Consider the following 57,671-nt stretch of genomic DNA (forward strand, 5'->3'; position numbering starts at 1 on the left):
CCAGCCTCGGTTGGTGGGGAATGTGGTGATGGCGTCGGTGGTGGTGGTGATGAGGTGCCAGAGTTCGTCGGGGGTGTTGGCGTTGCCGGGGTAGTGGCAGCCCATGCCGATGATGGCGATGGGTTCGTCGGTGGTGTGGGTGGTGGTGCGGGTGACGGCGGTGGTGGTGTTGGTGGTGTTGGTGAGGCGGTCGAGCAGGTAGCGGGTCAACGCCCCCACCGACGGATGGTCGAACACGACGGTGGCGGGTAGCCGCAGCTGCGTGGCTTCGCCGAGCTGGTTGCGCAGCTCGACGCTGCCCAACGAGTCCAGCCCCAGATCCTTGAACGGACGGTCCGGGTCGATCCTGCTCCCGTCGGGGTGCCCCAGGGCCCTCGCCGTCAGCTGCCGCACCAGTTCCCGTACCCGTGGCTGGCGGTCCTCCTCGGCCAGGGCGGTGATCTCGGCGGCGAGGCCCTGCGCCGCCCCGCCCGCCACCCGGCCCGCCGTCGCCGCCGGCCGTGCGGGTTGCCCGGGCCGGGTCCGGCCCCGCAGGACGGCGGCCACGGTGTCGTCGGCCGAGCCGTGGGCGCGGGTGACGATCCCCGCCGGCACCAGCAGCGCGTGGTCGGTACGCGCCACCGCCGCGTCGAACAGCGCCAGACCGGCCTGCGGCGACAACGGCGTGACCCCGGCCCGGTGCCACCGGCCGACGTCCGCGTCGGTGAGTCGCGCGCCCATCCCGGCCGAGGCGTCCCACAGTCCCCAGGCCAGTGACACCGCCGGTGACCCGGCCGCCCGCCGGTACGCGGCGAGCGCGTCGAGGTACGCGTTGGCCGCCGCGTAGTTCGCCTGCCCCGGCGTGCCCAGCAGACCCGAGACCGAGGAGAACAACACGAGGGTGACGGGTTGCCCGCGGGTCAGCTCGTGCAGGTGCCGGGCGGCGGTCACCTTCGGCCGCAGCACCGTGTCGATCTGCTCCGGGGTGAGGGCCTGCACCGTCGCGTCGGCCAGCACACCCGCCGTGTGCACGATCGTCGTCAGCGGATGGTCGGCCGGAATGTCGTCGCGTACGCGCAGGAGGTGGTCGCGGTCGGTGGCGTCCGCGGCGACGATCCGAACCTCGGCGCCGGCGTCGGTGAGTGCCGCCGACAGCTCGGCGGCACCGGGGCTGTCCGGTCCGCGCCTGCTGCTCAACACCAGCCTGCGCACCCCGTGCGTCGCAACGAGATGACGGGCCAGCAACGCGCCGAGCCCTCCGGTGCCACCGACGATCCACACCGTGCCGTCGGCCCCGGGAAATGGCACGGGTGGGGTCGGCCCGGGGTCGGCGAGCGGCGTCAACCGGGGCACCCGCAGCTGCCCGGCCCGCACCGCGACCTGCGGTTCCCCGGTCGCGAGCGCGACGCCCAGCAGGTCGTCGCCCCGGTCGTCGAGGTCCACCAGGACGAACCGGCCGGGATGCTCGGCCTGGGCGGAGCGCAGCAGACCCCAGACGGGCGCGGCGTCCAGGTCCCCGATGCCCTCACCGGGGCCGGTGGACACGGCGTGCCGGGTGACGACGGCCAGTCGGGTGTCGAGCAGTTCCGGATCGGCCAACCAGTCCTGCACGAGCCGCAGCACCCGGGCCGTGGTCGCGTACGGCTCCCGCGGACCGGGGTCGTCGCCGCCGGGTCGCACCACGGCGAACGGCGTGTTCCGGGCCGGCCCGGGATCGTCGGTGATCTCCACCCACGAGGGGACGTCCCCGGCCGGAGCCGCCACGGCGGGCCACTCCAGGACGTGCAACCGGCCCCCCGGGTCAGCGGCGAGCCGGTCGGCCGGCGCCGCGCGCAGGGTGAGGGCCCGGACGGTGGCCACCGGCCGGCCGGTGACCTCGGCCAGTTCCACCGTGGCCGCGTCGCCGTCGGCGTCGGTGATCCGGACCCGGACGTCCGTCGCCCCGGTCGCGTGCACCTGGACACCGGCCCAGACGAACGGCAGGTTGATCAGGCGACCGGCGTCCCCTGGCGCACGGTCCAGGACCAGGGCGTGCAGGGCGGCGTCGAGCAGGGCCGGGTGCAGGGCGTACCGGGCCGCCTCGTCGCGCAGCTCGGCGGGCAGGCTGATCTCGGCGTACCGGTCCGCGCCGTGCCGCCACCGGGCACGCAGGCCACGGAAGGCCGGGCCGTAGTCGTAGCCGAGGGCGGCCAGTTCCGGGTATGCGTCGTCGCCGGCCTCGGCCACCGCCCCGGCCGGCGGCCAGGCCACCGGCGTCGGCGGGGCCTCCCCGGCGGGGCTCAGCGCACCTGACGCGTGCCGGGTCCAGTCCGTCCCCGCCGGCCCGGTCGTCTCGTCGGCGGCGTAGATCCCGACGTCGCGGGTGCCGTCGGGGCCGGGTGCCGCGACCACGACCTGCACCCGGACGGGACGGTCGAGCCGCAGCGGCACCTCCAGGGTCAGCTCGTCGAGCTGCGGTACGCCACACCGCAGCCCGGCGGCGACGGCGAGTTCCACCAGCGCCGCGGCCGGCAGCAGCACCGCGCCGCCGACCACGTGCCCGGCCAGCCAGGGCTGCTCGGCCAGGCTCAACCTGCCGACGAGCACCAGTTCGTCGCGGCCGGCGACGGTCGTCCCGGCCCCGAGCAGCGGGTGACCACCCCGGTCGAGGCCGAGGCCGCGCGGATCCGGCGTCGGGTCGCCGGCCAGCCAGAACCGGGTGCGTTGGAACGCGTACGTGGGGAGTTCGACGGTGCCGGCGTCAGGCGTCAGCGCCGACAGGTCGACCGTCGCGCCGGCCACGTGGGCCTGCCCCAACGCGGCGACGAACGTGCCGGTCTCGGCGAGGTCACGGCGGAGCACCGGCACGACGGCCACCGGCTCGTCGGGGAGGCAGTCGTGCACCAGCGGGGTCAGCGCCGCGTCCGGTCCGACCTCGACGAACAGTCCGGCCCCCGCGTCGCGCAGGGCGCGGGTCGCGTCGGCGAACCGGACCGTGTCGCGGATCTGCCCGACCCAGTAGTCGGCGGCGGCGAGGTCGCCGTCGGTGACGAGCCCGCCGGTGACCGTGGACACGAACGGGATGCGCGGCGGGTGGTAGGTGACCCGCCTGGCGGTGACCCGGAACTCGTCGAGCACCGCGTCCATGTGTGCCGAGTGGAAGGCGTGGCTGACCGCCAACGTCCGGGTCCGGCGGCCCTGCGCCGCCCAGCGCGTGGTGACGTCCGCGACCGCCTCACCGTCACCGGAGATGACCACGGCCCGTGGCCCGTTGACCGCCGCGATGCTCACCGCGTCGCCCCACCCGGCCAGGTCGGGTCGGAGTTCGGCCTCACCGGCCTCGATCGCGGCCATCGCGCCGCCGGTCCGCGCCGCCTGCATCGCCCGTCCCCGGGCGGCGACCAGCCGCGCCGCGTCGTCAAGCGACCACACCCCGGCGACGTGGGCGGCGGCGAGCTCCCCGATGGAGTGTCCGGCGACCAGGTCCGGCACCAGCCCGTGGTGTTCGAGCAGTCGGGTGAGGGCGACCTCGACCGCGAACAGGGCCGGCTGGGTGTACGCGGTGTGGTGCAGCCGGTCGGCGTCCGCCGTGCCGGGCGCGGCGAACACGACGTCCCGCAACGGCCGGTCGAGGTGGGGCGCGAACGCGGCGCACACGGCGTCGAACGCCGCCGCGAAGACCGGCGCGGCGGTGTGCAGCTCGCGTCCCATGCCGAGGCGCTGGGCGCCCTGGCCGGTGAAGACGAACGCGGTCCGGTCCGCCCGCCTGGCGGTCCCGACGAGCACCGACCGGTGTGGCCGTCCCTCGATCAGGGCGTCGAGGCCGGCGAGGAGTTCGGTCCGGCCGGTGCCGAGCACCACGGCCCGCTCCTCGAAGGCCGTGCGCGTAGTGGCCAGTGAGCGGGCGACCGAGGCGGGGTCCACCCCGGGCGTCCCGGCCACCCGGGCACGCAGGCGACGGGCCTGGTCGGTCAGCGCCGCCCGGTCCCGGCCCGAGACCGCCCAGGGCACGGGGAACGGCCCGGGTGCCTGCGGCGGGGGCTCGGGCCACGGCTCGCCCTCCTCGATCACGACATGGGCGTTCGTACCGCTGATGCCGAACGAGGACACCGCCGCCCGGCGGGGACGCCCGGTGCGTGGCCACGGGCGCGCGGTGGTCAGCAGCTCCACCGTGCCGGCCGACCAGTCCACGTGCGGTGTCGGCCGGTCGACGTGCAGGGTACGGGGCAGGGTGCCGTGCCGCATCGCCTGCACCATCTTGATCAGCCCGCCCACCCCGGCCGCCGCCTGGGTGTGGCCGATGTTCGACTTGAGTGACCCCAACAGCACCGGGCCGGTGCCGTCCCGGTCCCGGCCGTAGGTGGCCAGCAGCGCCTCCGCCTCGATCGGGTCGCCGAGCCGGGTGCCGGTGCCGTGTGCCTCGACCGCGTCGATGTCGGCCGGTGCCAGCCGGGCGTCGGCGAGCGCGGCGCGGATGACCCGCTCCTGGGACGGTCCGTGGGGTGCGGTGAGCCCGTTGGAGGGGCCGTCGGAGTTGACCGCCGTGCCCCGGATGACGGCCAGCACCGGGTGACCGTGGCGGCGGGCGTCGGAGAGCCGTTCCACCACCAGCATCCCCACCCCCTCGGCCCACGAGGTCCCGTCCGCGGCGGCGGCGAACGGCTTGCTGCGCCCGTCCGGGGCGAGGCCCCCCTGGCGGGAGAACTCGGCGAACATCCCGGGGCCGGACATGACCGCCGCGCCGCCGGCGAGCGCCATGGACGATTCGCCGGAGCGCAGCGAACGCACCGCCGTGTGCAGGGCGACCAACGACGAGGAGCAGGCGGTGTCGATGGTGAGGGCCGGCCCGAGCAGGCCGAGCTGGTAGGCGATGCGTCCCGACATCAGGCTGCTGGTCGAGCCGGTCAACACGTGACCGGCGACCTCGTCGGCCGCGTGGTGCATCCGGGGTCCGTAGTCCAGGGTGGTGCCGCCGACGAACACCCCGGTCCGGCTGCCCCGCACCGATCGCGGGTCCAGACCGGCCCGTTCCAGGGCCTCCCATGCGGTCTCCAGCAGCAGCCGCTGCTGAGGGTCCATCGCCAGCGCCTCGCGGGGGGAGATGCCGAAGAAGTCGGCGTCGAACAGCGCGGCGTCGTACAGGAATCCGCCCTGGTCGACGGTGCCGGGTGGGGTGCCGTCCGGGTCGGCGGAGAGGTGCTCGGGCCACCCCCGGTCGGTGGGGAATCCCGCGACGGCGTCGGTGCCGTCGGCGACCAGTTGCCAGAGCTCCTCGGGGGAGCTGACCCCGCCGGGGTAGCGGCAGGCCATGCCGATGACGGCGATCGGTTCGACCGGGTCGGTGGGGGCCTGCGGAACGTCGACGGTCGGCTCACCGGCGGGGTCGAGCCGGGTGAGCAGATGGTCGATCAGCTCACCCGGGGTGGGCCGGTCGAAGAGCAGTCCGCTGGGCAGTGCCAGGCCGGTCGCCGCGGACAGGGCGTCGCGCAGCTCGACCGCCATCAGCGAGTCGAAGCCGAGGTCCCGGAAGGTCTGCTCCAGGGCGAGGTGACGTCCGGCGTCGGCCCCCAGGACCGCGTTGACGTGGGTCTGGAGCAGCTCGGTCAGCGCCGCCGGGTCGGCTGGCGGCACGCGCCCGACGGTCGACGCCGCGAGCGCCGGTGCCGGTGCGGTCGGCTGCCGGGCGGCGGTGGCCGGTGCGGCGTCGGCCGGCGCGGGGGAGTCGCCGTCGCGCAGCCAGTGCCGTTCCCGTTGGAACGGGTAGGTCGGCAGGGCGATCCGCCGCGCGTCGTGCCGGCCGTGCACGGCGGCCCAGTCCACCTCGGCCGCGCCGGTGACGAACACCCGGGCCACGGCGTCGAGCAGGGTCCGCGTCTCGTCCCGGCCGGCGCGCAGCGCGGCGACCGCGGTGGAGCCCGCCCGGTCGACCACGGCGGCGTCGACCAGGGCCGCGCAGACCGCGTCGGGACCCAGTTCGAGGTACGTCGTGACGCCGTCGGCCTCCACCGCACGTACCGCGTCGAGGAAACGGACCGGACGTCGCACCTGGTCGACCCAGTACCCCGGGTCGGTCGCCTCCGCCGCGTCCAGCGGCCGACCCAGCACCGTGGAGACCACGGGTATCCGTGGTGGCCGTAGCTCCAGGGTGGCGACGACCGCCCGGAAGTCCGCGAGCATCGGTTGCATCAGCGGCGAGTGGAAGGCGTGGGAGACGGTGAGGCGACGACTACGACGCCCCAGGCCGGCCAGTTCGGCGCTGACCGCGTCCACGGCCTGCGCGGTGCCGGAGACCACGACGGCCTCGGGACCGTTCACCGCCGCTATCCCGGCGACGTCCCGGTACGGTTCGAGCAGGGCCGCGACCTCCTGCTCACCGGCCTGGACGGCGACCATCGCGCCCCCGGCGGGTAGCGCCTGCATCAACCTGCCCCGTGCGGCGACCAGGGTCGTGGCGTCGGCCACCGACAGCACGCCCGCCACGTGCGCCGCCGCCAGCTCGCCGATGGAGTGGCCGACGAGCCGGGCCGGCCGGACCCCCCAGGACTCGACGAGCCGGTACAGCGCCACCTCCACCGCGAACAGGGCGGGCTGGGTGAAGCCGGTCTCGTCGAGATCCTCGCCCGAGGCGATCACCTCGGCGAGCGGACGGTCCAGGTGCCGGTCCAGGTGTGCGCAGACCTCGTCGAACGCCGCCGCGTAACGCGGGAAGCGGGCGTACAGCTGCCGGCCCATGCCGGCCCGCTGGCTGCCCTGACCGGTGAACACGATGCCGAGCGCACCGGGTCGGGCCGTCGCCGTCACCAGACCGGACGCCGGTCGGCCGGCGGCCAGCGCGGCCAGCCGCTCCCGGAGTTCCCCGCTGTCGTCGCCGAGCACGACGGCCCGGTGGGCGAACCGGGCCCGGCCGGTGGCCAGCGTCCAGCCGACGTCCACGATGTCCGGGTCGTCGGCCGCGACGGCCGAGCCCAACCGGTCGGCCTGGGCGCTCAGCGCCGCCCGGTTGCGGGCGCTGAGCACCCAGGCGACCGGTGCGGGGGCCGGGTCGCCGTCGGGTCGGGCGACGTCCGGGGCCGGCGGGGCCGCCGCGACGACGACGTGGCAGTTCGTGCCGCCCATGCCGAAGGAGCTGACCCCGGCGATCAGCCGGCGCTGCGGGTGCGGCCACGGGGTCAGCTCCCGTTGCACCTCGATACCGAGTTCGTGGAACGGGATCGCGGGGTTGGGCCTGGTGAAGTTGCGGTGCGGCGGAAGCTCGCGGTGTACCAGGCTGAGCAGCACCTTGAGTAGACCCACGATCCCGGCGGCGGCCTCGAGGTGCCCGACGTTCGTCTTCGCCGACCCGATGCGCAGGGTCTGCGCCGCCGGCCGGCCCCGCCCCAGCGCGTCGCCGAGTGCGGTGGCCTCGATCGGGTCGCCGAGCGGGGTGCCCGTGCCGTGCGCCTCGACGTACTGCACTTCGCCGGGCTCGACACCGGCCCGGCGGTACGCCTCCCGCAACACCTCGGCCTGGGCGTCGGCGTCGGGCACGGTGAGGGAGGGGGCGGCTCCGCCGTGGTTGACGGCGCTGCCGCGGATCACCCCGTAGATCCGGTCGCCGTCGGCCTCGGCGCGGTCCAGCGGTTTGAGGACGACCACCGCGCCGCCCTCGCCGGGCACGAAGCCGTTGGCCCGCGCGTCGAAGGCGTAACTCTCCCCGTCGGGGGACAGCGCGCCGAACCGCTCCTGTACGACGGCCTGCTCGGCCAGCAGGTCCAGGGTCACGCCGGCGGCGATGGCCATGCCGGACTCCCCGCTGCGCAGGCTCTCGCAGGCCAGGTGCACGGCGACGAGTGACGAGGCCTGCGCGGCGTCGACCGTCACGCTCGGCCCGTGCAGGTCCAGGAAGTACGAGACGCGGTTGGCGATCACCCCGCGGTTCAGGCCGGCCATCGTGTGGGCGGTGACGGCCCCGGTCCCCTGCCGGTACAGCAGGTTGGCGTAGTCGTCGCGTAGCGCGCCCACGAAAACGGCCGTGTCGCTGCCCCGCAACGTCTCCGGCGCCGTCGCCGCGTCCTCCAACGCCTCCCAGGCGAGTTCGAGCACGAGCCGTTGCTGCGGGTCCATCGCCGCGGCCTCGCGTGGCGAGACCGCGAAGAACTCGGCGTCGAAGTCCCCGACCTGGTCGAGCCGACCACGGCGGCGTCCGTCGGTCCCCGTGCTCAGCCCACTCGCACCGGCGCGGAGCAGCGCCCAGAAAGCACCGGGGTCGGCGGCGGCCGGTAGCCGGCAGGACATTCCGATAACAGCGATAGACGTCAAAGCGCTTTTCCTTACCGGAGGAGGCGTTGGCTGGGCGCGGTGGCGTGATCTTCTCAACGTCATCCTGCGGTCGGTTGCTCAATGGCTGGTCATTGGCGGGTAACCATTGATGCCCGTTGACCCGATTTCTGCGTAATGACGGACGGTGGGCGCGCGATGAATTCGCGTCGCTAATTTCACTCGTAAGCCGTTTGCCGAGGACGCCGGGAGGCCTCAGATGACCACCGCCATCGACCACGAAAGTCTCGTCAGGAGTGCCGAGGAACACGGGAACCGCTACATCGAGGCGTTCAACAGCGGCGACCTGGCCGTGATCGACGCGATGTACACCGAGGACGCCATCTCGGTCTGGGAGCCCGGGAACCCCCTCAGCGGCGACGCCCGCCGGGAGGCGCTCGCGGAGTTCATCGCGCAGCGGCCGAGGATGACCGCCACCCTGCGTGAGTCGCACGTCACCGGGACCGCCGCGTTGCTCGTCGTCGACTGGGCGATCGACGTGCCCCTGGAGGACGGCGGCACCGAGCACCTGGAGGGCGTCGGCCTCGACGTGCTCCGGATGGGCCCCGACGGGAACTGGCGTTTCGCCGTCGACAACCCGTTCGGCACGGACGCCTGACCGTCCGGTCCGGACCCACCCGCCGCCGCACCGCACCCGCCCGGGTGCCGACCGGTCGGTTCATCAACCGGTCATCGAACGGTCATCGCACCCCGCCCCCGCGGCGATTGCCGTGCGATGACCGCCCCTCGTCACACTTCATCACTGTGTCCGCGGTGATCCGCAGGAAGCCAGGGAGACCCCATGACAGGCAGCGAGACCGAGTCGACGGCCGTGCGTGACGCGGTTCGTACGATCGTTCCGCGACTGCGCGACAACGGCACTCAGGCCGAGGAACAGCGCTGGATACCCGACGAGAACATCGCCCTGCTGGAGAAGGCAGGGGTGTTCCGGGTCGGTGTGCCCAAGCGGTTCGGCGGGATCGAGGCGTCACTCGCCGAGCAGTTCGCGATCGTCACCGAGATCTCCCGGGGCTGCGCCTCCACCGGATGGGTGGCGGCGGCCTGGATGGAGGGGGCCTGGGTCGCCTCCCTCTACCCGGACGAGGTGCAGGCGGACATCTACGCCTCCGGTGCGGTCCGCATCTCCGGCGGCCTCGCCCCCACCGCGATGTTCACCGAGGTCGAGGACGGGTTCCTGCTCAACGGCAGCTGGGGTTTCAACACCGGCTGCCGGGGCGCCGACTGGAACTTCGTGGCCGGGGTCCGTGAGCTGCCCGACGGTGAGATGGAGCCGCTGTACGCCCTCGTGCCGATGGACAAGTTCGAGATCGCCGACGACTGGCACGTCTCGGCCGCCGCCGGCACCGGCAGCTTCACCACCTCGGCCACCGACGTGCACGTGCCCCGCCAGTACGTCGCCAGCGCCGAGGAACTCGTCACCGGCACCACCGGGGGCCGCTCGAACGTGGGCGCGACGGGTCGCAACTACGGGCTGATCACCTATGTGGCGGCGCTGTCGATCGCCGTCTACGTCGGTGCCGCCCAGGGCGCGTACGACACGTTCGTGGAGCGCCTGCCGGGCAAGCCGATCGCCTACACCAACTGGACCGACGCGCGTGAACACCCGCTCGTCCAGCTCAAGGTCGCCGCGGCGGCGAACGCGATCACGGCGGCGCAGGCGTTGGCCGCCGGGTTCGTCAAGCGCCTGCAGCAGCGCGCCGACGCCGGTGAGCATCCGTCGGTCGAGGACAGCGTCACCGTGCGCGGCCAGGGGGGTTTCGCGTTGCGGTTGCTCAAGGACGCCGTCGAGGACCTGCACGACGTCAGCAGCGCCTCGTCGCTGGTGCGCAGTCTGCCGTTCCAGCGCTTCTACCGGGACCTGGAGGGCCTGTCCCGGCACGGGATGATGACCCCGAACACGAATCTGGAACTGCACGGCCGACTGTTGCTCGGCCTCGATCCGGACACCCTGTTCCTCTAGGACGGCCCGCCGCCGCGTCGGGCCGGTCACCCATCCGCCGGCCGAGCCGGCATCCGAGCCCCCCGCTGTCCAGCGGGGAGATCAATCCGACACACCGCAACCCGCCCGACGCCGCCCGGTGTCAGGCGGGTTGCGGTGGCCCGACCTTTCCGGGGGGAAAGTGCACGCGTCAGTGCAAGGAACACGCTCGACCGGCTCCGGTAACAGCCGTCGTACCTTCCTGAAGGGCGCCGGAGCGGCCCTTCTCGGTGCGGCGACCGGCCTGCCCGTCGCCGCGCGGGCAACCGCCGGCTCGCCCCGCACCGTCACCGATGCCATCATCATCGGAGCCGGGTTCGCGGGCATCACCGCCGCCCGCGATCTCAAGGAAGCCGGCCTCAGCTCGGTCATCCTGGAGGCCCGTGGGCGTATCGGCGGTCGTACCTGGAGCTCCACGTTCGCCGGGGCACCCATCGAGCTCGGCGGCGAGGCCATCGACCCGAAGCAGCCGCACGTCTGGGCGGAGGCCGCCCGGTACGGGATCGGCACCACCTCGGACGGCTCGATCGACAGCTTCGTGATGCCCCAGGGCAACGGTTTCGTCATCCTGCCGCCCGCCCAGGCGTCGGCCCAGCTCTCGGCCCTGTTCACCCCGTTCTTCAACGGGGCCGCCAGCCTGTTCCCGAACGCCTTCAACCCGTTCGCCGGTGCCGGCACCGCGCTGACCACCGCCGACCAGTGGTCCATGCGGACCCGGCTCAACCAGCTCGGCTACTCCCCGGCGGACGAGGCGTGGATCAACGGGACCACCGCCGGCCTCTCCGGTGGGTCCAGCAGCCGGGGCGCCTACACCATGCTGGCCCAGTCCTGGGTGCTGGCGGGCAACTCCTACCAGGGCTACGTCAGCATCAACACCTACGGTCTGCAGGGTGGCACCATCGCCCTGCTCAACGCCATGCTGGCGGACTCCCAGGCGACCCTGAAGCTCAACAGCCCGGTGCTGGCGGTGATCCGCAACGGTTCCACCGTCTCGGTGTTCACCAGCACCGGCCAGGAGTACGTCGCGCCGCGCGTCATCGTCGCCGTGCCGGTGAACCTCTGGAAGACCATCGCGTTCGCGCCGCTGCTGCCCTCGGCGTACCTGTCGGTGTCCCTGGCGGGCATCGGCGTGCCGAAGAGCAAGAAGATCTTCATGCGGATCAGTGGTGGCGCGGCGGGTTCCTTCATCGCGCACCCGCCCGAGGGATTCCCCATCTCCACCACCGTGCCGCACACCGAACTGCCCGACGGCACCCGGATCGTCTTCTGCTTCAGCACCGACTCGTCGGTGAGCGGCACCAGCGTCAGCCAGATGCAGTCCCTGATGCAGCAGTTGTCCCCGGGTGTGCAGGTGCTCGCCACCACCGCGCAGAACTGGGGGACCGACCCGTACTCCCTCGGTGGGTGGTCCTGCCGGCAGCCCGGCCAGCTGACCGGCCCCTACCAGAGCATCCAGCAGCCGCAGGGCCGGATCGCCTTCGCCGGCAGCGACATCGCCAACGGCTGGAGCGGCTACATCGACGGTGCCGTCGAGTCGGGCAAGCGGGCGGCACAGCAGGCGCTCGCGATGTGATCCGCAACGCGGGACGGGTGCGCGTCGAACCGACGGGCACCCGTCCCGGGTGACCTTCCGGCCGGCATCGACACCGTCGATGCCGGCCGCCGTCTCTCCGCGAAGCAGCACCCCGTCGCGGACCCACGAAGGAGCAGCAACCGTGGACCAGTTGACCTCGACCCTCAGCCCGGCCGTCAGCGCGTTCGTCAGCCGGCCCCGGCACCTGTTCATCGGCAACCGGTTCGTGCCCGCCGCCGACGGCGCGGTCCTGGCCACGGTGGACCCGTCCACCGGCCGGCACCTGGTCGACGTGGCCCACGCCGGTGCGGTCGACGTCGACCGCGCGGTCACGGCCGCCCGGGACGCGCTCGACGGCGAGTGGGGGAGCCTCCCCGCCGCCGCGCGGGGTCTGCTGCTCGCCCGCCTGGCGGACCTCGTCGAGGCGCACGCCGGGGAGTTCGCGGAACTCGAGGCGCTCAACTCGGGCAAGCCGGTGACCGCCAACGAGTACGTCGACGTGCCGGCCGCGATCGAACACTTCCGCTACTACAGCGGTTGGCCCAGCAAGCTCGAAGGGGGCACGATCCCGGTGATCGCCCCCGACACCCTGTGCTACACGCGGTTGGAGCCGGTGGGGGTCTGTGCCCAGATCATCCCGTGGAACTTCCCACTGATGATGGCGGCCTGGAAGTTGGCGCCGGCGCTCGCGGCAGGGTGTTCCGTGGTCCTGAAACCCGCCGAGCAGACGCCCCTGACAGCGCTGCGGCTGGCCGAACTGGTGGTCGAGGCCGGTTTCCCGGCCGGCGTGGTCAACGTCCTGCCCGGTGACGGGCGGACCGGCGCGGCGCTGGTGGCCCACCCGGGGGTGGCGAAGGTGGCGTTCACCGGATCGACCGAGGTGGGCCGGGAGATCGCCGCCCGGGCCGGTGCCGACCTCAAGCGGGTCACCCTGGAACTCGGGGGCAAGAGTCCCAACATCATCCTCGACGACGCCGACGTGCCCGCCGCCGTGGCCGGCTCGTACGAGGGGATCTTCTTCAACAGCGGACAGAGCTGTGTGGCAGGTTCCCGGCTGTACGTGCACCGCAGCTGCCACGACCAGGTGCTCGACGGCCTCGTCGCGGCGACCCGGCAGGCCGCGGTGGGTCCGGCCCTGGAGCGGGGGACCCAGCTCGGCCCGCTCGTCTCGGCCGAGCAGTACCGCCGGGTCCGCGGCTACCTCGTGGACGGTCTCGCGGCCGGTGCCACGATGGTGGCCGGTGAGGTGCCCCCGGCCGAGCCGGCCGACGGCTACTACGTCCGACCGGTGATCTTCACCGACGTGACGCCTGACATGCGGATCAGCCGGGAGGAGATCTTCGGACCGGTGCTGGTGGTGACGCCTTTCGACGACATCGACGAGGTCGTCGCACTGGCCAACGACACCCCGTACGGGCTGGCGGCGGGGGTCTGGACCCGCAGCCTCGGCCGGGCGCACCGGCTCGCGGAGCGGATCAGGGCCGGCATGTTCTACGTCAACACGTGGGCGGCGGGGGATCCGGCCGCTCCCTGGGGCGGCGTCAAGGCCTCCGGCATCGGCCGGGAGATGGGCCGGGCGAACCTCGACGCGTACCTTGAGGTGAAGACGGTCTGGGCCGGTTACGGCCAGCTCTGACGCACGTCGGCCCCGGACCGCTGCCACACCGTTGTGCGGCGGTCCGGGGCCGACGTGCCGCTCAGGCGACCGGCACGGGATCGAGCAGGACCGGCAGTTCCTGGTGCCCGTTGGACACGAACGAGGTCAACCGGGGGATCTCGTCCGCCGGCCGGGCCAGGCGTAGCCCGGCGAACCGCTCGAACAGTGCCGGCAGGGCGATGCGCGCCTCCAGCCGGGCCAGTGGCGCGCCCAGGCAGTAGTGCACCCCGTGGCCGAATCCGATGTGGTCACCCCGGGTCGCCCGGGTGATGTCGAAGACGTCGGCGTCCTCGCCGTGCACCTTCGGGTCCCGACCCGAGCCGGCGAACGAGATCATGATGGCGTCGCCCTTGGTGAACTTCACCCCGCCCAGCTCGAAGTCCTCGACGGCGTACCGCATCGGCAGGTTGGCGAAGGGCGCTTCCGAGCGCAGGGTCTCCTCGATGACGTCGTCCCAGCTCGCCGCGCCGGACCGGACGAGCTCACGCTGCTCCGGGTGGCTGAGCAGGGCGAAGATCGCCTGGTCCAGGAGGTTGGCGGTCGTCTCGTGGCCGGCGGTGAAGGTCAGCAGGATGGTGTCGACCAGTTCCCGCTCGGTCAGACCCGGGCCGTCCCGGTCGTCCCGGGCGGCGATCAGCCCACTGATCAGATCCTCGCCGGGGCTCTGCCGCCGCTGCTCCACCAACCGGGCGAGCACGGTGTAGACGCGCTCTTCCAGCAGGGGCGCCTCCTCGGGTGAGATCGCCCCGGTCAGCCACCTGCCGATCATGTCCAGCAACTCGTCCCGGATGGCGTCGGGGACGCCCAACAGTTCGGAGATCACCCAGGTGGGCAGGGCGTAGGCGTACTCGGCCCGCAGGTCGACCGGCCCGTCCTTGCCCTGCGCGGCGATCGAGTCCAGCAGGGTGGCGACGATCTGCTCGATCCGGGGACGTAGCGCGTTCGTCCGGCGGGCGGTGAACGCCTTGGCCACCAGCCGGCGCAGTCGGCTGTGCTCGGCGCCGTACGCGGTGATCATGTTTCGGTCGGCGACCCACATCGCCAGCGGCCAGGTCCGGGCCAACTCGCCCTCGCCGTTCTCCCAGGCCGGCCAGTGCTGGTAGGTGTCCCGGGAGACGCGGGGGTCGGTCAGCAGCGCTTTGATGAGCGCCGTGTCGGTGACCGCCCAGACGACGACACCGCCGGGCAGTTCCACCTGGGTCGCCGGCCCCCGGCGGCGCAGAGTGGCGGCCTCGCCGTGCAGGTCGGTGCCGGTCGGGTCGATCGTGTAAGGGCATCGTTCGTCGGACATCGCAATCCTCCCGAGATGGATCGATGGATGGTGACCGGGCGGATCGACCCTATGGAGCAGGGTGTAATCCCCAGTTCATCGATCGCTCTCCGTGGGTGCACTGGTGCGCCGATGACCGGTGGGAGAACGCGCCGGGCCCGGGCCGTCCGTCGGAGGCGTCCCGGGCCCGGCGCGTCAGAAACGACCGTGCGGTAGCTGGATCAGGGCTTCTTGATGACCTCGATCAGGCTGGCCAGCGCCTCGTCGCCGTGTCCGCTGTCGGCCCGCTCCTGGAGCATGTCCCGGATCGGGATCATCACGTCCGGCCGGAGTCCCTGGCCCTTGCTGGCCTCCACCATCTTGGCCAGACCGACCGCGTTCAGCCCCACCGTGGAGATGGTGGTCGCGTACTGGCCCGCGTCGACCTGCTGGGCGGCCCCCTTGATGCTGGGCAGCACCACGTGGGTGATCCAGGACTCGGCGAACGGCGTCAGCGCCGCCGCCGGGATGCCCTCGCTGGCGAGCATCGCGAAGCCGTGCAGCGCGCCGGCGAGCGACGACCACAGGATGCCGAGCAGCGAGAGGTCGTACAGGCCGGCGACCCCCGGGTCCTCGCTCAGGAAGATGCTGTTGCCGCCGAGGACCTTCAGGGTCGACTCGTAGGTGTCGAAGACCTCCTTCGAGCCGCCGTAGAACAGCAGGGTCTGGGGGAGCCCGACGGCCGGCGGCACCGTCATGATGTAACCGTCGAGGTACTTCGCGCCGAGGGACTGGGCCCACTGCGCGGCGCCCCGGGCGTCCTCCGGCACGCCGGAGGTCAGGTTGACGATGACCTTGCCGTTGAGCGACTCCTTCACCGGCTCAAGGATCTCGTGCAGGGTCTGGTAGTCGACCACGCAGGCCACCAGGACGTCGCTCGCGGCGACCGCGTCGGCGATCGTGTCCGCACGGCTCGCGCCCTGCTCAACAAGTGCGTCCGCCTTGTTGGCGGAGCGGTTCCACACCGTCGTGCGGTGGCCGGCCCTGAGATATGCGCCCGCCAGTGCCGCCCCCATCATTCCGAGGCCGATCACCGAGACGGGTACGCGGTTTTCTTCGGACACCAGTGCCACTCTCCTCTGTGTTCCTGAAAAGGCAAAAAGACTGTCGGTGCTGGCCACGCAGAAAGCGCCCGCCATCGCCGATGCCACTTTTGGAGCCTAGACGCCGGCATGTGGGCACTCAAGTACTTACTGCAAAGTATGTGACCGGTTGTCGGTCGTCGCCGCCGTCGAAGTGCTGCCGATGCTGTGGAACGCACCGCCGAAGAACAGCAGACCAGCCCCGTCGTGGCCGATTTCCGCGCCGATCACCGAACCGACGAAGATGGTGTGGTCGCCGGAATCGTGGGCCTCGAACAAACGGCATTCCAGCCAGGCCAGGGCACCCGAAATGAGGGGTGCGCCGGAGGCCGGTCCCGGCCGGTGCGGCAGTTTCTCGAACTGGGCCGCCCCCAGGGGCCGGCGACGGTCGGCGAAGTGACGGGCCAGGTGCTCCTGGTCTGCGCCGAGCACCGAGACCGCGAAGTGCTCCGCGGCGGAGATGGCCTTGTGCATGACCGCGCTGTGCGCCACGCAGCACAGGATCTGCGGTGGGTCCAGTGAGACCGAGGCGACGGCGTTGGCCGTCATGGCGTGCAGGTTGTCGCCTCCGACGGTGACAACCGTCACCCCCGTGGCGAAGCGGGCCATCACCTCTCGCAACGAGCGGTGCATGGACGTCCTCCCGTCTGCGCGGTCGGCCGGACGGCGTGCCGGTCCGGTGCGGATCGAACAACGCACCTGTCGGCTCACGTTAACCAGCCGGGCGCACGTCGGGTTCATCGAATGGTAATTCCGGTGGCCGGTCGGCGTGTGGTCGTAGGTTACCGGCGCGTTACCGCCTATTGAGGGCCGCCCCGTCGGGTGGCGTTAACCTGTTTGCGGTTGCGAAAACGGCAGCCGTCCAGGTGCGATCGACCGACGACAGGACCGGAACCGGCATGCAATCCGTGACACCAGAGCAGACCCTCGCCGAGCCAGCGATGCAGGAATTGCTGAACATGCTCGGCATCAATGTCGAATACACCCGGGCCGAGGGTGACACCCTGCGGTACGTCGGCCCCGACGGCACGCCGGAGACGGTGGTGGACTATGCCGGTGGCTACGGTGCCCTGGTCCTCGGTCACAACCATCCCGCGCTCGTCGACACCGCCGTGACCTTCCTGAGCGAACGCCGTCCGGTGCTCGCCCAGGCGTCCCGACAGCCGGCGGTCGACCAGATCGCCGCCCGGCTCAACGACATCGTCGGCCGTGAGTTCGGCACCGACGAGCGCTACTTCGCCATCTTCTCCAACAGCGGCGCCGAGTCGATCGAGGTGGCGCTCAAGCACGCGGAGTTCGACCGGGTGCTGCGGGTGCGCTCCCTGCTCGACGAGGTGGAGGCCCACATCGCGGAGGTGGCCGCCCAGGCGCAGACGGTGGCTCCGCCGCCCGGGTCCGGGGCCGACCTGTCCACCGTCCTGTCCGGACTACGGCGGGACAACGCCGAGGCCGCCGCACGACCGCCGGTGTTCGTCGCCCTGGCGGGCTCCTTCCACGGCAAGCTGGTCGGCAGCGTGCAGTTGACCCACAACCCGAGTTACCGCACCCCGTTCGCCGGCCTCGCGCCCGCCGCCCGGTTCGTGTCCCTGGACGACCTCGACGCGTTCGACCGCATCGCCGAGGAGACCCGCACCGTCCTGCGGGACGTCCGGGTCGTCGACGGCGTCGCCGTGGTCGTCGAGCGCCCGATCCCGGTGGTGGCGGCGTTCGTCATGGAGGTCATCCAGGGTGAGGGCGGCATCCGGGTGGTCACGCCGGCCCAGGCGGACCGCATCCGGCAGGGGTGCGCGGCGTTGGACTGCCCGATCGTCGTCGACGAGATCCAGAGCGGTCTGGGGCGTACCGGCGCGTTCTTCGCCAGTTCCCAGATCGGCTTCGCGGCCGACTACCTGACCCTGGCGAAGGGCCTCGGCGGCGGTATCACCAAGACGGCGGTGACCCTGGTCGCGCAGCGGCGCTACCGTCGCGACTTCGCGCTGGTGCACAGCTCCACGTTCGCCCGCGACGGCCTGTCCACCGCGGTCACCGCGCGGGTGCTGGAACTGCTGGAGGCGGAGAACGGTGCCGCCTACCTGCGTGCCAAGGAGAAGGGCGAGAAGCTGGCCGAGATCTTCCACGACCTGCGCCGTCGCTTCCCCGGGGTGGTCCGCGAGGTCCGGGGGCGGGGGTTGATGCTCGGGTTGGAGTTCGACGACCAGTCCGGTTCCGCCGCACCGGCCATCGCCGGTGCCTCCGCCAACGGCATGCTGGGCTACGTCATCTCGGGCTACCTGCTGCGGGTGCACCGGATCCGCACGTTCCCCACCGCGAGCGCGGCGAACACGTTGCGGTTCGAGCCGTCGCTCAACCTCGCCGACGCCGACATCGAGCGGCTCCGGGTCGCCCTGGAGGCGCTCTGCGTCGCCCTGCGGGACCAGGACGAGCAGGCCCTGATGGGTGGTGGGGCGGGGTGAGGGGTGCGGCGAAATCGTCACGTGTCGTCATTTTCACCGCAACACAGCGCGACCGTACGACTCTCGCGCGCTAGACTCTACGGACACCGGAACTCACGGGGAGAGTGCCGCCGGCCGGTCGGGGAGTGAATGAATTGAGTGTCAGGGTGCGGCCGACACATTGTGGTCTGGATGCCGCGATCGAGGTGATCAGCGGCAAGTGGAAGGTCGTCATCCTGTGGGCCCTCAGTGACAGCCATCGACGGTTCGGTGAGCTGAGGAGGCTCATCGGAGTGAGCGAGAAGGTGTTGTTCCAACACCTGCGCGAACTCGAGGCCGACGGCATCGTCCGTCGGGAAGCCTCCGAGGACCTGCCGATGCGGGTGGAATACTCGCTGACCGACCGGGGGCAGGCACTCAACGACGCGCTCAAGCCGCTCGGGGCGTGGGGTCGGGAATACCTGCCGGCCCGGGCCGTGCCCGTGCCCGTGCCGCGCGACAGCTGACCACCAGGTGCGGACAGGCCCGGCCCGCGCCGGGTGGCGGTTCCTCGACAGTGGTGGCCCGGTCGGCAGCCGCCACCCGACCGCTGCCGCGGCGGGGCGGGGTCACATCGACCGGGCACCGGAGGGGTATCCACTGAGGAAGTGCCGTGCCGACCGGGTGGCCAGCAGGGATCTGACGTAACCGCGTAGTTCGTCGGGACGGTCGCCCTTGATCACGCTGAGTGCGCGCCGGAACCAGTGCGTGGACTCGCGGGGTTGCAGCGGCGAGCTGGAGTGGACGAAGTCGACCAGTTCGTCGATCGCGGCGTCGGACAACGCCTCCAGGGTGATGGTGGTGAAGTTCTGCTTGCCCCGTCCCCAGTCGGGGCGGCGTTGCAGCAGTTCCGGGGTGGCCGCGGCCACCACCAGCAGCGGCACTCCGATGAAGTCGGCGAGGCCGTCGACCATGAGCAGCAGGTCGTCGTCGCTGCGGTGCAGGTCGTCGATGAGCAGCAGCACCGGGCGGTCGAGCGGTGTCCCCTCCAGGAAGTTGCCCCACCGTGCCAGATCCTCGCGTACGTCCACCGCGAGGCCGGGTACGGGTTCGTCGGCCACGAACGGGGTGATGCACCGCAGCACCCGGTCCGCGTGCTCGTCGCTGTCGGCCAGCCGGCGTACCGTACGGGTCAGCCGTTCCATAGCCCGCTCCGGCGCGTCGGTCGGCCGGATCTCGCACAGCGCGCGGACCAGCGCGGCCTGGACGGCGAAGACCCCGTCCCGCCCCGGCAGCTCCGCCGGGTCGGCGCAGACGTGCGCGAGGTGGACCCGGTGACCGAACATCCGCTCCAGCTCCGCCAGGTATCTGGTCTTGCCGCTGCCGGGCTCGCCGAGGGCGGTGACGAAGTGCGGCGTACGCCGGTGGCGGGCCCGGTCCAGGAGCCCACCGAGCAGGTCGAGCTCGAATCCGCGTTCCACGGTGGGGATCGTGTCCAACCCGATGGAGGTGGGTCGGAAGCCGCGTACCCGCCATTCCCCGGGGTCCGCGGTCGGCTGACAGTCGATGATGGACGCGGTGTCCGTCCGGGTGGTGGCGCAGACCCGGATCTCACACTCCCCGGTGCGCAGCAGCATCGCCTGGGAACGGTCCAGTAGCGTCCCGCAGATTCCGGCCGGGCCGTCCGGCCGGTTCGGCATGAGCGCCTCGCCGGTGACGACGGTGGCGCGGAAGGACACCCGGTGGCCGTTGGGTGGTACGTCGCCGGCTGCCGGCGTCTCCACCGGGTGCCAGCGGTTCCGGATGGCCATGGTGGCCAGGACGGCCCGCTCGGCGTCGTCGCCCCGGGCGCCGTCGGCGTCGAAGAGCCCGACGGTGACCGAGCCGATGGTGGTGGAGACCGATCCGCCGAACCGCTCCACCGTCTCCCTTATCCACTGGCTGGCGCCCTCCAGCAGCCTGTCGAGGGCGGCGGCGTCGAGCCTGGTGGTCCCGGTGTCGATGTGGCTGCGGATCAGCATGACGCTGACCTTCCGCCGCTCGCTGCGCAGCGGCTCCGGCGGCTCCTCGACGATGGCCGAGGCCCGGGCCGGTGACGCGAGTGCAGCCGGGCCGTCGAACGCGGCGGCCCTGCGTCGGACGCCCATCGGCTCGGGGTCGGCCCTGCGGTGGACCTCGATGACCTGACCGGGCGGCACGCTCAGTAGCCCGTGGGTCGCCAACTGGTTGGTGTCGTCCAGGTTGAGCTCGGGACTCTGGTTGAGGATCGCCTGTTGCAGCAGTTGCAGCTCCCGGCCGGGTTCCAGGCCGAGTTCCTCGGCCAGCATGGTGCGGGCCCGGGCATACACGTTCAGGGCGTCAGCCTGCCGGCCGCAGCGGTACAGCGCCAGCATCAGCAGCCGGCAGGACCGCTCGCGCAGCGCGATGCCGTCGAGGTCGTTGCCGAGTTCGTTGATCACCCCCTGGTATCGACCGCAGGAGATGTCGGCGTCGAAGTAGTCTTCGAGCGCGTCCATCCGGGCATTGTGGAGGTTGCCCAGTTCCGGCCAGACGATGCCGGCCTCCGCGAGGTCCGCCAGGGCCGGGCCCCGCCAGAGGCTCAGTGCGTTGCGCAGCGCGACCGCGGCGGCCTCCGGTGAGCCGGCTCTGAGCCGACGGTTCCCCGCCTCGGCGAGCCGCTGGAACCGGTGCAGGTCGACGCTCTCCGGGTCGACGACGAGCCGGTAGCCGGGTGACCTGGTCAGGAGGTTGGGTACGTCGCTGCCCGGGGCCGGTTGGAGCACCCGTCGGCGTAGGCTCCAGACAGCGTTCTGCAGAATCTTCCGCGCTGAGACCGGCGCGTCGTCATCGGGCCAGAGCGCGGAGATCAGTTGACTGGTGGCGACAGACCTATTGGCCTGCAACAACAGATAACCGAGCGTGGCCCGTTGTTTTGTTCCTCCCAGGACAAGCGAGTGTTCCTCATCTATCACTTCCAGCGGTCCGAGGACGCGGAACTGCACATTGCCCCCATGTAAAAGGCTCGCGGGTGTGGGTCGGATGACTGTTTCTGCGGTGAAGGCAGCCGTCCGACGTCAGTCGGAGCAGGCGCGGTCTCGGTCGAAGCTCCGACGGGGCGATGCTGTGTGGCCAGGTCTGGTGGAGAAGGCAGCAGTTGGCCAAAATCTGACGTGCTACAATCCCCGCCCTCATTACGGCTCGGCCGCAGTCGCACCCATAAAGATTAGGTCAGTGGCAACCTGGAGGTAAGTGCTTACTTCTAGGTAAGTAAACAGGTTGCCGGGTGCGGGGCTGAAACCCGCTCATCGCCACCGCGCCGTGTGCGTGGTTGCCGCTGGTGAGCGCCCGGATCCAGTTTCTCGATGACGTCCACTCTTAGGTAACCGGACATCCACCTGCACCTCATCGGCATCGAGAATGAACGATTGATTACCGACAGTACAGGACTGTCCTGCAATAATTCTACAGGCTTGCTGAGGCGGGCCTCCCGCTACCGCCATGCGGATTCCTGCTGCGGTTTAACCATCTCGTAACGATTCGAGGGATGTAAATGCAACAAGCCAAGGATGACGTGCTCGCCGCCGTACGCGACATCGTACCCAAGCTGCGGGAGAACGGCCTGGAGGCGGAGCAGCGGCGCTGGCTGCCCGAGGAGAACCTCGCCCTGCTGGAGAAGGCGGGTGTCTTCGCGATGGCCACTCCGCAACGGTACGGCGGGCTCGACCTGTCGCTGGCCGAACAGGCGGAGGTGCTCGCCGAGATCGCCCGTGGCTGCCCCTCGTCCAGCTGGGTTTCCATGGTCTGGGCGTCGAGTGCCTGGATGGTGACCCTGTTCCCCGAGGAACTGCAGGACGACATCTTCACCCGGCCCGGGGTCCGGATCTCCGGCGGATTCAGCCCGACCGGCACGCTCGTGCCCAGCGGCGACGGGTACGTGCTCAACGGGACGTGGGGCTTCAACTCCGGCTGCCGCGGCGCGGACTGGAACATGATGCTGGCGATCGTCCAGCGTCCGGACGGCACCACCGACGAGGCCATCGCGCTGGTGCCGATGGACCGGTTCGCCATCGCCGACGACTGGGTCGCGTCCTCCCTGACGGCGACAGGCAGCTCCACCACGACCGCCACCGACGTCTTCGTGCCGGCCCACCACGTCGTCATCCCGGCCGAGGCGGAGGCCGCGATGGCCGCCGGAATCGAACTGCCGCCGCCGCCACCCGGGCGCGGGTACGGGCTCTACAGCTTCCTGTTCGCCCAGTCGGTGGCCACGTTCATCGGCATCGCCCGGGGTGCGCTGGACATCTTCCTGGAGCGGCTGCCCGGGCGCGGCATCAGCCAGACCCAGTGGACCGACCAGAGCCAGCATCCGCTCACCCACATCCAGCTCGGTGCCGCCGCCAGCCGGATCGCGGCCGCCGAGGCGCTGTGCCAGCAGATGTACGGCCTCCTCCAGGACCGGGCCGACCGGTACGAGGAACTGACGCTTGCCGAGCGGGCCGCCATCCGTGGCCACAGCGCCTACGCGGCGCAGCAGGCCAAGGAGGCGGTGGAGATCCTCTACAACGCCAGCGGCGCGTCGGTGATCAAGCGGGCGGTGCCGTTGCAGCGGTTCCACCACGACATTCAGGGCCTCGCGCTGCACGGCTGGATTCTGCTCAGCACCAATCTGGAGGTACAGGGCCGGGTCATCCTCGGCCTTGACCCGCAAACCCCGCTGCTCTGACGCCCCGCGCAGCGGCCACCGACAAGCCCAGGAGGAAAACCGTGGACAACCTCGTCGACTCCACCATTCCCGACGACCCCGACCTGCAGAACGATCTGTTCGTCAAGGTGTTCAACTCCGGAAACGGCGCGCTCTATGACTCCATGTACACGGAGGATGCGGTCTCGAACATCTCCGGCGCACCGCTGTCGGGCAAGGCCCGAACGGATTTCTTCGTCGACTTCCTCGCCACCGGACCGAGGATTCGTTCGAAGGTCCTGCAGACCTACACCACCTCCGACACGTCCCTTCTGATCGTCGACTACAGCCTGGACATCCCCGGGCCGGACGGTGAGATGACGCACATCAACGGGACCTGCACGGATGTGCTCGTACGCAATGAGGAAGGCGACTGGCGACTGGCCGTGGACCGTCCGGTGCCGTCCGAAGATCATTCCTGAGAATTCCCGGGTGGCCCGGCGCCGGAGGTGGTCCGTCCGGGGCCGGGCCGCTTCCGCAGGTGGCCTACGGAGAATTCTCGGTGACTTCGACGTTACCGCGGTCGCGGAAGGCATTCGCTCGTGTGGACAGCCCGTCGCCCGAAGCGATGGCGATTCCGTTTGATCCGTGGCCGTGGCAGTGCGTGACGGTCCCGGCGCGACAAGGAGACGCAGACGATGGCTAGCAGCCTGCTCCACCCCTCCGGTCCGGAGATCCGGACCCTGCCGGACGTGTTGCGACTCCGTGATGCCACGGAGCCGGACACGACCGCGTACGTGTTCCTGCGGGACGGCGAGGAACCCGAGGAGACCCTGACCTTCCGGCAGCTCCACGACGCGGCGACGGCCCGGGCGGCCCGGTTCGCGGCCCTCGGACTGACCGGCCAGCGGGCGGTCCTGCTCTACCCCTCCGGCCTGGAGTTCATCCGCACCCTGCTCGGCTGCATGTCCGCGCGGGTGGCCAGCGCCCCGATGCAGGTGCCCCGCCGCCGTGACGGGCTGGCCCGGCTGCGCCGCATCGCCGACGACGCGCGTACCACCACGGTCCTGACCACGCTGGCGGTGAAGACCGACCTTGAGTCGCGCTTCGGCGACGCACCCGAACTGGCCGGACTCGCCCTCGTCGCCACGGACGACGCCCCGTCCGCGCCGCCGCCGCCCGACTGGGGCGCGGTCGCGCCCGGACCTGACGACATCGCGTTGCTCCAGTACACGTCGGGTTCGACGGGCGACCCCAAGGGCGTCGTGGTGACCCACCGGCACTTCATGCACAACGCCCGGGAGACCGACGAACTGTGGCCCTTCGCCCCCGACGGGAAGGTGGTCAACTGGCTGCCCCTGTTCCACGACATGGGGATGCTCTTCGGTGTGGTGCTGCCGCTGTGGGCCGGGGTGCCGTCGTTCCTGATGGCACCCGAGTCCTTCATCCGCCGGCCCGCACGCTGGCTCGAAGCCATCGCCCGGTTCGGCGGCACCCACTCCGCGGCCCCCAGTTTCGCCTACGAGCTGTGCGTGCGCGCCGCCGCCGAGGGCGGCACGGGTGCGGTTGGCGACCTGTCCCGCTGGCGGGTCGCCGCGAACGGGGCGGAGCCGGTCCGCTGGGGGACGCTCACCTCGTTCGTCGAGGCGTTCACCCCGCACGGATTCTCCGCCGAGGCGATGTGTCCCGGCTACGGCCTGGCCGAGAACACCCTGAAGGTCACCGGCAGCAGCCAGCACCGCCCCCCGAAGGTCCTCTGGGTCGATCCGGGCGCGCTGGCCGACGGGGTGGTCACCCTCGCCGACGGACCGCGGGTCGACCCGGTCCCTGCGGTGAGCTGCGGGGCGACGGTGCCGTCCACCACGGTACGCATCGTGGACCCCACCTCGCGCGCGCAGTGCCCGCCCGGCCGGGTCGGCGAGATCTGGGTCAGTGGCCCCTGTGTGGCCGGCGGCTACTGGGGGCGTCAGGAACTGTCGGAGGAGTCCTTCCGGGCCCGCCTGCTCGACGATCCGGACACCCCGCACCTGCGTACCGGCGACCTCGGCTTCCTGCACGACGGCGAGTTGTACGTCACCGGCCGGCTCAAGGACGTCATCATCCGCAAGGGCCGCAACCACTACCCGCAGGACATCGAGGAGTCGGCGGAGCAGGCGGTCCCCGGGCTGCATCCGAACTGCGCCGCCGCGTTCTCCGTCGACGACGGCACCTCCGAGCGGCTGGTGGTGCTCATCGAGGTGGACGGGCGGGTGCTGCGCTCGCCCGGCCTCGCGGCGGCCCGGGAACTGGTGCGGGCGGCGATCTGGGAGAAGCACCGGTTGGAGGCCGACGAGATCCTGATGCTGCGCCGGGGCGCGTTGTCGAAGACCTCCAGCGGCAAGGTGCAGCGGCGCGCCTGCCGTCGGCGCTACGAGGAGGGCACACTGGTCGCGCTGCCGGTCAACGCCGTGCCGACGACGGGAGCCCACAGGTGAGCGGGCTCCGGGGGTCGGCGATCCTCGGTGTCGGTGCGTACCGGCCGAGCCGGGTGGTCGGCAACGACGAGATCTGCGCCCGGATCGACTCCTCGGACGAGTGGATCCGCAAGCGGTCCGGCATCGTCTCGCGGCGCTTCGCCGACGACGGGGAGACCATCGTCGGGATGGCGGCGGAGGCGACCCGCAAGGCGGTGGCGCAGTCCGGGACGCATCCCCGGGACGTGGACGCGGTCGTGCTGGCGTCCATGTCGATCCTCGAACAGTCACCACCGTCCGCCCCCAGGGTGGCCACCCTGATCGGGGCCCGTAACGCCGCCGGGCTGGATCTGAACGCCGCCTGTTCGGGCTTCTGCTACGGCCTGGCGGTCGCCGACTCGATGGTGCGCTCGGGTCAGGTCGACCGGGTCGTGGTGGTGGGTTCCGAGCGGATGAGCGACATCGTCGATCCCGACGACCGGGGCACCGCCTTCCTCTTCGGCGACGGGGCCGGCGCGGTGGTCGTGGGGCCGGCGGAGAACCGGGGGATCGGGCCGGTCGTCTGGGGGTCCGACGGGGAACGCCACGAGATGATCGCCCACGACGGGGCGTGGCGGCACGGCGGGGCCTGGCCCTACATGAGGATGGCCGGGCCGGAGGTCTTCCGTTGGGCCACCCGGCTGGTCCCCGAGACGGCGACCCGGGCGCTGGCCGCCGCCGGTGTACGGGCGGACGACCTCGGGGCGTTCATCCCGCACCAGGCCAACCTGCGGATCGTCGAGGCCGCCGCGCGCGCCCTGGGGCTCGGTCCGCGCACCGTGGTGGCCCGGGACGTGGTGCACGCCGGCAACACCTCGGCGGCGTCCATTCCGCTGGCCATGGACGACCTGCTGTCCCGGGGGGCGGTCGCGGCGGGGGAGTCGGCCCTGCTGGTCGGCTTCGGCGCCGGGCTCACCTACGCCGCCCAGGTGGTGACGCTGCCGTGAACGCGACACCACAGCCGGGCGCGGGACGCACCGCGCCGGACCCGACGTCGACCGGGCCGACCGCGACCGGGCGGTCCTCCGACGCCCTGGGCACGGACGACGGCTCGACCACCACCGCCGGGCGGCTCGCGGAGCTGGTCCGCCGCCGCGAGTCGGCCCACCACCCGGACGACGGACGGGCCGTGCGACGGCAGCACGACAAGGGCAAGCTGACGGCCCGGGAGCGGATCGAGGCGCTCCTCGATCCGGACTCCTTCGTGGAGCTGGACGCGTTGGCCCGACACCGCTGCCACAGCTTCGGGATGGAGCGGGAGCGCCCGTACGGCGACGGGGTGGTGACCGGTCACGGCACCATCGACGGTCGCCGGGTGTACCTGTTCGCCCAGGACTTCACGGTCTTCGGCGGCAGCCTCGGTGAGGTGTACGGCGAGAAGATCATCAAGGTGATGGACCTCGCGCTGCGGACCGGCACACCGATCATCGGCATCAACGACTCGGGTGGTGCCCGCATCCAGGAGGGGGTGGTGTCGCTGGCCTACTACGCCGAGCTGGTCAAGCGGCACGTCCAGGCATCCGGGGTGATTCCGCAGATCTCCCTGATGACCGGCCCGTGCGCGGGTGGTGCGGTGTACGCGCCGGCCATCACCGACTTCGTCGTGATGGTGGACGGCATCTCGCACATGTTCGTCACCGGCCCCGAGGTGCTGCGTACGGTCACCGGGCAGGAGGTGGACCGGGAACTGCTGGGCGGTGCGCACAGCCACAACACCATCTCGGGAAACGCCCACCACCTCGCCGCCGACGAGAAGGACGCGTTCGAGTACGTCCGGCTGCTGCTCGGGCACCTGCCGTCGAACAACATGACCGACCCGCCGGTGTTCGCCGTGTCGGAGCGCGCGGACGCCGCCGAAACCGACGCCGCCCTGGACACGCTCATCCCCGACGACCGCAACCGGCCGTACGACATGACGCAGGTGGTGCGGGCGGTCCTGGACGACGGTGAGCTGCTGGAGGTCCAGCCGCTGTTCGCCCGCAACATCGTCTGTGGGTTCGGCCGGGTCGACGGGCACAGCGTCGGCGTGGTGGCCAACCAGCCGATGCAACTCGCGGGGGTGCTCGACATCGACGCCAGCGAGAAGGCGGCCCGTTTCATCCGCACCTGCGACGCGTTCCACATCCCGGTGCTGACCTTCGTCGACGTCCCCGGCTTCATGCCCAGCCTGGAGCAGGAGCAGGGCGGCATCATCCGGCGGGGCGCGAAGCTGATCTACGCCTACGCGGAGGCCACCGTGCCGATGGTCACCGTGGTCACCCGCAAGGCCTACGGCGGGGGGTACGGGGTGATGGGCTCCAAGCATCTCGGCACCGACATCAACCTGGCCTGGCCCACCGCCGAGATCGCCGTGATGGGTGGGGAAGGGGCGGTCAGCGTCCTGCACCGGCGGACCCTGCGGGACGCCGCCGACCCCCGGGCCGAGCGGGAACGGCTGCGCGCGGAGTACGAGCGGACGTTGTGCAACCCCTACGTGGCCGCCGAGCGGGGCTACATCGACGCGGTGATCCTGCCCAGGGAGACCCGTACCCAGGTGGTCGAGGCCCTCCGTGCGCTGCGCGACAAGCGGGTCGACCGGCTGCCCCGCAAGCACGGGAACATCCCGCTGTGACCGGGCGGGACCTCCGTGGCGGGCGGTACCCGCAGGGGGCACGGCCCGGGCACGGTCCGGGGCGGCCGGACCGGCCCGCCGGGGACCGGGCGGACCTGACGGTACGGGCCGACGCGACGCCTGAGGAGATCGTGGCGGTCCTCGTGGCGGTACAGACACTGGCCGCGCCGCCCGCCGACCGGCCCCCGCAGCGGGTACGGGCGGCCCGGGTCGCCGTGCTGCGCCGGTCCCTGCCGGTGGACCGCAGCGCGACCGCCTGGCGCCGGGGTGCCCGGTGAGGACATCGACGAGGGGAGCAGGCGTGCGCAAGGTACTGATCGCCAATCGGGGCGAGATCGCCGTACGGGTGGCCCGGGCGTGCCGTGACGAGGGGCTGGCGAGCGTGGCGGTCTACGCCGACCCGGACCGGGACGCCCTGCACGTCGCCCTGGCCGACGAGGCCTACGCGCTCGGCGGGGACACCCCGACGACCAGCTATCTCGACCCGGACCGCATCCTGCGGGCCGCCGCCCTGGCCGGCGCGGACGCGGTGCACCCGGGGTACGGCTTCCTGTCCGAGAACGCCGACTTCGCCGAGGCCGTGCTCGCGGCGGGCCTGACCTGGATCGGGCCGCCGCCCGCGGCCATCCGTGCGCTGGGCGACAAGGTCGCCGCGCGGGCGATCGCCCGCCGGGTGGGCGCCCCGCTGACGCCTGGTACGCCGGGGCCTGTCGACTCCGCCGACGAGGTGCTGGCGTTCGCCCGGAAACACGGGTTGCCGGTCGCGGTCAAGGCGGTGCACGGTGGGGGCGGTCGGGGGTTGAAGGTCGCCCGTACCCTCGATGAGATCCCCGCGCTGTTCGAGTCGGCCGTCCGCGAGTCCGTTGCCGCGTTCGGGCGGGGGGAGTGCTTCGTGGAGCGTTTCCTCGACCGTCCCCGGCATGTGGAGACCCAGTGTCTCGCCGACCGCTACGGCACGGTCGTGGTGGTCTCCACCCGCGACTGCACCCTGCAACGCCGGCACCAGAAGCTGGTCGAGGAGGCGCCCGCGCCGTTCCTGACCCCGCAGCAGGACGCCGAGCTGCGGCGGGCGTCGCGGGCGGTCCTCGCCGAGGTCGGCTACGTCGGTGCCGGGACCTGCGAGTTCCTGGTCGACAGCGACGGCAGCATCTCGTTCCTTGAGGTCAACACCCGGCTCCAGGTCGAGCACCCGGTCAGCGAGGAGGTGGCCGGCATCGATCTCGTCCGGGAGATGTTCCGGCTGGCCGACGGTGCGCCGATCGGGTACGACGACCCGCCGGCCCGGGGCCACTCGATCGAGTTCCGGATCAACTGCGAGGACCCGGGGCGCGGGTTCCTGCCGACCCCGGGCACGGTCACCGCCTACGTACCCCCCTCGGGGCCCGGCGTCCGGGTCGACACCGGGGTACGCAGCGGCAGCACCGTGGGACCGTCCTGGGACTCGCTGCTGGCCAAACTGGTGGTCACCGGCGCCACCCGGGACCAGGCCCTGCAACGGGCCCGCCGCGCCCTGGCCGAGTTCACGGTGGAGGGCCTGGCCACCACGTTGCCGTTCCACCGTGCGGTCGTCGAGGACCCGGCCTTCGCCGGACCCGCGCTGCTGGTCCACACCGAGTGGATCGAGCGGGACTTCGACAACCGGCTGGAGCCTCACGACCGGCCGACCGCCGCCGGGACGGAGGAGCCCGCCCGCCGGCAGGTGGTGGTGGAGGTCAACGGCCGGCGGATGGAGGTGTCGCTGCCGGCCGCCCTCGCGGCGACGCCCGCCGGGTCGGCCCCGCCGGCGCGGCCCCGTCGGCGCAGCGTCGCGCAGGCCCGTCCGGCGGTGTCGGGCAGCATGGTGACCGCGCCGATGCAGGGCACCGTGGTCAGGATCGCGGTGGTCGAGGACGAACCGGTGGAGGCCGGCCAGCTCCTGGTCGTGCTGGAGGCGATGAAGATGGAACAGCCGGTGCTGGCCCACCGGGCCGGTGTGGTCAAGAACATGCAGGTCGAGGTGGGCGCGGTGCTGCCGGCCGACGGCGTCATCTGCGAGGTCATCGACTGACCGGTGGTGTTCGGCGGGCGGTGGCTGCGCGACCGGTGCGGTGGGGGACCGGGCCTCCCTTACCATGGGTACCGCGCCGATGACGGTGCCCCTAAGCTGGGTTCCCGTTGCGGTGGTTCTTCTGTTCTGGTGGCTCTTGTTCGTGGGGTGGTGGTCGCGGTGGCGGTCGGTACGATTCTCAGCTTCGACGACGTGAAGGGGTACGGCTTCATCAGCCCGGAGGGCGGTGGTGAGGACGTCTTCGTGCACGCGAACGACTTCGGCGACCAGCGTCCGTCGGTCGCGCCCGGGATGCGGGTGGAGTTCGAGTCGGTGGAGGGCAACCGCGGGATCAAGGCGCTCTACGCGCGCCTGCTCAACCCGGGGGCCCCGGTCGCGTCGCGCCCGTCGGCGTCCGCCGCGCCGACGGTGACCCGGCTGCCGGTGACCGATCGGGGCGACGACGACGAGTGCGACGTCCTGACCGCCTTCACCTTCCGGTCCAACATCACGGAACTGCTGGTGGAGCAGGTGCCGACGCTCACCGGTGCCCAGATCAGCCAGATCCGGCAGCACCTCACCCAGTTCGCCCGTTCCCACGGGTGGATCGAGGACTGACCCCGTCCGGTGCGGGCCCACCCCCGGTGGGCCCGTGCCGGCGTCAGCCGGCGGCGTAGGCGTACCGCGAGGTGCGCTCGGCGAGCCAGAGCCACCGCCGCCGCACCTCGCCGCTGGTGGCCGCGACCATGCCCAGCGCGTCGGCGGACACGGCGGCCAGCGCCGTACCGCTCGCCGCCGGGTCGTCGAGCAGCGCCGCCCCGTCGCGGAACGCCTCCGCCTCGGCCGCACCGCCGAACCGGGGCGCGACCTCGTCGCGCCAGAAGTCCGCCCAGGCCAGCCCCGGGTTCCAGGAGAACCGGGCGTACGCCAGGTAGCTGATCTCGTTGGTCGGGTGGTAGGCGGACGGTTCGGCGAAGATGGTCAACCCGCGCATCCCGGCCGAACCGGACCGGGCTGCCATGTCGGCGTACATCTCGGGCACCCAGGAGTGGCGCTGCCGGTTCCACTGCGAACCGGCGTGGGTGCGCAGCACGTTCGTGGTGTGCGGGAGCCGCTCGACGTGCGCGGCGGTCAACCGGTCCCGCTGGTCGTACCAGAAGGCCCGGTTCACGCAGTACTGGTAGGCGACGTCGTCGGGCAGGTCGGCCAGGGGCTTCTGGGCGTCGAGGTCGAAGATGTTGTCCCAGTACACCTCGACGAGGTGGCGCAGCGGCACCCCGGCCGGGCCGGGCCGGCGTGCCGTCGCCAGCAGCGTCGGGTAGACCGACCGCATCGCCTCGTACGACCAGGAGGTGCGCTCGCCGCCGGTGCGGGCGGAGCACCGGGCACAGGCGCAACTGCCGTAGTCGCCGGTCTCGAAGTTGATCCCGCCCACCGGCAGGGTGTCGAGCAGCCAGTCGATGGCGTCGCGGTGCCAGGCCAGGTTGTCCGGCTGGGACGGGCAGGCCGCCATCATGTACTCGCTGGCCGGGAAGTGCAGGTCACCGAACTCGTCGATGTCGAAGCCGACCTTCTTCGGCAGTTCGGCGGCGAGGTCGGGGCGCTGCCGCAGCCAGGTGGCCAGGTTGTAGCGGTGCCGGCCGTCGAAGTAGATCCCGCCGTAGGCGTTGATCCCCACCCCGGCGATGATCCGCACGCCCCGGGCGTTGGCGTACTCGCACAGGTCACGGGCCGCGGTGACGCCGCCGTGGGCGTCGCGCAGCAGCCCGTACACGACGATGCCGCCGATGCGTTCCCGGGAGCAGAAGTCGACCAGGCGGCGGTAGTCCGCGCCGAACGCGTCGGCCGACTTCGCGTACGGGTTGAGCGCGCCGATCTCCTGCTGACCGAGCTGCCGGGTGTCCCAGTTGGTGGAGTGGTCCCAGGTCCACAGGGTGCGCAGCGGCAGTCCGGGGGCGCTCACCGTGCTGCCCACCGGCAGTCCGGCGGGGGTGGCGGCGGCGAGCAGGGCGCGGGCGGCGTACACCAGGCCGGCGAACGGGTCGCCGACGAGCCGGATCTCACCCTGTTCCGGCACGTCGACGCGGTGGCCGCCCTCGGGCAGCGCCGGGTCGGCGACGAGCCGGACCGGCACCGCGTCGACGCCGCCCTCGCCCCACGCCGCGCGGAGCAGGTCGGCGGCGAACGGGGCGTGTTCGGCCCCGAGCACCCGGACCCCGGAAAGCTTTCGGAACGACGACATCATGACCTCCCGATGGTCGGTGCGGTGGCGGCAAGGTAGTCGACCACGTCGATCGCGGTCCACACCCCGTGCCGCCAATAGGGGTCCTGTTCGAGGTGGGCGCGGGCGGCGGGCGCGTCGGCGGCCCGTAGCACCAGCACCGAGGCGCGCAGGTCGGCGCGGGCCCCCACGACGAGGGCGGTGCCGTCGGCGAGCAGGTCGCGCATGTGCGCCAGGTGCGCGGCCCGGTGCGGGTCCCGCCGGAGCGCGGCGTCGGCGGCGAAGGTGGCGGTGACCAGGTAGGTCGGTACGAAGAGCAGCTCCCCGGTGGCGGGGCGGCTCACCTGTCGGCTCCGATCGCGCCGAGCAGCCGCTGCATGGCGACCCGGTAGACGGTCTGCGGGCGGCCCGCGCCGGTGCTGACGTGCACCCCGACCTCCTCGGCGAAGCCGGCCGCGCGCAGCGCGTTGAGCAGCCGGCGGGCCGAGCGGGCCTCCACCCCGTACGCGTCGGCGAGGCCCCGGGCGGTGATCTGGTCGGGGTCCATCTGGTGCAGCGCCTCCAGCAGCCGTCGGGTGGACAGCGGTCCGATCCGCAGCTGCTCGGAGACGCGCAGCATGCCCGGGCCGGTCTCGCGCAGCCGGGGACGCACGGCGGTCTGCCGGCTGGAGTGGACCTCCCCGTCGGGGAAGACCACGTGGGTGTCGCCGCTGTGCCGGCCCAGCGCCAGGGCCTTGCGGGCGTTGTCCTCGGCGGCGGCGATGGTGGTGCCGGCGCCGAAGCCGACGGCGTGCTCGACGTCGATGCCGCGCAGGGTGAGCAGCGAGGCGTGCCCGTCGCGGTGCCGGGCCAGGGCGCTCTCCACGGTTCCCCGGGTGGTGGTGATGATCATCGTCCGGTCGTCGACGGTGGCGAGTCGGCCGCGCATCCGTTCGGCGTGCTCCAGCAGCGCCTCGCGGACCCGTAGCCGCTGCCGCTCGGCCTGGTACGGGTCCTGTGCCCGCTGGGTGGGGGCGCCCAGGTCGACCATCATCACCGCGATCTGGGTGGCCCGGGACTGGCGTACCTCGGCGGCGAGCCAGGCCCGGCGCAGCGCGTCACGGACCGACGCCCGGGTGTGCTCGACGCGCCACACCGGCACCCCGCTGTCGGCGAGGTCCCGGTGCACCGCGCCGAGGCAGGTCAGGCACGCCTCGACCGCGCCGGAGGCGTACCGTTCCCGGTGGTAGGCGGTGATCTCGTCGAGGCCGGAGAAGAGCAGCCCGGACGAGTCGGCGATGGGCAGGATCTCGGTGGGCGGCTCGACCTCGATGTCGTGGTACGTCTCCCGGACGGTCTCCGCCTCGATGGTGTCGACGCTGACCCGGGGCAGCCGCCCGCCGGTGGCCAGCAGCATCCGCGACAGCGTGCGGTAGAGGTCGATGCCGGCGTGCCGGACGTAGTCGATCTCGGCGCGCAGTTCCCCGGTGGCGGTGGCGAAGGTGTACGGGATGCGTCCGGTGAACAGCAGCACCTGGCACATCTCGTCGAGTTCGCGGGCCAGCTCGGGGGCCTGCTCCGGCCGGGTGTACGCGCGGGTGGTGATCGACTCCGCGCGGCCCTCCCCGGCCGCGACCTCCCGGACGAGCCGGATCGAGTCCTCCGGGCCGATGATGCCGATCACAATGCCTCCACGTGGTGTGCCGCTGCCCTGGTGGGTGGGGTGCTCAGCCGGTACAGACCGTGCCGGTGAGGCCGGCGCTCGCCGACGACGCCAGCAGGACCAGCGCCGAGGCGACGTCCTCGGGGCGGCCCAGCGTGGCCTCGACGGCGGCGATCCGTCCGCCGTCGGCGCCGTTGGCCCGTGCCTCGGACAGCGACCGCCGCATCAGTGGCGTGTCGATGTCGCCGGGGCAGAGCGTGTGCACCCGGATCCCCTGTGGACCGAGCTGGCGGGCCAGTGTGAGCGCCAGACCGTGCAACCCTCCCTTGCTCGCGCCGTAGGGTACCGAGCCTGAGCCGGTCTGCACGCCCGCCTTGGAGCCGACCAGCACGAGCACCCCGCCGTGGGGGAGCAGGTGCCGGGCGGCGTGCTTGGCGACCAGGAACGGACCGGTGAGGTTGACGGCGATGACCTGGGCCCAGAGCGCGACCGGCACGTCCCGGACGTCGAGGCCCTGCCCGCGCATCACCCCGGCGACGTGCAGCACGGCGTCGATCCCGCCGAGGTCGGCGGCGGCGGCGTCGAGCGCCTCGGCGACCTCGGTCTCGACGCTGACGTCCACCCGGTGCGCGCAGGCCCGGCCGCCGCCGTCGCGGACCTGCGCGGCGGCGGTGTCCGCGCCGACCGCGTCGGCGTCGAGCACGGCGACGGCCGCGCCGGCCGCCGCGGCGGCGGCGACGGTGGCCCGGCCGATGCCGGACGCGCCGCCGACGACCACCACCCGCCGGCCGGCGAGCAGACCGGCGGGTGCGGTGCCGGGGGTGCCGACGCCGGCCGGCGGGGTGCCGTCGTGCGGGTCCGCGCCGGCCGGCCGGTGTGCGTCGGGTGCGCCCGCGGCAGCGGGCGGGACGGCGTCGTTCACGCCCGGACCGTCCGACGGACGGCGTCGGCGACGGTGGCCGCCTCGGGCACCACGACGGCCTGGAGGGCGGGCGCGGCGGGCATCGGCACGTCCGGTGCGGCGACCCGGGCGATCGGGGCGCGCAGGTCGGTGAAGCACTCGGTGGCGGCGCGGGCGGCGATCTCCGCGCCGAAGCCGCCGGTCAGGTTGGCCTCGTGGGCGACGACCAGCCGGCCGGTGCGGGCCACCGACGCGGCGACGGTGTCGAAGTCGAGCGGGTTGAGCCAGCGCAGGTCGACCACCTCGACGTCGATGCCCTCCTCGGCCAGGGCGCCGGCGGCGTCGAGGGCCGCCGAGACCATCCGGGACCAGGCCACGACGGTGACGTCGGTGCCGGGGCGGACCACCCGGGCCCCGCCGACGGGCTCGACCGGGGCGTCGGTGCGCACCGGGCCCCGGGTCGGGTAGAGCATCCGGGCCTCGGCGACCACCACCGGGTCGTCGCTGACCACGGCGGTGCGCAGCATCTGGTACGCGTCGTCGGGGGTGGCCGGCAGGGCGACCCGCAGGCCCGGGGTGTGCGCGAAGTACGCCTCCGGCGAGTGGGAGTGCTGGGCGCACGCCCCGGGGGAGTAGCCCTGCTGCATCCGGATCACCAGCGGGGCCTTCCACCGGCCGGCGCTGGAGTAGTGGATGGTGGCGATCTGGTTGACGATCTGGTCCATCGCGACGAACGAGAAGTCGGCGTACATGATCTCGGCGATGGGGCGCAGTCCGGTCATGGCCGCGCCGAGGGCCATGCCGAGGAAGCCGGTCTCGGAGATCGGGGTGTCGAAGATCCGTTCGGAGCCGAACCGCTTGTGCAGTCCCTTGGTCGCGCCGAAGGGGCCGCCGGGTAGCGCGACGTCCTCGCCGAAATAGATGGTGTCGGTCCGGCTGTCCAGGGCCCAGGTGAGGGCGGCGTTGACGGCCTGGATGTAGCGCAGCGACTCAGACATAGACGTGCTCCTCGGCGGTCGCCGGGTCCGGGTGGGGGACGGCGCGGGCGGCGGTGACGGCGGCTTCGATCTCGGCGGACACCTCGGCGTCGATGGCGTCGAGCCGGGCGGTCAGGTCGGCGTCGGCGGCCTGGCGGATGCGGGCCAGGGGTTCGCGTTGCCGGGCGGCGGCGATCTCGCCGGCCGGGCGGTAGTGCTGCACGTCGCCGCTGTAGTGGCCGACGAGGCGTTCGGTCATCGCCTCCACGATGGACGGGCCGGAGCCCTCCCGGGCCCGGTCGACGGCCTCGGTGACCGCCTCGGCGACGGCGTCGGGGTCGTTGCCGTCGACGACCCGGCCGGGCAGGCCGTAGCCGGCGGCCCGTTCGGCGAGCTGCTTCACCCGCACCATGTCGGAGATCCGGGACATCTCGGAGTAGACGTTGTTCTCCAGCACCAGCACCAGCGGCAGGTCGAGCACGGCGGCGAGGTTGAGCGCCTCGTGCACGTTGCCCTGGTTCATCGCGCCGTCGCCGATGCTGACCACGCTGACCGCCCCGCTGCCGGTGCGCTGGGCGGTGAGCGCCGCGCCGGTGGCGATCGGCACGCCCGCGCCGACGATGGAGTTCTCGCCGACGAACCAGCGTCCCGGGTCGGACAGGTACGGCGAGGCCGCCCGTCCGCCGCACAGGGCCGAGTCGCGTCCCATCATCTCGGCGAACAGGCCGGCGAGGTCGACGCCGCGGGCGATCGCCCAGCCGTGGCCGCGGTAGGTGGCGGTGACGTGGTCGCCGTCGCGCAGCGCCCGGCACGCGCCGACCGGGATGGCCTCCTGGCCGTTGCACAGGTGGATCGAGCCCGGGATCTCACCGGCGTCCTTGAGGGCGGTCAGCCGCTCCTCGAACCGGCGGATCCGGGCCATCAGCCGATAGTCGTCGAGCTGCCCCATCACACCCCCAGAGATAATTGAGCCCTATTCCGGCTCGTTGGTTGAGGAGCCTAGACCAGCAGTCCAGGGCTATGGAAGAGTGCACAAGCAAGTTTGTGGCCGTTATTGGTCTCTAATTGGGGGAGTCGGCATGGAGATCGTCGAGGTGGAGTCGGCGGTACGCGGAGACGCGCACTTCGTCCAGGTACGCACGTCCGACGGGCGGACCGGGGTGGGCCAGTCCGCGTGCTGGGGATACCCCGACGCGGTGCACGCCGTGGTGCAGACGTTCCGGCCGTACCTGCTCGGGGCCGACCCGGACCGGATCGAGCACCACTGGCACCACCTCTACCGGATGGGCCCGTTCCGCGGCTCGGTGCTCACCGCCGCCGTCTCCGCCGTCGACCTGGCGCTGTGGGACCTGCTGGGCAAGCGGCTCGGGGTGCCGGTGTGGCAGTTGCTCGGCGGCCGGGTCCGCGACCGCATCCGGCTGCACCTGCTGCTGCCCGGCACCGGCGCGCAGGCGCTGGCCGAACAGGCCGCCGCCGCGGTCGCCGACGGCTTCACCGCCGTGAAGTTCGACCCGCTGCCGGCCGCCTACGGCGACCTGTCGCAAGCCCGGCTGGTGGCCGAGACCGAGGCCACCACCGCCGCCGTCCGCGACACCGTCGGCCCGGACGTCGACCTGCTCATCGAGCTGCACCGCAAGCTCACCCCGTTGCAGGCGCAGGCGGTGGTGCCGGCGCTGGCCCGGCACCTGCCGCTGCTGGTCGAGGACCCGATCCAGATCGACAGCGTGAGCAGCCAGGCCGAGGTGGGCCGGCGGGCGTCGGGCGTGCCGATGGCCAACGGGGAACGGCTGCACACCATCTGGGAGTTCAAGGAGCTGCTGGCCCAGGCCGGCGCCCAGTACGTCCGGCCCGACGTCGGGCTGGCCGGTGGGCTCAGCCACGCCCGCAAGATCGCCGCGCTGGCCGAGGCGCACCACGCGGCCGTGGTCACCCACAACTGCCTGGGTCCGCTGCTCACCATGGCCTCGGTGCAGCTCGACACGGTCATCCCGAACTTCGTCACCCAGGAGTACTCGCCGCTGGACGACCAGCTCGCCGACGGCCCGGCGCGGGCCTGCGTCCGCCGTGAGGGCGGGTTCCTGCCGGTGCCGCAGGAACCCGGCCTGGGCGTGACCCTCGACCTGACCGACACCCGCCCGCTGGACCTGACCGGTCGGCCGCTGACCCGCATCCCGCTGCGCGCCGACGGTTCGGTGGCGTACGCGGTCTGACGGCGGGCACCGCGACGGCCCGGCCGGGATCTCCCCGCCGGGCCGTCGTGACGTGGTCGCGCCGCTCACGGCGGCGGCTGCCCCGGGTGGTGGAACACCGGGTACGCCCACAGCGGCTCGCCGTCGGCGTCGGCGATCTCGGCGAACAGCTCCGACAGCGACGCCGTCCAGCGGGCCTGCACCGGCGAGGCGGCGGTCACCGCGCGGGCGTGCGCGAACCCGTGACGGGTCCGCAGCACGCAGATCAGCAGCAGGTCGTGCCGGTAGATGTGGTAGTCGTAGACGCCTGCCTCGTCGAGCAGCGCGGACAGCTCAGGCCATATCCGGGCATGCCGCCGCTCGTACTCGGCCTGCGCGCCGGGGCGCAGCCGGTACAGGTGGCACACCTGCCCACCCGGCCCGGCCGTCGGCGTCACTTGCCGGAGCCGGCGAGCGCGCCGGAGACGAGTTGCCGCTGGAAGACCAGGTAGACGATCAGCACCGGCAGCAGCGCCACGATCAGGCCGGCGCTGACCAGCGGGACTGACACGTCGTACTGGCCGCTGAGCAGGGAGACGCCGACCATCAGCGTCTTGCTGTCCGAGCCGCCCATGATGACCAGCGGCAGCAGCAGGTCGTTCCACATCCAGACGAAGTTGAAGATGGCCAGCGCCGCGATGGCCGGGGTGGCGATCGGGGCGAGCAGCCGGAACAGGATGGTCAGGTGCCCCGCGCCGTCGACCCGGGCCGCCTCGATCAGCTCGTCGGGCACCTGCTGGAAGTAGCCGGCGAGCTGGTAGGTGCCCAGCGGCAGCCCGAACGCCGCGTACGCCAGGATCAGGCCCTGGTACTGGCCGGACATGCCCAGGTCCAGCACCGTCTGGTAGAGCGGGTAGATGATCGCCTGGCTGGGGATGGTCAGCGTCACGATGATCAGCAGGAAGACCACCTTCCCGCCCCGGAACCGCAGCTTGGTCACCGCGTACGCGACCAGCAGGGCGGCGAGCACCGACAGCACCAACCCGCCGAGCGTGGTGACCAGCGAGTTGAGCAGCAGCCGGGGCATGTCCATCCGGCGGAACGCCTCCAGGTAGTTCTCGAAGGTGATCCCGGCCGGCAGGCCCAGCGGGTCGTCGGCGAAACCGGACTGCGTCTTCACCGAGCTGACCACGGTGAACAGCAGCGGGTAGATCGCCGCGACGGCGACGACGACCAGCGCGAAGGTCAACAGGTAGCGCCCGATCCGGGCGAAGTGTCGCGGGTTCATCGCGGCTTACGCGTCCCCTCGGTGAACATGTGCCGGACGCTGAAGATCGACAGCACGGCGACGAAGACGAACAGGGCGATGCCGATGGCCGAGCCGTAGCCGCGGTCCAGGAACTGGAAGGTGGTGAGGAAGACCAGGTACTCGGGGAGCATGGTGGCGTCGCCCGGCCCACCCTGGGTCAGCGCGTAGATCAGCGGGAACAGCCAGATCAGCACGCCCGAGGCGCACAGCACGCTCCAGTACGCCACGGTCGGGCGCAGCATCGGCACGACCACCGACCACAGCCGCCGGAAGAACCCGGCCCCGTCCAGGTAGGCCGCCTCCAGGGTCTCCTCGGGGATGGTGGCCAGGCCGGCGAGGTAGGTCATCACGCCGAGCCCGAAGAAGCTCCACAGGGCGACCGCCACCAGCGAGAACAGCGCGCTGTAGCGGCCGTTGAGCCACTCGATCGCCAGCGGTTGCAGGCCGACGAACCGCAGCAGGGCGTTCAGCGGTCCGTCGGGGGCGAGGATCTGCCGGAACATGATGCCGACCACGATCGGCGCGATGGTGTACGGCACGAAGTACACCGCCCGGAAGAACTTCCACCCGGGCGACCGCTGGTGGATCAGCAGCGCCAGGATCAACGGGAGGACGATCCACACCGGCAGGGTGGCCACCACCAGCAGCGCATTGCGGAAGCTGGTGAGCACCATCGGGTCGTCGAACATCCGGGTGTAGTTGTCCGCCCCGGCGAACTCGCTGCCACCGAAGCCGCTTGACGACTCGAAGCTGGTGACCACCCCCCGGACCAGCGGCACCAGCTTGAACAGCACGGCCAGCACCACGGCGGGGAGCACCAGGGCGGCGCCCAGCCACCACTCCCGGGCGTGCCCGGGACGCCGTCGGCGGGTCGGCGCGGGTCGGCCGTCGGCGGCCACCGGGTCCGACACCGGCGCGGTGGAGATCGTCATCAGGGTTCCTCTCCCCGGGTCGGGCGGGCGGGGCGACACCACGTCGCCCCGCCCGCCGGTGGTCACTTGCCCTGCTTCTTCGTGGGACTGCGCTCCAGCGCCTGCTGCATCTGGTCGGCCCACTTGTCCACGGTGAGCTGGCCGAGGGTGACCTGCTGCCAGCCCCGGGCCAGGGCGTCGGCCTCCGGGCCGGAGAGCATCACGCCCGCGTGCAGGGTCGGCTGGGCGACCAGCTCCTGGATCTTGAGGAAGGCCGGCGACGACGGCAGCAGCGCCTTGTCGACGGTCCTGTTCAGCGGCTGGCCCTTGCCGTACTTCACCCAGAGCTCGCCGTTCTCCTTACCGGCGAGCCAGCTGATGAACTCCAGCCCGGCCTGCTTCTTCTCGCTCCACTGGGTGACCCCGTAGACCGCGCCCTCGATGCCGGAGAACTTGCCGGCCAGCGGCGCGGCCGGGTCGATCGCCGGCCAGCGGGTGACGCCGAGCTTGTCGTCGCCCAGCGCCTTGCCGAACGCCTCCCAGTTCACCGCGTCGGAGATGATGGTCCCGGCGAACGCGGCGTCACCGCGCTGGAAGATGTCCGCGCCGTCGGGCAGCATCGTGATCGACGGGGCGTTCTTGTTGGCCCAGCCCTTGGTGGTGATCTCGGCCAGCTTGCCGAGCACCGACACCAGCTTCGGGTCCTTCCAGGACAGCTTCCCGGCGAGCAGCGCCCGGATGTCGTCCTCGGTCAGGTAGTTACGGGCGATCTCCGGGAAGTCCCAGTACGCGGGGAAGGTGCCGGACAGTCCCAGCGCCAGGCAGGTCTTGCCGGCCTTCTTCACCGCCTCGCAGGCGGCCCCGAACTCGTCCCAGGTGGCCGGCGGCTGCTCCGGGTTCAACCCGGCGGCGGTCAGGACGGCCTTGTTGTAGTACAGGACGTTGCCCTGATAGGAGAACGGCACCCCGTAGCAGGTCTTGCTCGTGTCGAAGCCCTCGCAGGCCCCGCTGTAGGTGACCAGGTCCTTGGTGATCTCGGCGGCCTTGTCACCCAGCGGCACGTACGCGCCACGCCTGTCGAACAGCTCCAGCCCGGCGTTGTTGGCCATCACGTCCGGCCCCGACTGCGAGGTGATGTACGGGCCCTGCACCTCGGGGTACTTGTCGAACGGGACGGACTGCATCTCCAGTTTGATGTCCGGGTGGCTGCCCTCGAAGCTGGTCTTGACCTGCTTCCAGTACTCGGCCCCACCCGGCTCCCAGGTCAGCACCTTGAGGGTGACCGGGCCGTCGGCGGCGTCGTCGTCACCGCATCCGGTCAGCAGGGCGGCGGCGGCCATGCCGGCGGCGAGGGCGCCGGCCAATCTCCGTCGAAACATCGGTTAGCTCCTGTCACAAGTGGGGGGCTCAGGGGAGTCGGCGGACCGCGCCGCCGCTGTCGGCGCTGCCGGCCACGGCCTCGGCGACCTGCACCACGTGCAGTCCGTCGGCGAGCGGGACGACCGCCGTCGGTGCGGTGCCGTCGATCCGGCTCAGGAAGTGCCGCAGCTCGGCGGCGAGCGCGCCGCCGCCGTCGACCGGGGACAACAGCCAGTCCGGCGCCTCGGTCGGCTCGCCCTGGACGAGCAGCGTGGGGTGGCCGAGGTCGACGTGGGCGACCCCGTCGGTGCCGTACACCTCGACCAGGTCCGAGGTGTGGTGGGGAGTGTTCTCGGGAAGCAGGTAGCTGTTGCGGATCGACGACACGACGTCGTTGGCGTGTCGCAGCTCCGCCCACACCAGGACCGGGGTGGCCGATCCGGGTCGGGTCCGGGCCGCCGCGCGGACCTCGACCACCGGCGCTCCGGCGTACCAGAGGGCCAGGTCGATGTCGTGGACGGCGGTGAGCAGCGCGGGGTGTTCGCGCGGGAAGAGCCGGCTCAGGGTGCGGGGCCGGTCGCGGCGGGACGACACGGCGAGCACGTCGCCGAGCCGGCCGGCGCGGATCGCGTCGTGCAGGGCCCGGTGCGGCGGGCTGTGCCGCAGAATGTGCCCCGGCTGGCAGAGCACGCCGGTGCGGCCGGCGGTGGCGACGATGGCGGCGGCGTCGGTGACGGTGGTGGCCAACGGCTTCTCCACCAGCACCGGCACCCCGGCGTCGAGCAGCGCCACGGCCACCGTCCGGTGCGCCGGGCCGGGCACGCAGACCGAGGCGGCGTCCGGCGTCGCGTCGGCGAGCAGGCCGGCGACGTCGGCGTACGCCTGCGGCACCTGGTACTGGGCGGCCACCCGGGCGCGGGTCGCGGGGTCCGGCTCGACCAGGGCGGTCACCGGCACCCCGAGCGACCGGTACGCGGCCAGGTGCCGGACCCCGAACGCCCCGGCCCCGATCACGGCCACCGACGGGCGGCTCATGCCCCGACCACCTCGACGGCGTCGGCCCGGTCACCCGGGCCGGGCCGGCCGGCCCCGGCGTCCCCGTGACCGTCGGGAGCGGCCAGCCGGCCGTCGAGCACCGCCCGGGTGAGCCGCTCCAGGGCGGTCACCCCGACGTGCAGGCAGCGTTCGTCGACGTCGAACGCGCCGGAGTGCAGCGGCGCGCCGCCCTGCTCGCCGGTGACGCCGAGCTTGACGTACAGGCTGGGGCCGAGCGCGGCGAGCAGCGCGAAGTCGTCGGTGGTCAGTGGGGGTTCGGTCAGGTCGGCGACCTCGACCACCCCGGGCAGCTCGGCGCGGGCGAGCGCCACCAGGGCCGCCGCGTTGCGGACCGGGGGCATCTCGTTGGCCCAGGTGAACCGCAACCCGAGGTCGAGCGCCGCGGCCTGCTGCCGGGCGATCCGCTCGATGACCTCCTTGAGCCGGGCGCGGACGGCCTCGTCGTGGGTGCGCAGGGTGCCGGTGGCCTCGGCCCGTTCGGCGACCTGGCTCTGGCTGGCCCCGCCGGCGATCGTGCCGATGTTGAACGCCACCAGCTCATGCGGGTTGCGGGAGCGGGCCACCCCGGCGTGCAGCAGGTTGACGATGCCGGCGAGACCGAGGATCGCGTCGCGGCCCAGGGCCGGGGTGGCGGCGTGCGCGGCCCGGCCGGTCACCTCGAACCGGAACGCGTCCTTGGCCGCCATCGCGGTCACCCGGTCCACCCCGATCGTCCCCACCGGCAGGTCCGGCCAGCAGTGCAGGCCGAGGACGGCGTCGAAGCGCCGGTCGCGCAGGGCCTCGTCGGCGAGCACCGCGGCGGCGCCGGAGGTCGCGCCGAACGGGATCTCCTCGGCCGGCTGGAACAGCACGGTCACCGAACCCCGGGCGGGCGGGTCGGCGGCGAGCCGGGCGGCGACGCCGGCCATCACGGTCATGTGCACGTCGTGCCCGCAGGCGTGACAGACCCCCGGGTTGGTCGACGCCCATCCCACCTGCTTGGCGTCCTGCACCGGATAGGCGTCCATATCGGCCCGAAGCAACACCGACGGTCCTTCGGCATGTCCTTCGATCTCCGCGAGCAGGCCGGTGCCGGCGACGCCGGTGCGCACCCGGGCGATCGGCGCGAGCCGCCCGGCGAGCACGGTGGCGGTCTGCTGTTCAGTGAACCGCAGCTCGGGGTGCTGGTGAAGCTGCCGACGCAGCCGTACCAGATCGTCAACGTCCTCGTGCGCCTGCACCACGCGGTTCACTCCTCGCCTACGTCCGATAATCCGGACCTAATTGAGACAAGAACCTAAGCGAGGGGTCCTCCCGCGTCAATGGGCAGCTCAGAATCGGTTATGGTCCGCCCCATGGAACGCGCCGACGCCCACCTGCACCTGTTCGCCGACGGTTATCCCGGCCGGTACGGAAGGTCACCGGCCGGGGGTGACGAACTCGCCGTCTACCGGACGTTGCGCCACGAACACGGCATCTCCCGGGCCCTCGTGGTCGGCTACGAGGGCAGCCCGGAGTTCACCGGCAACAACCGGCACCTCGCCCGGCTCGCCGCCGCGCACGCCTGGATCGCCCCGCTGGCGTACGTTCCGGTCACCGGCGTCGACCCGGCCGGACTGGACCGCCTCCGGTCGGCGGGATTCGCCGGCCTCGCCGCGTACCTGCCGGACCCGGCCGCCGCCGACGCCTTCGCCGGGTGGCTGACGCAGGTCGCCGGGGCGCTCACCGACGCGGCAACGGTCCTCAGCCTCAACGCCCCACCCGAGGCCGCCGGACGCCTCGGCCGGGCGCTGGCCGCCCTCGACGGCTGCCCGGTGCTGTTCAGCCACCTCGGCCTGCCCGGCCGGCAGTCGACCGTCCCGGACCTCCCGGCCGCCGCCGACCGGCTCGCCCCGCTGACCGACCTGGCCCGGCTGCCCCACGTCGGGGTCAAGGTCTCCGGCCTGTACGCCGTCAGCGACCCCGCCGAGGGCTACCCGCACCCCGCCGCCCGACCCTTCGTCGAGGCGCTGCTGCACCACTTCGGCGCGCGCCGGCTCTACTGGGGTTCCGACTTCGCCCCCAGCCTCGACCACGTGTCGTTCGCCCAGACCCTGCACCCGGTCGGCCTCGACGGACTCTCCGCCGCCGAGGCGGCCGACGTGTTCGGCGGCAACCTGTTGCGCGCCCTGGACGGCTGAGCGGGAGTCGACCGGCCCGGGGCGCGATGCGTCCGACCTGCGGGGCAGGGGGGACCGGGCCCATCGAGACACTTGACGTCATCGATGTCAGCGATACCGTACGGGGACCACCGCCACCCCGCCTCCACCACCCCGAGGTGACCCGTTGAAGCGTCGTACCCTGCTGTCCGCCACCGGCGCCGCCCTCGCCGGCGCGACCCTGCTGCGCCCCACCGCCGCGTCCGCCGCCCCCGGCGACGGCTATGTCATGGCCTACTTCACCGAGTCGCCGAACATGACCGCCGCCAACTACGGCCTGCACCTCGCCGTCAGCACCGACGGCCTGAACTGGACCCCGCTGAACCAGAACCGCCCCGTCGCCACCCCGACGCTGGGCAGCCGGGGCCTGCGCGACCCGTTCGTCCTGCGCAGGCAGAACGGCGGCTTCGTGGTGCTCGCCACCGACCTCAACGGCACCGACTGGAACTACCAGAGCCAGTACCTGCACGTCTGGGACTCGGTCGACCTGCGCACCTTCACCGGCTACCGGCTGCTCAAGGTGCACTCCCTGGCCACCCACGCCTGGGCGCCCGAGGCGTACTGGGACCCCGGGCGCGGGCAGTACGCGGTGGTCTACTCCGCCGTCACCGGCGGCCGTAACGTGCTGATGGTCAACTACACCGCCGACTTCGTGACCGCGTCCGCCCCGCAGACGTTCTTCGACCCCGGCTACGACGCCATCGACGGCAGCTTCGTCAGCGTCAACGGGGTCAACTACATGTACTTCAAGAACAACACCAACAGCACCCTGCTCGGCACCCGTTCCACCACCCTCAACCCGGGCAGCTTCAGTGTCCACACCGCCGCCATCGGCCCCGGCCGGGGCGTCGAGGCCCCGCAGATCGTCAAGTCCCACACCGCGAACACCTGGTACCTGTGGGGCGACACGTGGAGCCCGAACGGGCGGTTCTTCTGCTGGCAGACCGGCAACGTGGCGGGTGGCACGTGGAGCCTGCTCAACGACCGGGCGTACACCCAGCCGTTGAACTCCAAGCATCCCGGGATCACCCCCGTCACCGCGGCCGAGCTCACCACGCTCACCGCCGCCTGGGGGCTGCCCACCTGGAACCGGATCAAGTCGTACAACTTCCCGGACCGCTACCTGCGGCACGCCGACAACGTCGGACGCATCGACACGTACCCGTTCGAGCCGTACCAGGACCAGCTGTGGACCCTGGTGCCCGGCCTGGCCGACCCGGCCGGGGTGTCGTTGCGCTCGGTGAACTACCCCGACCGCTACCTGCGCCACTACGACTACACGATCCGGCTGGCGGCCAACGACGGCACCAGCGCGTTCCGGGGCGACGCCACGTTCTACCGCACGGCCGGCCTCGCCGACTCCTCGTGGACGTCGTTCCGCTCGTACAACTTCCCCGACCGGTACCTGCGCCACTACGCCTACCTGCTGCGCATCGACCCGCTCACGGGCAGCTCACCGGCCACCGACCGGCAGGACGCCACCTTCCGGATCGGCTACTGACCCCCCGGGTGCTGCCAGCGGGTGAATGTCCGACAGCGCCCGGTCACCGGGGTTGCGTATCCTCAGTGGATCCGACCCCCCGCAGCGGAAGGGGCGGCATGCCGCGCCGTTCGAGCCTCAGCTATCGGGATGCGTTACGGCTCCTGGCTCCCGGCAACGCCCGCATCACCGACGCCGGCAAGATTGTCAACGTGGGGATCCTGGGAGCCGGAGCGCTCACCAACGGTGCGGCGTTGGCCCTGCTCGGTCCGACGAACACGCTTCTGCAACTCGTCCGCGACGCGACAGGCAACCAGGCCGGCCGGATCAGGTCCTCCGGGGGGAAGTCCTACTACGAGCTGCTGGAGGCCAGCCACACGGTCCTGGCCCTGGCCGCCTTCTTCGACGGCTTCCGGGACGAGGTGGGGCCGGGCTTCGACCGGCTGGAACTGACCGATGCCGAGAAGACGGCCATGGCGTCGGCCGGTCGTCGTCAGCGCACCCTGCCGCAGGAGATCGACGCAGGACACTTCCCGCTGCCGTCGTCGGTGTACGGCATGGGCGATACCCGCCGCGACATGAAGAAGGCGTACGTCCTCCTGCACGATGCCACCATCGCCTTCTGCGAGGGTCTCGCCGCGTGGAGCGAGGTGCGGCGCGGGCTGGACCTCACGTCGCTGCGGTCCCGGGTCGTCGAGCGCAGCATGCAGTACTACGAGGCCCGGTTCGACCGCCTCGCCGCCGACCTTCCGGAGTTCGGATTCCGGATGCTCCGGCAGGAGATCGAACACAACCGCAACGACAACCGGCAGCTGTCCCTGGACGTGACGCACCGGTTGGACGCGTTGGCCGAGCTGTCGACGAACCTGTCGGGGCTGGTCGGATCGGCACCGGCCGACCGGCCCGACATGCTCCGCGAATCCCTCGACCGGCTCACCGCGTCACTGACCGCGGTGTTCCGCCAACCGTTGCTGAGAATCAAGGACATCGTCTTCGACCTGCGCCTGCCGACTGTGGAACACGGCTTCATCAGCCCCGACTTCCGGATCGCCACCCAGGACAAGGACGCCGCGCCGGAGCGGGACCTGTGGTGGGCGGAGCAGCAGCGAAGCAGTGACCTCGTCGGCTTCCTCTCCGACTACCTGACCGATCCGGCGAGCCTGCACCGCCCCCTGCTGGTGCTGGGCCAGCCGGGGGCGGGAAAGACGCTGTTGACCCGGGTCATCGCGGCGCGGCTGCCGGCGACCCGGTTCACCGCGATCACCGTGCCACTGCGTCGGCTGTCGGGTGCCACGTCGCCGACGGAACAGATCGAGTCCGCGATCGAACAGGTGATGGACGAGCGTATCCGGTGGGCGGACCTGCGCCGGGCCACGAGCAACACGACCATCGTGGTGGTGTTCGACGGGTTCGACGAACTCGTCCAGGTCAGCGGCACGGCCCACGCCCAGTACATCGAACGGGTCGCCGAGTTCCAGGAGGCCCAGTGGGACCTGGGCTGTTCGGTCATGCCGATCATCACGTCCCGGATGCTGGTGATGGACCGGGTCAGCGTCCCCCAGGGCACCGTGCTGGTCCGCCTCGAAGACCTGACCGACGCACAGGTGCACACGTGGGTGGCCGCCGTCAACACCGCCAACGAGAAACAGCCGGGCTACCGCCAGCTGGCGGCCCAGGATCTGCTGTCGCACGGTGAACTCGCCCACCAACCGCTGCTGCTCACCCTGCTGGCCATCCATTACAACGAACACCGCGTCGACCGTCGCCCCGAAGCCGGGATCTCGCGGTCCGACCTCTTCACCGGTCTGCTCACGGCCTTCATCCGGCGGCAGGTCGCCGAGAAGTCACCTGACACCCTCGACCAGCACGAGCGGGACGCCCGCGAACACCGCCTGCGCCACGACCTGGCGGTCACCGCGTTCGCCATGTTCAACCGCAACCGCGAAGTGGTGAACCGGGCCACGCTCCGGGCCGACCTGGACTGCTTCGGCGGTGGCGTCGGTGACGGCTCCCGCTTCGAACTCGGTGACGTGCTCGGGCCGGAACAACTCGTCACCGCCGCCTTCTTCGTCGTGTACGGTCCGGACGACCTCCAGGGCGAGGACACCCGGCGGACGTACGAGTTCCTGCACGCGACCATCGGTGACTTCCTGATCGCCGAGTACGTGGTGGGATCACTGCGCGAACTCGCCGACCTGCACCGGCGCACCCGCACCCCCACCAGCTTCGGCCACCAGCTCGACACCGGCCAGTTCCGTGCCCTGCTGTCCCACCAACCCCTGGTCAAGCGGGAGGCGGTGGTCGCCTTCGTCGAGGAACTCAGTTCCCGGCACCCGGAGGAGCGCAGCGGCATGACCGCGGCCATCGTCGGACTGCTGGCCGGGGCCCGGCAACGGGGCAACCTCGCGGGGGTGGACGGCTACCGGCCCGCTCCCTTCGACCCGGTACGTCTGCTCGCCGCCTACACCGCGAACCTGGTGACGCTGGCCGTGCTGGTGTCGGCCGACGGCGTGCCGTACACCGACCTGATGGACGACGACACCTGGGTGTCCACCGTCCGGCTGTGGCGGGCAGGTCTGGCCGAGAAGGACCAGGTGACCATGCTCAGCTGGTTCGGGCGGGACGTCGACGGCCGGGTCGGACGACGGCGGGTCCGCCGGGCCGGCATGTCGGTGGCCGCCGAGGAGGCCCGGCTGCTCGGTGACGTCACCACCTACGGTCAGCTCCAAGCCGGAGCGCGGGCCTGGCGTGACCGACAGCCGGACAGCTTCGAGGCGGCCCGCTTCCACGCCGAACTGGTGGCGCTGGCCACCAGGCGGTGGCCGGTGCCGTCCCTGCGTCACCTCATCCTCTACGACGAGCTGAGCTACCGGCGGCTGTGGGAACGGGCCGTGGACCGTCCCGACGCGGTGTCCAGCACGAGCGCCACGCTGCTGCTGGAGTGCCTGGCGGAGGACGCCGCCCAACTGCCCCGGGAGGTGGTCTGCGGGCTGACCCGGGTGGCGCTGACCCGGGTGCCCAGCTCGGTGACCGCACTACCCGAGCTGATCATCGCCTGTCCCTACCTGATCGACGATTTTCCCACCCTGCTCGATCTCATCGGCGTTCCCGAGGACCATGCCGTGCTGCACGCGCTGATCCTTCGTCGCGGGCTCGACCGGCTTCCGGAGCGTCACGTCCCCCGGGTGCGGACCGTGCTTGCCGACATCGAGGCGCGGCTGGCCGAGCTTCCCCTGGAGGACGGCGTGGTCTCGGCCGAGATGGCCGAGCAGTTCGCCGCCGCCCAGGTCGACAACCGCACCGCGCTGTGGCTGCTGATGGCGTTGGGCGAGTACGCCGATCTCGCCTGGCACAAGATTCCGCCCACCACGATGGCCGAACTGCTCGCACACCGGCTGCCTGACGAGTTCCTCGACGAGGGGAGACTGCGTCGTCTGCTTCTCGACTATCTGCGGGCGCACGGCCGGACACCGGCGGAGCCCACCCTGCCCGCCGCCCGTGCGGCGCTGCGCCTGCTCGGGCAGACTCCGCCTGCGACCTAGCCGGGGACCGGGCGCGGGTCAGATCGGATGGGGGTCGATGATGCGGCGTTGCAGCCGACGCTGGCGTACGGTGTCCACGGCCGGGTGGTGCTCACCCATCCGGTAGGCGAGCTCACGGATGACCGCCTCGATCTCTCCCCGCCGGCCGGAACCGGTCCGGTCCTGCATCAGCAGCAGGTTCGCCCGTGACCGCAGCGTGTTGGGGTGATCCGGGCCGAGCCTGTCGACGAGGCCCTCGCAGGCGTGCCGCAGCAGGTCGAGCGCCTGCCTGTCGGCGGCCTCCCGGCCTTCCGGGGGGTCCGGCTGGTCGGCGAGACAGATGCCCAGGTTCATCCACCCGGAGAGCGGATACGGATGGTCGGCACCCAGCACGGTCGCGAGCGCCGCTGCCGAATCGCCGGCGAGCTGCCGCGCCTGCGCGAAGTCACCGGCCCGGCGGGCGACCATGGCCAGGTTGACCAGACAGACCAGGGTCAACGGATGGTCGGAGCCGAGATTGCTCTGGTAGATGCGGTGCACCTCGGTGAGTTCCCGGCTGGCGCGTTGGAAGAGGTCGAGGGTGAGCAGATTGATGGACAGGCTCAGCCGGCAGGTCAGGGTCTCGGGGTTGTCGGGTCCGAACCGCTGGGTGAGCAGTTCGTAGGCGGCTTCGAGGAGGGGGTCCGCCTCGACCGCGTTGCCGGCGGCGCGCAGCGAGACTGCCAGGTTCGTCTGCGTCCGCAGGGTGATCAGATGCTCGGGGCCCGCCGTGTGCAGCAGATCCTGGTGCACACTGCGCAGCCGGGTGACCGATTGTTCGTAGTCGCCCGCGTCGCGCATGTCGATGCCGACGTAGGCGGACGAGGCGAGCGCGTCCGGATGGTTCTCGCCCAGGATGGCACGGCGGCCGGCCACCACTGCCTCGTCGTTCCTGCGCGCCTCACGGAAGCGCCCCATCAACCGCTGGGTGCTGGCGAGGTTGTTGAGGGCGGCCAGGGTCCGGGGATGCTCCTCGGTGAAGTTGCGCTTCCAGGCGTTGAAGGTGCCCTCGTCCAGCCGCAGGGCCTCGCTGTACAGGCCGAGACCGCGCAGGTCGCGGGCCAGCCCGCCAGCCGTCATCAGGGTGTGCGGGTGGTCCTCACCGAGCAGCTCACGCTGCGCCGTGAGCACCTGCTCGTCGAGCGCCCGGGACTGCGTGAACTGCCCCAGGAAGGCGAGGATGTTGGCGAGGTTGAACTGTAGGTGCAGCAACTGTCGGCGCAGGTCGTTGCGCGCGGACTCGTCGGTCTCCGCCGCCAGTAACCGCTCCCACGCGTCGGCGACCTCCTGGCCGAGCAGCCGGCCGCTCTCCAGGTCACCCCGCAGCATCAGGTAGCGGACCCGGTCGATCATCAGGGAGCGTACCTCGACCCGGCTGCTGAGCAGCGCCTTGGAGGCCTCCAGGTGCGGCCAGATCACCCGGAACCGGGGCCATCCCTCCGGATCGTCGACCTCGCCGTCCGGGCGGGCGGCGGCCAGCACGAGGTGCACCTGGCGATGCGCCTCGGCGAGTTCCTCCTCGGTCATCCGGGACCGCACGGCGTGCTGCAACAGGCGGTGCATGATCACCAGTCCGCCCCTGCCCCGCTCGCCCCCCGCCTGGGTGTCGGCGCGCAGGTCGACCCGGACCAGGGCGAGCCGGTTCGCCTGCTGCACCAGCTGTTGACGGACCAGCCGTTCCTTGGCCTGGGGATGGAAGGGCACCAGCGCCTCGGCGAACTCGTCGCTGTAGACCAGGTCGGCGGAGATCTCCGGCGCGAGCACCGAACACAGTTGCAGCACCCGGTAGGCCGCCGGACTTCCGGTCCGCAGGTGGCTCAGCGACAGTTCCCAGGTGGCCTCCACCGAGACGTTGCTGTTCGGCTCCATCACCGCACCCGGACCGAAACGGGTGATCTCGGCGAGGTAGTCGTCGACCGAGTGGCCGGTGTCAGCCAGCCAGGCCGCAGCGGCGGTCACCGCGATCGGCAGGTCGCCGAGCAGGGAGGCGACCCGGTCGGCCTGCTCGGCCCGCATGTTGGGCACCCGCTCCATGAGGTGCTGGATGCTCTCCGGCCGTTTGAACACGTCGACCTGGACGGTGGCGGCCCGCTCGATCCACTGGAGGTTCCGTGACGTGATCAGGACGTGACCCCTGCCGTCTGGCACGTACGGCAGGACGCCCTCGACCTCGTCGGCATTGTCCATGATGAGCAGCCACCGCAGATCGGTGTGCCGTAACGCCTGGAGCACCAGCCGGGCGTTCTCCCGGTTCGACTCCGACAACGGCACGCCCAGGTGGGGCGCCAGGTCACCGATGGCGGACTCGATGAACGGCACCTGGTCGGCGTCGATCCACCACACCATGTCGTAGGCGGCGCGGTAGCGGTGGGCGTACTCCAGCGCCAGCTGACTCTTGCCGATGCCACCCATGCCCTGCAACGTCACCGGACCGGTTCCGGCCAACACCACCTTCGGGCTGCTGCGCAGCAGCGTACGCAGTTCGCGCAGGTCCTCCTCGCGACCGGTGAACCGCTTGTTGCGGCCCGGCACCTCGAAGACGGTGTTGTCGCGTCCGGGGAAGCGGGGTCCGGTCGGCAGTTCGATGTCGGCGGCCAGCCCGTCCCGGCCGACGAGGCGCAGGATCCGTGCGGCTGCCGTCCGCGCCTCCAACCCGGCGACCGAGGCGGCATGCGCGGCCGGCACGTTGGCGAGCCGCCGGACGTCGGCGACGTAGACCACCAGCGGGACCTGGTCGGGTGACCGGTCCGCCGCCGCGAGCACCGCCTCCTCGTTGGCGTTGGCCTCGGAGACGATGATCAGCTCGCGGGCGGTGCCGGGCACCACGTCGTCGACGAACCACGGGTCGGTCACCCGTACGTCGGCCGAGGCGAGCAGGTGGCCGATCCACTCCGCCCAGACCCGGTCGTAGGGTGCGTGGCGCAGCAGGATCTCGTTCTCCACCGACGTGGCCGTACGGGTGAAACGGACGTTGATCCGGTCGCGTACCGTGCTGCTCATCGGGGGCAGCGAGTCGACCTCCCCCCGGGTGATCTCCCGGGCCAGGACCTCGTACGCCGACAACAGCGAGCCGTTGACGCCTGGCTGGTCGGCGAAGGTGGCCAGCAACTCCTCGTAGGCGTAGAAGGCCTGGTAGGGAACCTGCATCCGGGCCCAGTACCGGTCGCGCTCAGCCTCGTTCATCCCGCTCGGCAGACCGCTGAAGCGCTGCTGGGCCACGGCGCGACCGGTGTCCGCCTTGACCTTCTCCGCGGGATCGATCCGCATCGGCACGGGCAGCACCCGGATCTGTCGCGCCTCGGAGCGGTGCTCGACCAGGCGGGCCACCGTGGCTGCGCCGCTGATGCCCTGGTCGCTGAGCGTGAAACAGGCGACGAGGATGTCGGGCAGTTGCATGGTGCAGATGTCGGCGACGTCGGAGAAGCCGGTGCGGCTGTCGATGAGGACGTAGTCGTAGTTGCGCCGCATGTCGGCCCGCAGCGCGTCGAAGAAGTGCCCGCCGCCCTGCCGCTCGTAGAACTCGTCCCAGTTCATGCCGGCGAGCGCGCCGGCGTAGTCGTTGTTCTGCTGGCCGGCCGAGAGGAAGTCGAGGGTGCCGTCACCGGGGAAGTTGGACCAGTTCAACGAGAAGGAGTACTTGTGGACCCGCGCGTACTGCTCGTGCCAGCGCTCGTCGCCCTTGTCCTGCACGGTGGCGGTCGCCCACTCGTACTCGCGGATCAGGTCGATCACCCCGCCGGTGCTCTCCAGCGCGTTGCGGTCGATGAACGGTGTGAAGAAGCGCGCCAACCCGGGTGATTCGAGGTCCCAGTCGACGGCCAGCACCCGCTTGCCGTTGGCGGCGAGGATCCAGGCGACGTTGGCCAGGGCCATCGTCCGGCCGGTGCCGCCCTTGTAGGAGTAGAAGGTGACGACCTGTCCCTCGCGTCGGGTCATGTGTCCATTCCTTCGTCGGGCAGGGGGTGCTCCGAGAGCCGGGGTTTGCTGATCGGCGGCCCCGGTGGCGGGTAGGCCGGCCTCGCGTCGAGGTAGCGGCGTCGCATCCGGTCGACCAGGCCGAGAATGCCGGCCTGCCACTCGGCGTGCGTCGTCACCGCGAGGGGCCGGGCCGGTGCGGGGATCATCGCCACCGTCCGGTCGAGTAGCGCCGTCGCGTGTGTGCGGTGGTTCGGCACCGAGGCGTCGACGATCACCACGACGCCCACCCAGTTGCGGAGGCAGTCCACGGCTGCGCGGACGGCCTCCGCACCGTCGTCGGTCTCGACCACCAGTGGATCGATCATGATCACGCCGGGACAGTCCCGGAACAGATCGGTGTCGGGTACGAAGTCCCGGACATCGATCGGCAGCCGTAACCGTTGGGCGGCGTCGGTCACGTCGTCGACGACCGGCCGTTGGCCCGGGAACGGCCGCCACCGGTCGGCGTGGGTGTGGAACCGCCCGTTGAGCCGGCCCGGGCTCGACGGCTGGTCGGGGGCGATCACCACGGACCGGAAGGGCACCTCGCTGGTGGGGGACGAGGGCACGTCGGTGCGCCCGGAGGGCGGCTCCGCCGGCTGCAACGGTGTCCGCTCGGCGGTGTCGACGATGTGCCGGGCCAGCCGGCCCAGGAGTTCCTGGTAGGCCTTCTGGTGGGTCTGCAACCGGCAGAGCGCGCTCATGCCGTCGGCGACGTAGGCGTCCACGTCGGTGCCCATCGCCAGGGCGCGGGCCTGGTCGGGCGCGTGGACGGCTGCGGGCGACGGGGTCCACAGCACCGGGAGGATGTTGTCCCCGTCGGTCGGTCGACCGGCCCGTTGCAGCCGTTGCCGGAACCACTCCCGTTCCCGTCGCGTGTCGTCGCGGTTGAGATAGTCGGGTGAGTAGAGCGGAACGAACACCTCGGCCTCCGCGAGCGCCAGCCGCCGCTGTTCCGCCCGGTCCTCCGGTGGACGTACGGTGAAGGCGGCGAAGCCACGCCGGCGTAACCGAACTCCCGGCTGCCCGTCGATGGCCAGGTTGAGGTCGTGGTAGAAGCGACGCACCCAGTGGTCGCCGGGGGTGCGCTCGTTGTGCGTCGGTGGGGGGACGTAGCTGAGGAAGAAGTAACGGGTGCCGGCGGGGAGGGGTCGGTCATGGTTCACGTCGACACGACCCTGTGCGCGCGGACAGAGCGTCCCGACCGCCAACCGGCAATGATCACGCTCTGCTCTCCAGTCGACACGTTGTGGAGTGTATCGATCAGAGTAAAGACGTTGCCCTGCGGTGACCAGGTCTTCACCTGACGACATGACGGACCGTCCATCGGCCCTCAGGGGCGCGGTCGCCGCCCCTGAGTCGACGGGCGCGGACGCCCCGTTGCCCGGATCGCCGCCGGGTCGCCGCCAGGTCGGTGCGTCGTGCGGGCGGCGACGGTCAGGAGGGCCAGCCCGTCACGCAGTGGGCGATGCGCCGCAGGAGCCGCGAACCCGCCGGAGTGAGCGCGTCCGTGCGGTCGAGGGCGGTGATCGCCTCGATGGTCCAGTCGCGGTAGCGACGGTAGGTGGCCAGTGCGCCGTCGACCCGGCGGTCGGCCCGGATCCGCCAGATGTCCGCCACCGCCGCATGCGCGTAGATGCCGTGCAGGACGGCCTCCGCGGGACGCGGGTCGGGCCGCCAACCGACCACGACGCTGGTCGGCCGCGCGCTGTCGACCAGGTCGACGATGTCGAGCAGGGCGTTCATCTTGCTGTGCTGGAACTCGTGCACCAGCAGGACCGCCAGGGACCCGGGGTCGGTCTCCGTGGCAGCCACGCCGCCGAAGGCCTGCCGCGCGGTCGAGGCTTCGCTCACCCCGCCGCCGCTGCGCCGCAGGGGCACCAGGGCGCGCAGACCCGCCCCCAGCTCCTCGGCGCGGCCGGGGACCTCGTCGGTGATGATCTCCCAGGCCGTCGCGAAGGTGACGCCCCACCTGGCGGCATCCGCGTCGGCCAGCCGTCCGGTGGCCGGCAACCGGTGGCATTCGCGGTGCGGGTCACCGTCCTCCAGCAGCACTGTCACGTCCGAGGTGACCAGCCTGCGCGTCGGTTGCCACCGGGCGGTGTCGCCGCCCGCACCGGCGCGGATCGCGACGGCCACGTCGTCACCTGTCACCCGCAGGCCGCCCTTCTCGACGTGGACCCGGGCCGTGCCGTCGCCGACCTCGGGCAGCAGCACCGTGCCGATGGTCGGCAGGTGCAGGCGGTCGTTGCGGACCGGCACGGTCAGGGTCAGTGGCACACCGGCGTCGATCGCCGCGGCGGCGGCGATCGACCCGAGGTAGTCGACCCCGTGTCGATGGCCGGCCGCCACCCCGGCCAGGCAGTCGACCGCCCACACGCGCACGTACGGGTGGGCGGTGACGCGGGCGACGGATCCCGGCGCGCGCCGGTCGAGCTCGGTCAGCGCCGCCCAGCCGTCCGCTGCGGCGCCACCGGGGGGCAGGTCGTCGGCCACCCCCCGCAGCAGCGCACGGACGATGGCCGTCTGCGCGTCGACGAGGTGCTCGATGGCGAGCCGGTCACCTGTCGGGGTGGTCACGCGATCGATGAGGTCGTCGGTCGACCCGGTGTCGAGCCGGACCGGGGCGGGCGGGTTCTCTCGTACGTGCACGATCAGTTCTTTCAGGTCGGTGCAGTAGACGCTCGGGTGGTCGAACCGTCCCGCACGGTAGCGGTGGGCGAAGAGGCCGCCGCCGCACTGTTCGACCACCGGGCACCGGCGGCACTCGTCGGCGAGCCCGGAGCGGCCCGCCCGGCGACGGGCCAGTTGCGGGCTGGCGGCGACCTCGTCGGCCGGGTGGGAGAAGACGGTCATGCCGGTCGCCGGTGCGCCGTGGTAGGCGGTCTTGAGCGAGTCCGCCTGCTCCCACTCGCCGTCGGTCTCGATGACGGCGAGGTCGACCGGGTCGAGCCCCAGCATCTCCGTGCCGCTGGGGCCGCCCGTGGCCGTGGACAGCAGCGAGTCGTAGAGCCGGACCGGGACCGGCCGTCCGTCGGCGCACCACCGGTCGTAGACGGCACGCAGCCAGCCGCCGTAGCTGATGGTGGCCTGACGGGGCCGTGGCGGTGGGACGTCCCAGTTGGCATGGGGGAGCAGGAAGTCGATCCGGGGCGGCTGCTGGGCGAGGAGCGCCTCGTAGACCCCGACCGGGTCGTTGCGGATGTCCACGGTGCACAACAGACCCGACCACAGCCGGCGGTACGCCGGGCGTCGCAGTAGAGCGAGGGCCCGCAGGGCCTGGTCGTAGCTGCTGTCGCCATTGCGGAACCGTCGGTGCAGGTCGTTCGCGGCACGCCCGCCGTCCAGCGAGACCCCGACCGAGACGTCGTATTCGGCCAGCAGGTCGCAGAACTGCTCGGACAGGAGCACCCCGTTGGTCTGCATGCCGATCCGGAGTCGGGTGACCGCGCCGATGACGCGCCGTAGTTCGGCGAGAACGTCGCGCATCCGTACGGGTCCGAGCAGTAACGGCTCACCGCCGTGCAAGATAACCGATATGTCCGTAAGCTGATGCGCGGCGGCGTGTTCGGCGATTCGGCCCGCCGCAGCGGCGAGCACTTCGGACGTCATTCGCGCCGGACGTCGCCGCCAGCTCTGGTCCGCGTGTTCGTAGATGTAGCAGTGGTCGCAGGCCAGATCGCACCTGGCATGGACCTTGAGGACGAACTCGGTCAACGCCGCACGGGCCGGTACGGGATGCATGACGGTCAGATGAACGACGAGAACTTCGCCACGGGGCTTCTGCTCTGGTCGAGGTGAGCCGCTATCACCCGGCGCACGATCGGAGAGATGTCCGCAGCGGAGAGGCGGTCCAATG

Annotated in this window: 39 protein-coding genes (1 of these 39 running past the window's edge); 18 read left to right on the top strand and 21 right to left on the bottom strand. The window is 71.9% G+C overall.

All coding sequences use genetic code 11. From position 1 onward, the window contains the following. Positions 1-8,232: SDR family NAD(P)-dependent oxidoreductase (locus tag JQN84_RS27510; RefSeq protein WP_204961472.1), on the bottom strand; the 8,232-nt coding region annotated here is incomplete at its 3' end. 241 nt (positions 8,233-8,473) lie between these two features. Between JQN84_RS27510 and JQN84_RS27515 the strand changes: the two genes are divergently transcribed. The 4 genes from JQN84_RS27515 to JQN84_RS27530 all read left to right on the top strand — a co-directional run bounded on the left by JQN84_RS27515 (position 8,474) and on the right by JQN84_RS27530 (position 13,461). After that, a complete protein-coding gene (locus tag JQN84_RS27515) occupies positions 8,474-8,872 on the top strand; it encodes a YybH family protein (RefSeq protein WP_204961473.1) in 399 nt (132 codons plus the stop codon). 183 nt (positions 8,873-9,055) lie between these two features. Then, positions 9,056-10,234, top strand: coding sequence for an acyl-CoA dehydrogenase family protein (locus JQN84_RS27520; protein WP_204961474.1), 1,179 nt, complete (start codon positions 9,056-9,058; stop codon positions 10,232-10,234). A 172-nt stretch (positions 10,235-10,406) separates the two neighbouring features. Beyond that, positions 10,407-11,825: a flavin monoamine oxidase family protein gene (locus tag JQN84_RS27525; RefSeq protein WP_204961475.1), complete on the top strand. Its 1,419-nt coding sequence runs from the start codon at positions 10,407-10,409 to the stop codon at positions 11,823-11,825. A gap of 142 nt (positions 11,826-11,967) precedes the next feature. After that, entirely contained in the window at positions 11,968-13,461 is a 1,494-nt protein-coding gene (locus tag JQN84_RS27530; RefSeq protein ID WP_281896271.1) for an aldehyde dehydrogenase family protein, read from the top strand. A gap of 61 nt (positions 13,462-13,522) precedes the next feature. Here the strand turns inward: JQN84_RS27530 and JQN84_RS27535 are convergent, their stop codons facing one another. The 3 genes from JQN84_RS27535 to JQN84_RS27545 form a co-directional block, all read right to left on the bottom strand. Then, the gene (locus tag JQN84_RS27535; RefSeq protein WP_204961477.1) at positions 13,523-14,773 is read right to left on the bottom strand and encodes a cytochrome P450 family protein; all 1,251 of its coding nucleotides are present in this window, start codon (positions 14,771-14,773) and stop codon (positions 13,523-13,525) included. A 200-nt stretch (positions 14,774-14,973) separates the two neighbouring features. Beyond that, positions 14,974-15,855 (bottom strand): NAD(P)-dependent oxidoreductase, encoded by an 882-nt coding sequence (locus JQN84_RS27540; protein WP_204961478.1) that lies wholly within the window; start codon positions 15,853-15,855, stop codon positions 14,974-14,976. 126 nt (positions 15,856-15,981) lie between these two features. Further along, positions 15,982-16,482: a flavin reductase family protein gene (locus JQN84_RS27545; protein WP_239486322.1), complete on the bottom strand. Its 501-nt coding sequence runs from the start codon at positions 16,480-16,482 to the stop codon at positions 15,982-15,984. 299 nt (positions 16,483-16,781) lie between these two features. On the opposite strand from JQN84_RS27545, the gene JQN84_RS27550 reads away from it, so the two are divergent. Both JQN84_RS27550 and JQN84_RS27555 read left to right on the top strand, forming a co-directional pair. Further along, complete coding sequence (locus JQN84_RS27550) at positions 16,782-18,326, top strand: aspartate aminotransferase family protein (RefSeq protein ID WP_307821457.1); 1,545 nt, start codon at positions 16,782-16,784, stop codon at positions 18,324-18,326. Positions 18,327-18,460: 134 nt separating this feature from the next. Next, positions 18,461-18,811 (top strand): winged helix-turn-helix transcriptional regulator, encoded by a 351-nt coding sequence (locus JQN84_RS27555; protein ID WP_204961480.1) that lies wholly within the window; start codon positions 18,461-18,463, stop codon positions 18,809-18,811. 102 nt (positions 18,812-18,913) lie between these two features. Here the strand turns inward: JQN84_RS27555 and JQN84_RS27560 are convergent, their stop codons facing one another. Further along, a complete protein-coding gene (locus JQN84_RS27560; RefSeq protein ID WP_204961481.1) occupies positions 18,914-21,067 on the bottom strand; it encodes an ATP-binding protein in 2,154 nt (717 codons plus the stop codon). Positions 21,068-21,834: 767 nt separating this feature from the next. On the opposite strand from JQN84_RS27560, the gene JQN84_RS27565 reads away from it, so the two are divergent. From JQN84_RS27565 to JQN84_RS32150, 8 genes are all read left to right on the top strand, one after another. Beyond that, entirely contained in the window at positions 21,835-23,007 is a 1,173-nt protein-coding gene (locus tag JQN84_RS27565) for an acyl-CoA dehydrogenase family protein (RefSeq protein WP_204961482.1), read from the top strand. 41 nt (positions 23,008-23,048) lie between these two features. After that, complete coding sequence (locus JQN84_RS27570) at positions 23,049-23,447, top strand: YybH family protein (protein WP_281896287.1); 399 nt, start codon at positions 23,049-23,051, stop codon at positions 23,445-23,447. Positions 23,448-23,663: 216 nt separating this feature from the next. Then, the gene (locus JQN84_RS27575; protein WP_204961483.1) at positions 23,664-25,439 is read left to right on the top strand and encodes a fatty acyl-AMP ligase; all 1,776 of its coding nucleotides are present in this window, start codon (positions 23,664-23,666) and stop codon (positions 25,437-25,439) included. After that, positions 25,436-26,404 (top strand): beta-ketoacyl-ACP synthase III, encoded by a 969-nt coding sequence (locus tag JQN84_RS27580; protein WP_204961484.1) that lies wholly within the window; start codon positions 25,436-25,438, stop codon positions 26,402-26,404. Before JQN84_RS27575 ends, JQN84_RS27580 begins: the two co-directional genes overlap by 4 nt. Positions 26,405-26,490: 86 nt before the next feature. Further along, positions 26,491-28,068 (top strand): acyl-CoA carboxylase subunit beta, encoded by a 1,578-nt coding sequence (locus JQN84_RS27585; protein ID WP_204961630.1) that lies wholly within the window; start codon positions 26,491-26,493, stop codon positions 28,066-28,068. Then, positions 28,065-28,346 carry a hypothetical protein gene (locus JQN84_RS27590; RefSeq protein ID WP_204961485.1) on the top strand — a complete coding sequence of 94 codons (282 nt, stop codon included), beginning with the start codon at positions 28,065-28,067 and terminating at the stop codon, positions 28,344-28,346. Before JQN84_RS27585 ends, JQN84_RS27590 begins: the two co-directional genes overlap by 4 nt. Before the next feature lie 23 nt (positions 28,347-28,369). Next, positions 28,370-30,115 carry an acetyl/propionyl/methylcrotonyl-CoA carboxylase subunit alpha gene (locus tag JQN84_RS27595; RefSeq protein ID WP_204961486.1) on the top strand — a complete coding sequence of 582 codons (1,746 nt, stop codon included), beginning with the start codon at positions 28,370-28,372 and terminating at the stop codon, positions 30,113-30,115. A gap of 159 nt (positions 30,116-30,274) precedes the next feature. Next, complete coding sequence (locus tag JQN84_RS32150) at positions 30,275-30,712, top strand: cold-shock protein (protein ID WP_204961631.1); 438 nt, start codon at positions 30,275-30,277, stop codon at positions 30,710-30,712. Between the two features lie 43 nt (positions 30,713-30,755). Here JQN84_RS32150 and JQN84_RS27605 read toward each other — a convergent pair whose 3' ends face one another. Genes JQN84_RS27605 through JQN84_RS27630 form a run of 6 tightly spaced genes read right to left on the bottom strand, consistent with a single transcriptional unit; the run spans position 30,756 to position 36,784 of the window. Further along, positions 30,756-32,336, bottom strand: a complete 1,581-nt coding sequence (locus tag JQN84_RS27605; RefSeq protein WP_204961487.1) for a hypothetical protein — start codon at positions 32,334-32,336, stop codon at positions 30,756-30,758. Further along, positions 32,336-32,659, bottom strand: coding sequence for a YciI family protein (locus JQN84_RS27610; RefSeq protein ID WP_204961488.1), 324 nt, complete (start codon positions 32,657-32,659; stop codon positions 32,336-32,338). Before JQN84_RS27610 ends, JQN84_RS27605 begins: the two co-directional genes overlap by 1 nt. Further along, positions 32,656-33,978: a helix-turn-helix domain-containing protein gene (locus JQN84_RS27615; protein ID WP_204961489.1), complete on the bottom strand. Its 1,323-nt coding sequence runs from the start codon at positions 33,976-33,978 to the stop codon at positions 32,656-32,658. Before JQN84_RS27615 ends, JQN84_RS27610 begins: the two co-directional genes overlap by 4 nt. Positions 33,979-34,021: 43 nt before the next feature. Further along, complete coding sequence (locus JQN84_RS27620) at positions 34,022-34,879, bottom strand: SDR family NAD(P)-dependent oxidoreductase (protein WP_204961490.1); 858 nt, start codon at positions 34,877-34,879, stop codon at positions 34,022-34,024. Then, the gene (locus JQN84_RS27625; protein WP_204961491.1) at positions 34,876-35,856 is read right to left on the bottom strand and encodes an alpha-ketoacid dehydrogenase subunit beta; all 981 of its coding nucleotides are present in this window, start codon (positions 35,854-35,856) and stop codon (positions 34,876-34,878) included. The genes JQN84_RS27620 and JQN84_RS27625 overlap by 4 nt, the downstream gene beginning before the upstream one ends. Then, entirely contained in the window at positions 35,849-36,784 is a 936-nt protein-coding gene (locus tag JQN84_RS27630; protein WP_204961492.1) for a thiamine pyrophosphate-dependent dehydrogenase E1 component subunit alpha, read from the bottom strand. Before JQN84_RS27630 ends, JQN84_RS27625 begins: the two co-directional genes overlap by 8 nt. Positions 36,785-36,914: 130 nt before the next feature. Between JQN84_RS27630 and JQN84_RS27635 the strand changes: the two genes are divergently transcribed. Beyond that, positions 36,915-38,045, top strand: a complete 1,131-nt coding sequence (locus tag JQN84_RS27635; protein WP_204961493.1) for a mandelate racemase/muconate lactonizing enzyme family protein — start codon at positions 36,915-36,917, stop codon at positions 38,043-38,045. Between the two features lie 65 nt (positions 38,046-38,110). On the opposite strand, the gene JQN84_RS27640 is transcribed toward JQN84_RS27635, so the two are convergent. The 6 genes from JQN84_RS27640 to JQN84_RS27665 all read right to left on the bottom strand — a co-directional run bounded on the left by JQN84_RS27640 (position 38,111) and on the right by JQN84_RS27665 (position 43,861). Continuing rightward, positions 38,111-38,431, bottom strand: a complete 321-nt coding sequence (locus JQN84_RS27640) for an L-rhamnose mutarotase (RefSeq protein WP_204961494.1) — start codon at positions 38,429-38,431, stop codon at positions 38,111-38,113. Positions 38,432-38,457: 26 nt separating this feature from the next. Further along, positions 38,458-39,291, bottom strand: a complete 834-nt coding sequence (locus tag JQN84_RS27645) for a carbohydrate ABC transporter permease (RefSeq protein ID WP_088644292.1) — start codon at positions 39,289-39,291, stop codon at positions 38,458-38,460. Beyond that, positions 39,288-40,244 (bottom strand): carbohydrate ABC transporter permease, encoded by a 957-nt coding sequence (locus tag JQN84_RS27650; RefSeq protein ID WP_204961495.1) that lies wholly within the window; start codon positions 40,242-40,244, stop codon positions 39,288-39,290. Before JQN84_RS27650 ends, JQN84_RS27645 begins: the two co-directional genes overlap by 4 nt. Positions 40,245-40,306: 62 nt before the next feature. Further along, positions 40,307-41,602 (bottom strand): ABC transporter substrate-binding protein, encoded by a 1,296-nt coding sequence (locus JQN84_RS27655; RefSeq protein WP_239486324.1) that lies wholly within the window; start codon positions 41,600-41,602, stop codon positions 40,307-40,309. Positions 41,603-41,630: 28 nt separating this feature from the next. After that, positions 41,631-42,617, bottom strand: a complete 987-nt coding sequence (locus tag JQN84_RS27660) for a Gfo/Idh/MocA family protein (protein ID WP_204961496.1) — start codon at positions 42,615-42,617, stop codon at positions 41,631-41,633. After that, entirely contained in the window at positions 42,614-43,861 is a 1,248-nt protein-coding gene (locus JQN84_RS27665) for a M20 metallopeptidase family protein (protein WP_204961497.1), read from the bottom strand. Before JQN84_RS27665 ends, JQN84_RS27660 begins: the two co-directional genes overlap by 4 nt. Before the next feature lie 111 nt (positions 43,862-43,972). On the opposite strand from JQN84_RS27665, the gene JQN84_RS27670 reads away from it, so the two are divergent. From JQN84_RS27670 to JQN84_RS27680, 3 genes are all read left to right on the top strand, one after another. Continuing rightward, the gene (locus tag JQN84_RS27670; RefSeq protein ID WP_204961498.1) at positions 43,973-44,797 is read left to right on the top strand and encodes an amidohydrolase family protein; all 825 of its coding nucleotides are present in this window, start codon (positions 43,973-43,975) and stop codon (positions 44,795-44,797) included. A 145-nt stretch (positions 44,798-44,942) separates the two neighbouring features. Further along, on the top strand, positions 44,943-46,316 hold the full coding sequence (locus JQN84_RS27675) for a glycoside hydrolase family 43 protein (RefSeq protein ID WP_204961499.1): 1,374 nt from the start codon (positions 44,943-44,945) through the stop codon (positions 46,314-46,316). Positions 46,317-46,414: 98 nt separating this feature from the next. Further along, positions 46,415-49,837 carry an NACHT domain-containing protein gene (locus JQN84_RS27680; RefSeq protein ID WP_204961500.1) on the top strand — a complete coding sequence of 1,141 codons (3,423 nt, stop codon included), beginning with the start codon at positions 46,415-46,417 and terminating at the stop codon, positions 49,835-49,837. An 18-nt stretch (positions 49,838-49,855) separates the two neighbouring features. On the opposite strand, the gene fxsT is transcribed toward JQN84_RS27680, so the two are convergent. The 4 genes from fxsT to JQN84_RS27700 all read right to left on the bottom strand — a co-directional run. After that, a complete protein-coding gene (fxsT, locus tag JQN84_RS27685) occupies positions 49,856-53,791 on the bottom strand; it encodes an FxSxx-COOH system tetratricopeptide repeat protein (protein ID WP_204961501.1) in 3,936 nt (1,311 codons plus the stop codon). Further along, positions 53,788-54,978: a TIR-like protein FxsC gene (locus tag JQN84_RS27690; protein ID WP_204961502.1), complete on the bottom strand. Its 1,191-nt coding sequence runs from the start codon at positions 54,976-54,978 to the stop codon at positions 53,788-53,790. The genes fxsT and JQN84_RS27690 overlap by 4 nt, the downstream gene beginning before the upstream one ends. Before the next feature lie 271 nt (positions 54,979-55,249). Further along, positions 55,250-57,556 (bottom strand): FxsB family cyclophane-forming radical SAM/SPASM peptide maturase, encoded by a 2,307-nt coding sequence (locus JQN84_RS27695; RefSeq protein WP_204961503.1) that lies wholly within the window; start codon positions 57,554-57,556, stop codon positions 55,250-55,252. 5 nt (positions 57,557-57,561) lie between these two features. After that, positions 57,562-57,671, bottom strand: partial view of a hypothetical protein gene (locus JQN84_RS27700; RefSeq protein ID WP_204961504.1) — the 3' portion only. It continues 64 nt past the right edge of the window; 110 of the gene's 174 nt are visible here — the last part of the coding sequence; its start codon lies off the right edge, out of view; its stop codon occupies positions 57,562-57,564.

This window comes from Micromonospora humidisoli, from assembly GCF_016900955.1.
Classification (GTDB): domain Bacteria; phylum Actinomycetota; class Actinomycetes; order Mycobacteriales; family Micromonosporaceae; genus Micromonospora; species Micromonospora wenchangensis.

What these genes read in the sequence shown, in the direction of transcription:
- JQN84_RS27635 (WP_204961493.1), top strand. Translation starts at nt 36,915, where the DNA reads ATGGAGATCGTCGAGGTGGAGTCGGCGGTACGCGGAGACGCGCACTTC.
- JQN84_RS27515 (WP_204961473.1), top strand. Translation starts at nt 8,474, where the DNA reads ATGACCACCGCCATCGACCACGAAAGTCTCGTCAGGAGTGCCGAGGAA.
- JQN84_RS27545 (WP_239486322.1), bottom strand. Translation starts at nt 16,482, where the DNA reads ATGGCCCGCTTCGCCACGGGGGTGACGGTTGTCACCGTCGGAGGCGAC.
- JQN84_RS27670 (WP_204961498.1), top strand. Translation starts at nt 43,973, where the DNA reads ATGGAACGCGCCGACGCCCACCTGCACCTGTTCGCCGACGGTTATCCC.
- JQN84_RS27655 (WP_239486324.1), bottom strand. Translation starts at nt 41,602, where the DNA reads ATGTTTCGACGGAGATTGGCCGGCGCCCTCGCCGCCGGCATGGCCGCC.
- JQN84_RS27695 (WP_204961503.1), bottom strand. Translation starts at nt 57,556, where the DNA reads ATGCATCCCGTACCGGCCCGTGCGGCGTTGACCGAGTTCGTCCTCAAG.
- JQN84_RS27625 (WP_204961491.1), bottom strand. Translation starts at nt 35,856, where the DNA reads ATGTCTGAGTCGCTGCGCTACATCCAGGCCGTCAACGCCGCCCTCACC.
- JQN84_RS27660 (WP_204961496.1), bottom strand. Translation starts at nt 42,617, where the DNA reads ATGAGCCGCCCGTCGGTGGCCGTGATCGGGGCCGGGGCGTTCGGGGTC.
- fxsT (WP_204961501.1), bottom strand. Translation starts at nt 53,791, where the DNA reads ATGACCCGACGCGAGGGACAGGTCGTCACCTTCTACTCCTACAAGGGC.
- JQN84_RS27565 (WP_204961482.1), top strand. Translation starts at nt 21,835, where the DNA reads ATGCAACAAGCCAAGGATGACGTGCTCGCCGCCGTACGCGACATCGTA.
- JQN84_RS27605 (WP_204961487.1), bottom strand. Translation starts at nt 32,336, where the DNA reads ATGTCGTCGTTCCGAAAGCTTTCCGGGGTCCGGGTGCTCGGGGCCGAA.
- JQN84_RS27575 (WP_204961483.1), top strand. Translation starts at nt 23,664, where the DNA reads ATGGCTAGCAGCCTGCTCCACCCCTCCGGTCCGGAGATCCGGACCCTG.
- JQN84_RS27680 (WP_204961500.1), top strand. Translation starts at nt 46,415, where the DNA reads ATGCCGCGCCGTTCGAGCCTCAGCTATCGGGATGCGTTACGGCTCCTG.
- JQN84_RS27645 (WP_088644292.1), bottom strand. Translation starts at nt 39,291, where the DNA reads ATGAACCCGCGACACTTCGCCCGGATCGGGCGCTACCTGTTGACCTTC.
- JQN84_RS27650 (WP_204961495.1), bottom strand. Translation starts at nt 40,244, where the DNA reads ATGACGATCTCCACCGCGCCGGTGTCGGACCCGGTGGCCGCCGACGGC.
- JQN84_RS27630 (WP_204961492.1), bottom strand. Translation starts at nt 36,784, where the DNA reads ATGGGGCAGCTCGACGACTATCGGCTGATGGCCCGGATCCGCCGGTTC.
- JQN84_RS27520 (WP_204961474.1), top strand. Translation starts at nt 9,056, where the DNA reads ATGACAGGCAGCGAGACCGAGTCGACGGCCGTGCGTGACGCGGTTCGT.
- JQN84_RS27535 (WP_204961477.1), bottom strand. Translation starts at nt 14,773, where the DNA reads ATGTCCGACGAACGATGCCCTTACACGATCGACCCGACCGGCACCGAC.